At 30.0% G+C, this 50023-nt stretch carries 51 protein-coding genes, 3 pseudogenes and 1 riboswitch; of the genes and pseudogenes, 46 read left to right on the top strand and 8 right to left on the bottom strand.

Annotated elements, in window-relative coordinates; all coding sequences use genetic code 11:
- The first annotated feature begins 238 nt into the window (after window positions 1-238).
- From KPL37_RS10970 to KPL37_RS10955, 4 genes are all read left to right on the top strand, one after another.
- Complete coding sequence (locus KPL37_RS10970; protein ID WP_246578227.1) at window positions 239-1345, top strand: FAD:protein FMN transferase; 1107 nt, start codon at window positions 239-241, stop codon at window positions 1343-1345.
- Window positions 1346-1358: 13 nt separating this feature from the next.
- On the top strand, window positions 1359-2939 hold the full coding sequence (locus KPL37_RS10965; RefSeq protein WP_216149254.1) for an FMN-binding protein: 1581 nt from the start codon (window positions 1359-1361) through the stop codon (window positions 2937-2939).
- A 163-nt stretch (window positions 2940-3102) separates the two neighbouring features.
- The gene (locus KPL37_RS10960; RefSeq protein WP_216149252.1) at window positions 3103-3306 is read left to right on the top strand and encodes a cold-shock protein; all 204 of its coding nucleotides are present in this window, start codon (window positions 3103-3105) and stop codon (window positions 3304-3306) included.
- A 240-nt stretch (window positions 3307-3546) separates the two neighbouring features.
- Window positions 3547-3771, top strand: a complete 225-nt coding sequence (locus tag KPL37_RS10955) for an alpha/beta-type small acid-soluble spore protein (RefSeq protein WP_216149250.1) — start codon at window positions 3547-3549, stop codon at window positions 3769-3771.
- A gap of 47 nt (window positions 3772-3818) precedes the next feature.
- Here KPL37_RS10955 and KPL37_RS10950 read toward each other — a convergent pair whose 3' ends face one another.
- Complete coding sequence (locus KPL37_RS10950; protein ID WP_216149248.1) at window positions 3819-4775, bottom strand: asparagine synthetase A; 957 nt, start codon at window positions 4773-4775, stop codon at window positions 3819-3821.
- A 264-nt stretch (window positions 4776-5039) separates the two neighbouring features.
- Between KPL37_RS10950 and KPL37_RS10945 the strand changes: the two genes are divergently transcribed.
- Both KPL37_RS10945 and KPL37_RS10940 read left to right on the top strand, forming a co-directional pair.
- Window positions 5040-5504: an Lrp/AsnC ligand binding domain-containing protein gene (locus KPL37_RS10945; protein WP_216149246.1), complete on the top strand. Its 465-nt coding sequence runs from the start codon at window positions 5040-5042 to the stop codon at window positions 5502-5504.
- A gap of 102 nt (window positions 5505-5606) precedes the next feature.
- Window positions 5607-5993 carry a thioesterase family protein gene (locus KPL37_RS10940; protein WP_216149244.1) on the top strand — a complete coding sequence of 129 codons (387 nt, stop codon included), beginning with the start codon at window positions 5607-5609 and terminating at the stop codon, window positions 5991-5993.
- Between the two features lie 148 nt (window positions 5994-6141).
- Here the strand turns inward: KPL37_RS10940 and KPL37_RS10935 are convergent, their stop codons facing one another.
- Window positions 6142-7242 carry a DNA alkylation repair protein gene (locus KPL37_RS10935; protein ID WP_216149242.1) on the bottom strand — a complete coding sequence of 367 codons (1101 nt, stop codon included), beginning with the start codon at window positions 7240-7242 and terminating at the stop codon, window positions 6142-6144.
- Between the two features lie 152 nt (window positions 7243-7394).
- Here KPL37_RS10935 and KPL37_RS10930 point away from each other — a divergent pair, with 152 nt between their 5' ends.
- The 6 genes and pseudogenes from KPL37_RS10930 (at window position 7395) to KPL37_RS10905 (ending at window position 10618) form a co-directional block, all read left to right on the top strand.
- Window positions 7395-7601, top strand: a complete 207-nt coding sequence (locus KPL37_RS10930; protein WP_216149240.1) for a DUF1657 domain-containing protein — start codon at window positions 7395-7397, stop codon at window positions 7599-7601.
- Window positions 7602-7614: 13 nt separating this feature from the next.
- Window positions 7615-8475: a DUF421 domain-containing protein gene (locus KPL37_RS10925; RefSeq protein ID WP_216149238.1), complete on the top strand. Its 861-nt coding sequence runs from the start codon at window positions 7615-7617 to the stop codon at window positions 8473-8475.
- An 11-nt stretch (window positions 8476-8486) separates the two neighbouring features.
- The gene (gene spoVAC / locus KPL37_RS10920) at window positions 8487-8966 is read left to right on the top strand and encodes a stage V sporulation protein AC (protein ID WP_216149236.1); all 480 of its coding nucleotides are present in this window, start codon (window positions 8487-8489) and stop codon (window positions 8964-8966) included.
- A pseudogene (gene spoVAD / locus KPL37_RS10915) lies at window positions 8967-9967 on the top strand (stage V sporulation protein AD).
- Between the two features lie 22 nt (window positions 9968-9989).
- Window positions 9990-10343, top strand: coding sequence for a stage V sporulation protein AE (gene spoVAE, locus KPL37_RS10910; RefSeq protein ID WP_216149234.1), 354 nt, complete (start codon window positions 9990-9992; stop codon window positions 10341-10343).
- A gap of 77 nt (window positions 10344-10420) precedes the next feature.
- A complete protein-coding gene (locus KPL37_RS10905) occupies window positions 10421-10618 on the top strand; it encodes a DUF1657 domain-containing protein (protein ID WP_216149232.1) in 198 nt (65 codons plus the stop codon).
- A 190-nt stretch (window positions 10619-10808) separates the two neighbouring features.
- Here KPL37_RS10905 and KPL37_RS10900 read toward each other — a convergent pair.
- Window positions 10809-13176, bottom strand: a pseudogene (locus KPL37_RS10900) (GxGYxYP domain-containing protein).
- Between the two features lie 218 nt (window positions 13177-13394).
- Here KPL37_RS10900 and KPL37_RS10890 point away from each other — a divergent pair.
- From KPL37_RS10890 to KPL37_RS10880, 3 genes are all read left to right on the top strand, one after another.
- Entirely contained in the window at window positions 13395-13865 is a 471-nt protein-coding gene (locus KPL37_RS10890) for a methylated-DNA--[protein]-cysteine S-methyltransferase (RefSeq protein ID WP_343216254.1), read from the top strand.
- 98 nt (window positions 13866-13963) lie between these two features.
- Entirely contained in the window at window positions 13964-16900 is a 2937-nt protein-coding gene (locus tag KPL37_RS10885; protein WP_216149224.1) for an ABC transporter substrate binding protein, read from the top strand.
- A gap of 351 nt (window positions 16901-17251) precedes the next feature.
- A complete protein-coding gene (locus KPL37_RS10880) occupies window positions 17252-17947 on the top strand; it encodes a hypothetical protein (RefSeq protein WP_216149222.1) in 696 nt (231 codons plus the stop codon).
- A gap of 55 nt (window positions 17948-18002) precedes the next feature.
- Here KPL37_RS10880 and KPL37_RS10875 read toward each other — a convergent pair whose 3' ends face one another.
- Entirely contained in the window at window positions 18003-18470 is a 468-nt protein-coding gene (locus KPL37_RS10875; protein WP_216149220.1) for a GreA/GreB family elongation factor, read from the bottom strand.
- Between the two features lie 419 nt (window positions 18471-18889).
- On the opposite strand from KPL37_RS10875, the pseudogene KPL37_RS10870 reads away from it, so the two are divergent.
- The 4 genes and pseudogenes from KPL37_RS10870 to KPL37_RS10855 form a co-directional block, all read left to right on the top strand.
- Window positions 18890-19432: pseudogene (locus KPL37_RS10870) on the top strand (glutathione peroxidase); the annotation flags it as partial.
- 427 nt (window positions 19433-19859) lie between these two features.
- The gene (locus KPL37_RS10865; RefSeq protein WP_216149215.1) at window positions 19860-20975 is read left to right on the top strand and encodes a CDP-glycerol glycerophosphotransferase family protein; all 1116 of its coding nucleotides are present in this window, start codon (window positions 19860-19862) and stop codon (window positions 20973-20975) included.
- A gap of 29 nt (window positions 20976-21004) precedes the next feature.
- On the top strand, window positions 21005-21409 hold the full coding sequence (gene tagD / locus KPL37_RS10860; protein ID WP_216149213.1) for a glycerol-3-phosphate cytidylyltransferase: 405 nt from the start codon (window positions 21005-21007) through the stop codon (window positions 21407-21409).
- Window positions 21390-22442 carry a glycosyltransferase family 2 protein gene (locus KPL37_RS10855; protein WP_281418672.1) on the top strand — a complete coding sequence of 351 codons (1053 nt, stop codon included), beginning with the start codon at window positions 21390-21392 and terminating at the stop codon, window positions 22440-22442. Before tagD ends, KPL37_RS10855 begins: the two co-directional genes overlap by 20 nt.
- A gap of 124 nt (window positions 22443-22566) precedes the next feature.
- Here the strand turns inward: KPL37_RS10855 and KPL37_RS10850 are convergent, their stop codons facing one another.
- Complete coding sequence (locus KPL37_RS10850; RefSeq protein ID WP_216149209.1) at window positions 22567-23685, bottom strand: NADH-dependent flavin oxidoreductase; 1119 nt, start codon at window positions 23683-23685, stop codon at window positions 22567-22569.
- A 507-nt stretch (window positions 23686-24192) separates the two neighbouring features.
- Between KPL37_RS10850 and KPL37_RS10845 the strand changes: the two genes are divergently transcribed.
- From KPL37_RS10845 to KPL37_RS10815, 8 genes are all read left to right on the top strand, one after another.
- Window positions 24193-25548: an MATE family efflux transporter gene (locus KPL37_RS10845; RefSeq protein WP_216149207.1), complete on the top strand. Its 1356-nt coding sequence runs from the start codon at window positions 24193-24195 to the stop codon at window positions 25546-25548.
- A 30-nt stretch (window positions 25549-25578) separates the two neighbouring features.
- The gene (locus tag KPL37_RS10840; protein WP_216149205.1) at window positions 25579-25818 is read left to right on the top strand and encodes a hypothetical protein; all 240 of its coding nucleotides are present in this window, start codon (window positions 25579-25581) and stop codon (window positions 25816-25818) included.
- An 87-nt stretch (window positions 25819-25905) separates the two neighbouring features.
- Window positions 25906-26160 (top strand): tetratricopeptide repeat protein, encoded by a 255-nt coding sequence (locus KPL37_RS10835; protein ID WP_216149260.1) that lies wholly within the window; start codon window positions 25906-25908, stop codon window positions 26158-26160.
- On the top strand, window positions 26153-26275 hold the full coding sequence (locus tag KPL37_RS20085; RefSeq protein ID WP_281418671.1) for a hypothetical protein: 123 nt from the start codon (window positions 26153-26155) through the stop codon (window positions 26273-26275). Before KPL37_RS10835 ends, KPL37_RS20085 begins: the two co-directional genes overlap by 8 nt.
- Before the next feature lie 166 nt (window positions 26276-26441).
- Window positions 26442-27005: a TetR/AcrR family transcriptional regulator gene (locus tag KPL37_RS10830; RefSeq protein WP_216149203.1), complete on the top strand. Its 564-nt coding sequence runs from the start codon at window positions 26442-26444 to the stop codon at window positions 27003-27005.
- Window positions 27006-27054: 49 nt separating this feature from the next.
- Entirely contained in the window at window positions 27055-29442 is a 2388-nt protein-coding gene (lon, locus tag KPL37_RS10825) for an endopeptidase La (RefSeq protein WP_216149201.1), read from the top strand.
- 210 nt (window positions 29443-29652) lie between these two features.
- Window positions 29653-29745: riboswitch (glycine riboswitch) on the top strand.
- Between the two features lie 63 nt (window positions 29746-29808).
- On the top strand, window positions 29809-30078 hold the full coding sequence (locus tag KPL37_RS10820) for an ACT domain-containing protein (protein ID WP_216149199.1): 270 nt from the start codon (window positions 29809-29811) through the stop codon (window positions 30076-30078).
- Window positions 30079-30088: 10 nt separating this feature from the next.
- Window positions 30089-31444 (top strand): PFL family protein, encoded by a 1356-nt coding sequence (locus tag KPL37_RS10815; RefSeq protein WP_216149197.1) that lies wholly within the window; start codon window positions 30089-30091, stop codon window positions 31442-31444.
- 109 nt (window positions 31445-31553) lie between these two features.
- Here KPL37_RS10815 and KPL37_RS10810 read toward each other — a convergent pair whose 3' ends face one another.
- Window positions 31554-31880, bottom strand: a complete 327-nt coding sequence (locus KPL37_RS10810; RefSeq protein WP_216149195.1) for a hypothetical protein — start codon at window positions 31878-31880, stop codon at window positions 31554-31556.
- Window positions 31881-32055: 175 nt separating this feature from the next.
- On the opposite strand from KPL37_RS10810, the gene KPL37_RS10805 reads away from it, so the two are divergent.
- The 16 genes from KPL37_RS10805 to KPL37_RS10730 all read left to right on the top strand — a co-directional run bounded on the left by KPL37_RS10805 (window position 32056) and on the right by KPL37_RS10730 (window position 44482).
- Window positions 32056-32568 (top strand): RNA polymerase sigma factor, encoded by a 513-nt coding sequence (locus KPL37_RS10805; protein WP_216149193.1) that lies wholly within the window; start codon window positions 32056-32058, stop codon window positions 32566-32568.
- Window positions 32565-33023 carry a hypothetical protein gene (locus KPL37_RS10800; protein ID WP_216149190.1) on the top strand — a complete coding sequence of 153 codons (459 nt, stop codon included), beginning with the start codon at window positions 32565-32567 and terminating at the stop codon, window positions 33021-33023. The genes KPL37_RS10805 and KPL37_RS10800 overlap by 4 nt, the downstream gene beginning before the upstream one ends.
- Window positions 33004-33528, top strand: coding sequence for a hypothetical protein (locus KPL37_RS10795; RefSeq protein ID WP_216149188.1), 525 nt, complete (start codon window positions 33004-33006; stop codon window positions 33526-33528). Before KPL37_RS10800 ends, KPL37_RS10795 begins: the two co-directional genes overlap by 20 nt.
- A complete protein-coding gene (locus tag KPL37_RS10790) occupies window positions 33521-33826 on the top strand; it encodes a LiaI-LiaF-like domain-containing protein (protein ID WP_216149186.1) in 306 nt (101 codons plus the stop codon). The genes KPL37_RS10795 and KPL37_RS10790 overlap by 8 nt, the downstream gene beginning before the upstream one ends.
- 160 nt (window positions 33827-33986) lie before the next feature.
- Window positions 33987-34712: a VCBS repeat-containing protein gene (locus KPL37_RS10785; RefSeq protein ID WP_216149184.1), complete on the top strand. Its 726-nt coding sequence runs from the start codon at window positions 33987-33989 to the stop codon at window positions 34710-34712.
- Window positions 34713-34746: 34 nt separating this feature from the next.
- Window positions 34747-35253, top strand: coding sequence for an amidase domain-containing protein (locus KPL37_RS10780; protein ID WP_216149182.1), 507 nt, complete (start codon window positions 34747-34749; stop codon window positions 35251-35253).
- A 200-nt stretch (window positions 35254-35453) separates the two neighbouring features.
- Window positions 35454-35822: a response regulator gene (locus tag KPL37_RS10775; RefSeq protein ID WP_343216253.1), complete on the top strand. Its 369-nt coding sequence runs from the start codon at window positions 35454-35456 to the stop codon at window positions 35820-35822.
- Between the two features lie 16 nt (window positions 35823-35838).
- Window positions 35839-36711 carry a hypothetical protein gene (locus KPL37_RS10770; RefSeq protein ID WP_216149180.1) on the top strand — a complete coding sequence of 291 codons (873 nt, stop codon included), beginning with the start codon at window positions 35839-35841 and terminating at the stop codon, window positions 36709-36711.
- Between the two features lie 181 nt (window positions 36712-36892).
- Window positions 36893-37039: a hypothetical protein gene (locus KPL37_RS10765; RefSeq protein ID WP_216149178.1), complete on the top strand. Its 147-nt coding sequence runs from the start codon at window positions 36893-36895 to the stop codon at window positions 37037-37039.
- 105 nt (window positions 37040-37144) lie between these two features.
- Entirely contained in the window at window positions 37145-37693 is a 549-nt protein-coding gene (locus tag KPL37_RS10760) for a ParB N-terminal domain-containing protein (protein WP_216149176.1), read from the top strand.
- Window positions 37694-38154: 461 nt separating this feature from the next.
- The gene (locus KPL37_RS10755; protein ID WP_216149174.1) at window positions 38155-39300 is read left to right on the top strand and encodes an ABC transporter substrate-binding protein; all 1146 of its coding nucleotides are present in this window, start codon (window positions 38155-38157) and stop codon (window positions 39298-39300) included.
- 87 nt (window positions 39301-39387) lie between these two features.
- Complete coding sequence (locus tag KPL37_RS10750) at window positions 39388-40266, top strand: branched-chain amino acid ABC transporter permease (protein WP_216149172.1); 879 nt, start codon at window positions 39388-39390, stop codon at window positions 40264-40266.
- A gap of 9 nt (window positions 40267-40275) precedes the next feature.
- Complete coding sequence (locus KPL37_RS10745) at window positions 40276-41241, top strand: branched-chain amino acid ABC transporter permease (protein ID WP_216149170.1); 966 nt, start codon at window positions 40276-40278, stop codon at window positions 41239-41241.
- Window positions 41219-41992: an ABC transporter ATP-binding protein gene (locus tag KPL37_RS10740; RefSeq protein ID WP_216149168.1), complete on the top strand. Its 774-nt coding sequence runs from the start codon at window positions 41219-41221 to the stop codon at window positions 41990-41992. The genes KPL37_RS10745 and KPL37_RS10740 overlap by 23 nt, the downstream gene beginning before the upstream one ends.
- The gene (locus KPL37_RS10735) at window positions 41985-42689 is read left to right on the top strand and encodes an ABC transporter ATP-binding protein (RefSeq protein ID WP_216149166.1); all 705 of its coding nucleotides are present in this window, start codon (window positions 41985-41987) and stop codon (window positions 42687-42689) included. The genes KPL37_RS10740 and KPL37_RS10735 overlap by 8 nt, the downstream gene beginning before the upstream one ends.
- 212 nt (window positions 42690-42901) lie before the next feature.
- Window positions 42902-44482 carry a hypothetical protein gene (locus KPL37_RS10730; RefSeq protein WP_216149164.1) on the top strand — a complete coding sequence of 527 codons (1581 nt, stop codon included), beginning with the start codon at window positions 42902-42904 and terminating at the stop codon, window positions 44480-44482.
- 72 nt (window positions 44483-44554) lie between these two features.
- Here the strand turns inward: KPL37_RS10730 and msrB are convergent, their stop codons facing one another.
- Window positions 44555-45013 carry a peptide-methionine (R)-S-oxide reductase MsrB gene (gene msrB / locus KPL37_RS10725; RefSeq protein ID WP_216149162.1) on the bottom strand — a complete coding sequence of 153 codons (459 nt, stop codon included), beginning with the start codon at window positions 45011-45013 and terminating at the stop codon, window positions 44555-44557.
- Window positions 45014-45398: 385 nt separating this feature from the next.
- On the opposite strand from msrB, the gene KPL37_RS10720 reads away from it, so the two are divergent.
- The 3 genes from KPL37_RS10720 (at window position 45399) to KPL37_RS10710 (ending at window position 48672) form a co-directional block, all read left to right on the top strand.
- The gene (locus tag KPL37_RS10720; protein WP_216149160.1) at window positions 45399-45857 is read left to right on the top strand and encodes an Lrp/AsnC family transcriptional regulator; all 459 of its coding nucleotides are present in this window, start codon (window positions 45399-45401) and stop codon (window positions 45855-45857) included.
- Between the two features lie 47 nt (window positions 45858-45904).
- A complete protein-coding gene (locus tag KPL37_RS10715; RefSeq protein WP_216149158.1) occupies window positions 45905-47317 on the top strand; it encodes an aspartate ammonia-lyase in 1413 nt (470 codons plus the stop codon).
- 188 nt (window positions 47318-47505) lie between these two features.
- Window positions 47506-48672, top strand: coding sequence for an amidohydrolase (locus KPL37_RS10710; RefSeq protein WP_216149156.1), 1167 nt, complete (start codon window positions 47506-47508; stop codon window positions 48670-48672).
- Window positions 48673-48740: 68 nt separating this feature from the next.
- Here the strand turns inward: KPL37_RS10710 and KPL37_RS10705 are convergent, their stop codons facing one another.
- Window positions 48741-49877, bottom strand: coding sequence for a trans-sulfuration enzyme family protein (locus KPL37_RS10705; protein ID WP_216149256.1), 1137 nt, complete (start codon window positions 49875-49877; stop codon window positions 48741-48743).
- Window positions 49878-50023: the final 146 nt, after the last annotated feature.

Raw genomic sequence — 50023 nt, 5'->3', positions numbered from 1 at the left:
CCCGGTAAAGGAGCCAATACTGACATCCGCCTCTTGGATAGACTGAACGAAGGAATTTAGGACATAGATCCTGTGAGACATGGAAGGGTAAGTTACCAGAGATAATGCGGATATCCATCGTAGACATAATTTAACAAAGAAGCGTAGCTCTATTTAAGTTACCTATCTATGCCCACATAAATACAAAAATTCAATATATACCAAGAAGGTTTCTTTTTGAAATAATGAGATTTTAAGAATGAGTGAGATATCGAGAGTAATTTATAATATAGAGAGGAAGGGTTTAATAGGTATGTTGCTTATTACTATTGACAATGCACTAATTATAATGATTATAGTAATATTTGTTACTTTGATTTTAATATTTTTAACTGGCAATCATAAAAAGTTATATATTGTTAGAGAGTTTTATTCACTTGGCACTAATAACCAGTTAAAAGTATATGGAAAGAAAGCAACAAAAGCTATTGAAGAATCTATTAAAAAGGTTTGTGAAATAGATAATAAGATGTCGGTCTTTAAAGAGGAGAGTGAACTTTCAAAAATAAGCATAAATGCTGGAAATAAGCCACAAATAGTTAGTAATGATACTTATTATGTTATTCAAAAGGCGATAAAGTATTGTGCGTTATCTAAAGGAGCTTTTGATATTACAATAAAACCTATAGTTGCATTATGGAGTATTGGAAAAGAAGGACAACAGATTCCGAGCAGTAATGAAATTAAGGAAAAACTTAAGATTATAAACTACAAGGATGTAGTGATAGATGAAAATGATAAATCTATTTTTTTAAAGAAAAAGGAGCAAGAAATTGATGTTGGAGGTATTGCGAAAGGATATGCTGCAGACAAAGTTAAAAATGTAATGATTAAAAATGGCATTAAGAGTGCACTTATAAATCTTGGAGGAAACATATTAGCTCTTGGTACAAAAATCGATGGAACACCATGGAGTGTTGGTATTCAAGATCCATTTAACACTCGTGGTGAATTCGTTTTAACAATTGGTGTTATTAATAAATCTGTAGTTACTTCAGGAAATTATGAAAGATATTTTGAAGTGAAAGGTAAAAGATTTCACCACATAATAAACCCAAGTACGGGGTACCCATCAGAAAGTGATATTTTAGGTGCTACAATAATTTCTGATAACTCAATTGATGGTGATGGACTATCTACTGGTGTGTATATTATGGGTGTGGAAAAGGCTATTAAGTTAATAGAAGAAATAGAGGGCGTAGAGGCCATATTAATAACCAAAAGTAGGGAGATCTATGTTACATCAGGTATGGAAGGGAAATTTACAATAACGAGTCAAGATTTTGTATATAAAAATGGGATTTAAAAGGGGATATAAAATGGTAAAAAATATAAAGAAAATACAAATATTTAGACATATGGTACAACTGATTATGTTTGTTTTATCACCTGGTTTATTTATATTAGCTTTCTCAGAACTAAAAAGTATTTACACTATGATTATTAAAGGCAATTTTAATTTTATAACAGCTTTTCCTAGTTTAATTGAGTTCACAACAGCTATAATAATAACGATTTTACTTGGTAGGTTCTTTTGTGGCTGGGTTTGTGCATTTGGAACTTATAATGATTTCCTTTATTTATTATCAAAAAAAGTATTTAAAATTAATTTTAAGGTAAACGAACAAGTAGATAAAATTTTAAAATACGTGAAATATGTAGTTCTATTATTACTTGTAGTTGTTGTTTGGACAATGGGAAGTAAAGTTCTTGATATGACAAGCCCTTGGGATGCTTTTGCTCAAATAACAAATTTTCCTCAGGTATTATCTGATTACACTATTGGAGTAGTACTTTTACTTTTAATAACAATAGGTGCTCTCTTTGTAGAAAGATTTTTCTGTAGATATTTATGTCCTTTAGGTGCTGTTTTTAATATATTCTCAAGAATAGGAATACTTAAAATAAAAAAGCCTACTGATAAATGTGGAAAGTGTAGAATATGCAGCAATAATTGTTCAATGGGATTATCACTTTACAAGTCGCAGAGTGTACGTGGCGGGGATTGCATTAACTGTTTCAAATGCATCGAAGCATGTCCAAGAAGTAATACTAAGGTGAATGTTCTTGGTGAGAATGTAAACCCAGAACTTGCAAGTAGTGTAGCTATAGCTGCTATGGTAGGACTTTATGCTGTTAATAATTTAGGAGCATCAACATTAACAAATAGTGGATTGGCTATAGCAAGTACTACAAGTACTACAAGTACTACTAGTACTTCTCAAAAATATAAAGATGGAACATATACAGGAACAGGTACTGGGTTCCATGGTGCTACAACTGAAATGTCAGTAACAGTAAAAGACAATAAAATAACTAAAGTTGAAACAGTATCAAGTGGAGATACTCCTGATTTTTATGCAAGAGCAGAAAGTACAATAACTTCTGAAATAATATCGAATCAATCAACAACAGTTGACACAGTTTCTGGTGCAACTTATAGTAGTGAAGGTATTATTAACGCAACGCAGGAAGCATTAAAGAAAGCGGAAGTAGGTTCGTCTGTAACTACACCAACTACTACTGATACAAATAAAACAACAGATAGCAGTACTGATGCAAGTACAACAACAAATAGTACTGATGATACAAGTACAGCAACAGCAAATATAGAGACTAGTTCAAGTACCTATAAAGACGGCACATATACAGGAACAGGTAGTGGCTTTCATGGTGGTACAACAGAGATGTCAGTTACAATAAAAGACAATAAAATAACAAAGGTTGAAACAGTATCAAATGGAGATACTCCTGATTTTTATGCACGAGCAGAAAGTACGATAATTTCTGAAATAGTGTCGACCCAATCAACAACAGTAGATACAGTTTCTGGTGCTACTTATAGTAGTGAAGGTATTATGAGTGCAACACAGGAGGCTCTAAGTAAAGCTAAAGCATAGAATAAGCGCATGGGTAAATCAAAATGCACACTCAGATCAATTATATTTCTATAATTAACAAAATTGATAATATGCCAATATTATGGTATATTGTTAATGTAACATTGTTGATGCAAAATTAATGTATCGTAAGTAATGGTGTTTTCTATTTGGAGGTTTATTAATGAAAATCGGAACAGTTAAATGGTTTAACACAGTAAAAGGTTTTGGATTTATTGAAGTTGAGGGTGAAAAAGATGTTTTTGTTCATATATCTGCAATTCAAGGTAATGAATCAGAAAGAAGTTTAGAAGAAGGTCAAAAAGTTCAATTTGAAACAGAAGAAGGACCTAAGGGACTTCAAGCAATTGAAGTTACTGCAATATAAATAATATATATTTATAGTACAAAAGCCACCTTATGAGGTGGCTTTTGTATGTCCATTACTAATTACTCATTCACTTCATATAAATACAGAATATCAAAATTTTATAATAATATTAAATCATATAAATGAATAAAAAACTTGTTTTTAAAAATACTAACTGTACCTATATAAGGTAGATAACGAAATTATTTTAATACATTTTGAATATTTATTTTATAAAATTATAAGGAGGTAGTAAAAATGAGTAGAAGAACATTAGTACCTGAGGCAATGGGAAAACTCCAAAAGTTCAAGATGGAAGTAGCAAATGATATGGCACTTGATAATATTTACAGTAGAAATGTATATATGGGTGATGTTCCTAGTAAGGAAGTAAATAAGATGAAAAATTCAGGTAATGTCGGTGGGGAAATGGTTCGACGGATGGTAGAAGCAGCAGAAAAAAATATGGTAGATAAGATATAAAAAAATGGTGGCTATTATAAAATAGCTACCATTTTTTATACTTTAAATTAGAATATATATTGCTGACCGGGTTTTCTGCAGAATAATGTAACATCACTAATCTCAGGCTGCTGAGTAATAAATCTAGTTATTCTTTCTACCCCAAATCCAGCTCCGGCAGTCTTAAATATTTCACCTTGTTTTGCAAGCTCAATATAATATCTAAATGCATTCTCATCAGTTGCAAGTTCCCTCATTCTTAAAAGTATTCTATCTAGTTTGAATTCTCTTTCTCCTCCACTTAAACCTTCACCAAATCCTAGTGGCCAAATAAGATCATAGTTTCTATAAGTTCCTAAGTTATCTAAATCTTCAGCATCATAGAATTCTCTCTTATGGTTTGTTAGGAAGAAAGGCTCTGTAGCAGCTTTTGATGCTTCTGCTTCGAAATCATCGCCATATTTTTCTTGCATCTCATCAGTTGTATATTTTTTAAATGGTCCAGTTATGTTTAAATGATCTGTACCTACTCCAAGTCTTGTTAACTCTGGAATACAGTTTTCTTTTACAAATTTAAATATAGCAGTTATTATTTCTTCTATAAATTTAAGTACATCTTCCATTGTTTTTTCTTTAAATTCAAAGTCTACTTGAGTAAATTCAAATAAATGTCTTGAATCACCTCTAGTTGCCTTTTCTAGCCTTATGTTTGGAGATACTATATAAAGACTATCAATATCTGCATTTAACATGGTCATTTGTTTGTGGAATATCATAGATTTCATAACATTGAAGGTTTGTTTGTTATAGTTTATCTCGCATTCCTCAACGCTATGGTTTAAAGTATCTGTAATCGGAGACATCATAAGAGGTAACATTCTAGTTATTCTTCTCTTATACATAAATTCATCCACAGCTTTTAAAATGGATTGTTGAACAAATAATATATCCTTAATTTTCTTATTTTTAATTTTAGCCACCGCTACAGCCAATAATTTTTTTTCTTCTGCTTTTAATTCTGTCATTGTAATTCCCCCTGATAAATTTTTATTTTTGTTTGATCCATTGATAATATAATAACATATTTGGCTCGCTATTACAATATATCTAATGAATATTTATTATATTTATCAAATAATAAATTTATAGCTAGTTTTATTGTGGTATTGTTAAAAATTAAAATTAATTCATCGTTTTTTTGCTAATCTGTTAATTGATTTGATATAATGATATAAAGTATACAATATTGTTGATTTTAGTTATATATTAATTTATTAGGAGCTGATGGTATGAATTTAAATGTTCCAGGGTTAGATGAACTAGACTATCAAATATTAAAAATATTAATTAAAGACTCTAGAATACCTTATCTTGAAATTGCAAGGAATTGTCATGTAAGTGGAGGTACAATTCACGTTAGAATGAATAAAATGCAAGAAATGGGATTAATTAAAGGCGCCAGGCTTATATTGGATACGAGTAAACTTGGATATGATGTATGTTGTTTTATTGGAATTTATCTTAATAAAGCATCCTCATATCCAGATGTATTAGAACAATTGAAAGAGATAAAAGAAATAGTAGAGCTACATTACACAACAGGAGCATATTCTATTTTTATCAAAGTAATGTGTAAGAGCATCTCTAATCTCCAGGATCTACTTATGAATAGGCTCCAGGTAATTTCAGGAGTTCAAAGTACAGATACTTTTATAACCTTGTCACAACCTATAGATAGAAATATATCTTTTTGATATATTTTTAACAATAAGCATGTCAAATCACTTGATACACTTTCATAATGATGTTATATTAGTATAATAAAGTATAAATAATAAAAGAGTGGAGTGATAAAAATGGAATTTAATTTTAATGAAGGACTGAAATCTGTTATGGAGCAGGTCGTAGGAAAAAGTGATACAGCAAATTCTTATGGATCTGGAGATTTAGATGTTTATGCTACTCCTGCTATGACAGCTCTTATGGAGAATGCAGCAAAAAATGGTATTAAGAAGGAATTGCCTGTGGAATATACAACAGTTGGTATAGAGATTAGTGTTAAGCACATAAAGCCTACACCAGTTGGAGTTAAGGTTAGAGCTGAGGCAGTACTTGAAAAGGCAGAAGGTAAAAAATTAACATTTAAGGTAGAAGCATTTGATGACATGGGCAAAATAGGTGAAGGAACTCATATAAGATATATAGTGAAATCAGAAGACTTTATTAAAAAAATAGTTCGTTAAATATTTTGTATGTTAAACAAAGATCTAAATGAATAACTTACATAAAAAAATTAATTGTGTGTAACTTTGCGTAAAGTAAAAAAGCACTCCTCTAACTAAATTGTTAGAAGAGTGCTTTTTTAAGTTTTTTAAATACACGAATATGAAGCTAAAAAATTAAATTCATACTTGATGTAGCTACTTCGGCGCCGTTAATAAGTATAACAATTTGATGTTCTCCTGGGTAATGTTTTCTTGTAGTAAGATCTGCCCATTTATGAATTTTAGTTCCAGTAAGACATTGTCCACCATTAACTATTTTATCAGAGAGCAAAAATAATTTACGTGAGGTCTTTCCTCTTGCGCGTACAAAGTAAATTCCATATTCTATTCGTATATGTATAGAGTCACCTTCACGAATACAAAGTTCATATTTAATGTTGCAATTCCCTCCAATTTTCACATTAGGTGGATCTATAGATAAGACAGCACGAGTGGCAATAGGTCTGTCTATAGATTCTCCATATCCAAATAGTTTCATTATTTCAGGATTTGCTTTGCGAATCAATGCTCGAGAACCATGTCTTAGTATCCAGTCAGTGTACTTATTTATTCCTATTAAACGTCTTACTGTTTCTACAATCACAAAAGGATTATCCTTTGAAATGTCATTTAAATTGTTAGCAACACTCTTACGTACATAAATAGAAGGGTCCTCTTTTAGTTGCTCAAGTACAGAGAGCACCATTGTTGGATCGCGCTTAAATATAGTAAGGGAGGTTCCCCATGGTAAACGTGGACGACAGCCTTCACTTGCGAGCCTTCTTACATGATCATTAGTGTCTTTTGACCATTCTAGCATCTTAGCTATCATTCGCTCTGGATCATGCATAATAAATGGCCTTATTGCGAACTCAGAGGAAGACCTAATAGTAAATCGCTTAAGCGCTAACACTGAAAGTTCAAAGTCCTTATCCGCCTTACCATATATTGCAACAAAATTCGGGAAAAATAAATATGGAAATCCTTCGCAATATTCATCAATTTGAAATAGTATATCTATTGCATCATCATAGCTTTCTGGTAAATATGCCTTAAGAGTTGTTGTAATTCGATTCATCCTCTCCATTAACTTTAGTTCAATCCAAGTATCATCTATTACATTAGTTATAAATCCATTAATGTCAAAATGATTATAGACATTATATACTTTCTCACCAAATTGTTGTAAAAATACTTTATTATACATGTTTTTTAAAGCTTCGGCCATGTGTCAATCCTCCTTTTAGCTATATATCATTATAACAATTATAAGTTGACAACTGTGAGTCATATTAATGTTTTTTTATATTAAATGAATTAAAATTAGGCATATTAGGTAAACTATTTTATATGAGGCTTAATAAATAAAAGGAGGTTCATATGACAGTTAGTTCTAAAGTGAAACAAACAGTAGCTTCTTTAAAAGGATGCGAAGCTACTTTAAGATTATATTCATTGCAGGAACGTGATAAAGAAGCTAGGGTTATTTATACAGAAGCATTTGAAGAAATAAGTAAAATAAAAATAAGTTTAGAAAAAAGAGTAAGATCTATAGAATTTGAGGAACCACAATACAAAGGGAATTGAGTGAGGTGAAATAATGAATAGTTGGCTTATAATATTATTCAATTCAATATTATTATTTTTTTTAACATTAGTTGTTACAAGATTTATGAAAAAAAGAAACTTATCTAAAGTTACACCATTTGAGTTTATTTCATATGTAGTTATTGCTCTTATTGTAACTTTAATTTCATTAGACATTATATCAAATATCTATTTTGGACTAGTATCATTAGCTGTTTGGTCACTGATGCCTATTATTTTAGATTACGCTTCAATGAAAAGCAAATGGATTTACAACATAATAAATGGTAAGGAAAGAGTATTAATTAAAGAAGGCAAGGTTATGGAAGACAACTTAGCTAAAGAGAGAATGACTGGACAAGAGTTTCTACAAGAGTTACGTTCAAAAAAATCATTTAATTTAGCGGATGTTGAGTTTGCGGTTATGGAAACAACAGGAGATATAAATGTTAGTTTAAAAGCTGATAAAACCCCGGTTACCTCTTATGACTTAGGAATAAAAGTTGCATCAAAGGTGGAACCGCAGACAGTTATCTTAGATGGAAATATATTAAACGAAGGACTTACCAATAGTGGACTTAATCGAAATTGGCTTAAAACTGAGCTAGAAAATAAAGGAGTAGTACTTGAAAATGTATTTATAGGTCAGGTAGATTCTTCTGGTGATTTATATTTGGACCTCTTTGATGACGTGGTACAAGTGCCAAAATCGCAGATTAAAGAGATGTTATATGCTAGTATCCAAAAAAGTCAGGCTGACCTTGTGTCTTTTGCATTAGAAACGAAAAATGAATCAGCAAAATCTATGTATTTAAGAAATGCAAAAGAATTAGATAATGTTATGAAAAAATTAGAACCATATTTATTACGTTAGAGGGTGAAATAATGTCTAATATGAAAAAGAAAAAACTAACACCAGTTCAACAAAAATATGATAAGCTCGTAAAAAGCATAGAACCCAAAAGACCTATTTTAAAAAATTGTATTAAAGCTTTTTTTGTAGGTGGAATTATATGCACTATTGGCCAAGGGTTGCAATTGATTTTTATTACTTATTTTAATTTTAATGAAAAAACGTCAGTTGGGCCAACTTTAGTTGTTTTAATTTTTGTTGCGGCCCTACTTACTGGACTTGGGATTTATGACCATCTTGGACAATGGGCTGGAGCTGGATCTGCTGTTCCAATTACAGGATTTGCAAATTCAATAGCCTCAGCTTCAATAGAGCATAGAAGTGAAGGTTTTGTTCTTGGTGTAGCTGGAAACATGTTTAGGTTAGCTGGAGCAATTATTGTTTTTGGAGTCTTTTCTGCTTTTGTGGTTGCTACTATAAAAATTACAATAAAATGGTTGGGGGTGATGTAGGTGCTTAAAGGACATCAATCATGGATATATAATTCTAAACCTACAATACTGGGTTCAGCAGCAGTTGGGGGCCCATTTGAGGGCAATGGAGCCTTAGCAAATGATTTTGATATAATTCATGAGGATTTATGGGTTGGACAGGATAGTTTTGAAAAAGCTGAAAAGGTTATGCTTGAACACGCTTGTGCAAGGGCAATAGAAAAATCAAGTATAAAAAAGAAGATATAAATTTTTTTATAAGTGGTGATTTGATGAATCAGATTACATCTAGTAGTTTTGCGGCGAGGAGTTTGGGGATACCCTATTTAGGGATTTTTGGTGCTTGTTCTAGTTCAATGCAAGGGTTAGCATTAGCTGCTCAATTAATAGATAGTAAGTCAGCTAAATATGTTATGGCATCTGCAAGTAGTCATAATGCAACTGCAGAAAAACAATATAGATATCCTACAGAATATGGTGGTCAAAAACCTCCTACTGCTCAATGGACAGTAACTGGGGCTGGAGCTGCAGTGCTTTGCTGCGAAGGAATTGGTCCTAAAGTCACTTCTGCTACAATGGGAAGAGTAATAGATATGGGTATATCAGATCCTTTTAACATGGGAGCGGCTATGGCACCAGCAGCAGTAGATACTATAGAGGCACATTTTCGAGATCTAAATATTGATGCCTCCTATTATGATTTAATTGCTACTGGTGATTTAGGCAAAGTAGGACATGAAATTGCAATTAGTTTATTAAAAGATCATGGCATTGATATGCCGGGTAATATATTTACAGATTGCGGATTTTTAATATATAAAAAAAATCAACCAGTTTTTTCGGGTGGTAGTGGATGTGGATGCTCGGCTACAGTAACTTATGGGCACTTTCTTAACCGTATGCGTAGAGGGGAATTAAAGAGAATATTAATTGTTGCAACAGGTGCATTAATGTCTCTGATATCCTATCAACAAAAGGAAAGCATACCTTGCATTGCTCATGCAGTTTCTATAGAAATGTAAAAAAAAAGGTGTGAGTTTATTTATGGAAAAATTTATTTTAGCTTTTGTAGTAGGTGGTTTAATTTGTGTTATTGGCCAACTTATAATGGATATTTTAAAGATTACACCTGCACATACTACATGTACTTTAGTTGTAATAGGAGCGATTTTAGGAGGGCTTGGACTATATGATCCCTTGGTTAAAATAGCAGGTGCAGGTGCATTTGTACCAATAAGTAGCTTTGGAAACACGCTTGTATCAGGAGCCTTAATAGATGCTGAGCAAACGGGATTTATAGGGATATTTACAGGCATTTTTAAGGCGGCGAGCTCGGGAATATCTGCTGCAATAATTTTTGGCTTTATTGGCGCAATATTATTCAAACCAAAGGGATAATCGTCGCTTGAAGAGCGGTTAGCCATCTCTCATAGAGCTTTAAATATCTTAGAAGATATTTAAAGGAGGTGAAAACAATGACCGTAGGAACTCAAATGCAACAAGCGATTGCTGGAATACAAAGCGCTTCTGCTACAATGAAGACTTTTTCTCTAGAAACAGAGGATGTGACAGCAAAAAATGATTTTGAACAAATAGCAGTACAACTTGATTCTGTTATGGATACTTTAAAAGGAAGACAAAAATATATTCAAAGTCAAGAACCTCAATATTAATAGAACATTAATATTAATAATAATTTTTACATATGTGTTGTAAGAATTTTTATAAAATTAAATTTATAAAGATATAAAATTGTTAAGTTAACAACAAATTAATGAGTAAAAAGCTAGGACGTTACGTCCTGGCCTTTTATTCTATAATTTTAGATTAAGCAGATGAAAATATCTACAATCATTAGAATACCTAATCTTTAACATTCTTTTCTATCAATTTCATAAATGTTTCAGGGGTTACTATTGCCACTTTAGGATTTTCTTTTAATTTATTAATAACCTTTTCAATATTGCTAAGATCTTTGCTCCAAGCATGAACATAAACAAAAGTGTAACTATTATAATTACTAATATTTACTTGATTAGAATCAACTCGTTGATTAATATTTTTTATAAGATCATCTTCACTTTCAATATTATCCCAAAGTAAATCTCTACATGACACTATTGGTTTATTATTTGACCAATTAATTTCACCGTGGTAATTGTCATGTTTATGATAATCAAGATAAAATAATCCTTGTATATTAGGTTTTATAGTAAATTTATCCCAAAGATCCTTATTATAAAAAGAAGAGTCATCGATAATTGCTACATACTTCTCATCTACATTTTCCATATAATCATTTAATCTATTAATATATATATATAGTGATTTCTTATCAAATTTACTTGGGTACATGTAGCCATTTCCAGAGGGCGGTACTAAAAAATAGTCGTTGGTAGATCCATGCGCTGCACTTTCATAATATAGTTTAAATACTGTAGGGGCAAGATAATATAAGGAAGGGCTTAATGACCAACCCAAATTGAATTTTCCTTTATAGGGAGAACCATACCATTTGTGAGAACTATAATTAGTTCCAAGGTTCCACTGCTGATTATCTCCATCAGACATTATAAAGGTTACATTATGAACATTTTCTTTAATTGGCATTGGTAATAAAGTTTTTTGATTTATAGGTAATGAAGGAAATGAACTTAACACAGTTAAATTATAAGACCAATCTGCAGCAACTATACTAACACCATATTTTGAAGCTGTACTTACATTAATAAATTCATCTGGTCCCCAACCCAGGCAAAGGGAGTCTTTATCCATGGCTGAAAATATTTTATCTCGAAGAGCTGTAACATCAATTTTATCTTCATAAAATATTAGAGATTTCGTCATTATGCCATAGTCTCTTAAGGCGGAAGAATTACCAGGCGATAATTGTATTACTATGGAGTGATTTAGTCCAGAATTCCATAAATTATCAAAGGCCCAGTTTTCATCTGTATTTCTGCAGTCTCCTATAATTTTTGTTATCCCGTAAATCTCAGCTTTATCTTGGATAGTTTCATCAATCGCTATGCAATTAGTTAATGAGGCAAGAGAACAAGCATTATTTATTGAAGGATCATTTAGTGATTTATTATAGAGTACATATCCTTCAATATAATCTTTAAATATATCTAATAAGTGCCATGGGTTTGATACATTTTCGTAGGAAACCCTATAACTTTCTTTCAAATTATCAAGCCATATTTGATAATCAGGTTGTGAGGAACTAAGTGTATATATTTGAATAGGTGATTGTTTATTAACAAGTCCTTGAAGAGTAGCTATCATCGCTGCCTCAGCTAGTGTCATTGTATTTTGAGATATAACATATAAGTAAGTTGCAGTTATGGGGTTTTTAATATAATTATTAGCATCTAGAGCTTTTCTAAAGTCACTCCATTTAATAAAACTCATTGATATTTTCCTTGCAGTATTTATAAAAATTATTTAAAAAGTTAGTTCTTTCATTATTATTAAAAGACTTGATATGACTGTCATCAAAATTTGCTAGTAATAATTGTCTCTCTATAATATCATTGGCTGAAACGTTGCCTGAATTCTTAATCATATCATACATAATCATGAAGGTAGTGGTCCTTCCAATACCTTGTTTACAGTGAAAATGAAACCAACTGTTTTTAGGCTGTGAAAGTACAAGCTTTACAAAGTAATCAACCATATCATCATTAGGTATTTTACCATCAGTAACTGTGATGCGGTTATATGATAATGATTTAGAATTAACAAGATGTTGTTCATCCTCAACTTTCGTTGGAACTATAGTTATATTTTTATGATTATAAAATGTAAGTGGAACATTTAGTCTTATATTACTTAGTTTATTGTATTCATCAAGTAAAACTTTATTTTTAGTTAGTCCTACGTTGGCATCATTTTTCGCATTAGCAAAGCTAATAGGTAATCCATTAATAAATCCGTGTGATTCTTGTCTTAAATCAATGATAGTAATTGGTAATAAGGTGTTTATACTTTTTATTACTATAGGCAGATTATATTCTGAAAATTGTTGACTACCAGAAATGTTTAATGTGTTTAATCCACTAAGATTTAAATCCTTATTGTTTTGGGTATTTAATAAAGTAGACGACTTACGAAAATTTTTAGGAATATTATAGTAATTTTGAGAATCTAAAACAAGATTTATGTTATTGTTTATCTGTATATATCTATTTAATAGCATCATATTATAAAAATAAGGGTACTGGTACATATATATCCTCCATTAAAAATAGTTTTCAACATATATTATGTAAGTAAAATTGCTTTGTTACTAAGAACAGTTGTTATATTGATAATTAATTATTTTGTGTATTGCAATCACCATAGGTATTCTTAATATATAAAATATTAAAATAACATTCAATGAAGACAGGTACAAAAGAATAGAGTAAGATATATTATATAGAAACTAAAATTAGAGGTGGTAATATTAATAATATATTTTATTATGAAACAATAATTGGTAAAATAGGAATTATTGAGAATGGCTTTGCTATTACCCAAATGAATTTTATTGAAAAAATGCCTAAAGGTACAAATATTAACGAAACCGTCTTGCTAAAGGGAGCAAATAGACAACTTCAAGAATATTTTTCAGGAAAAAGAAAAGTATTTGATTTACCACTTGCACCTAGTGGTACCGAATTTCAGCAAAAGGTGTGGCATGCACTTCGAGAAATCCCATATGGTAAAACTAACAGCTATAAGGATATAGCAAAAAATATTGGTAATATAAAAGCAGCTCGTGCGGTAGGAATGGCAAATAATAAAAATCCGATTTTGATATTTATTCCTTGTCATCGTGTTATTGGTTCTAATGGTAAATTGGTTGGATATGCAGGTGGGTTAGATGTGAAAGAAAAACTTTTAAACATAGAAAAAGAAAATAGAAATAATTAAAACTAGCACTATAACATGGTAGGGAGAGAAATTGTTTATAGGAACTTTATTACAATAATGGTATAATATTAGAAAGAACATATGAAAAGAGGTTTGAGATGAAGAAGAGGATAATGACAATGATTTTCGCAATATATATTATTTTTAATAGTTTTCAATTTAATACTTTTGCTTCTGTTGATCATAAAGATAGAATACTGTTTATAAGTTCTTATAATTCTTCTTTCCCAGTATTTTTTCAACAAATAGAGGGAATTAAATCTGTTTTAACGGATAAAAATTCTATATTGGATTTAGAATTTATGGATAGCAAAAGATTTTATCAGGAGCAGAATATTAATAATTTTTATGATTTATTAAATTATAAAATTAAAAATAGTCCTGAAAAATACGATGCAATTATGGTAGGAGACGATAATGCATATGATTTTGCTATGAAATATCAAAAGGAACTATTTAATGATATTCCAATTGTTTTTTTTGGAGTAAATGATATTCAAAAGGCCTTAAATTCAAAAAGTAAAAATTTGGTTACAGGGGTAGCAGAGGATGTTTCTGCGAGAGATACATTGAGTGTTGCAACTATTATAAATCCTAAGGCCACTAACATTTTGGCAATAGGAGACTCAACTGAAACTAGTATTCAAGATGTAAAGAGTTTTTATAGTCAAAAAAAATATTTTCCTAATCTTAAATTTTCAGATATAAATTTAGGTGAATTTACTATCGATGATTTTAAGAATAAGTTAAAAAATATAGATGATAATACTATCGTAATTTTTATAGCAGCGTTTAGAGATTTAAATGGAAATCCAATTGATTTTGAAACAGGAGTTAAGCTTGTTTATGATAATTGTAAACAGCCTTTATTTGATTTATATCTTCACGGAATAGGAAGTGGTCTTTTAGGAGGAAAGGTTGTTAGTCATACTGCGCAGGGTAAAGTTGGAGCTCAAATGGTGCAGAAAATACTAACAGGAACTTCAGTTAAGGACATACCGATTATAGATAAAAGCCCTAATAAATATATATTTGATTACAACATGTTAAAAAAATTTGATATAAATCAGAAGTTACTTCCAGCAGATAGCATAATTTTAAATAAAAAAGTTACTTTTTACGATAATTATAAAAACTATATATTGTTACTATTAATTGTTTTTGTTATTATGATGTTTTGTATTGTGTATTTATTGAGAAGTATCAAAATTAGAAAAAGGGCCGAAAAAGATTTAGTTGAAGCAAATGTTACTCTTGGATCAACTTATGAGGAATTAGAAGTGTCCTCATTGCAGCTAAAGGCACAATATGAAAAAATACAAATTCAGGATGAAAAATTAGTTCATGTTAAGGAAAGTTATAGATTAATATGTGAAGCAAGTACAGGGGGAACTTGGGATTTTGATTTATTAACAAACATAAGACTATTTACTGATAGCTGGTATACAGAATATGGTTTTTCAAAAAATGACTTTTTGAAAATAAAAAACTGGGTTCAACATATACATCCTCATGATAAGGGTATATTTTTAAATTATCAAAGATTAATTAAAGAAACAAATCATGAAAAGTATTCATGTGAATATAGAATTACAATGAAAAATGGAGAATATAGGTATTTTGTGGAAAAGTGTATAGTAGTGCGTGATGATAAAGGTATAATCGAGCGGATTGCAGGTTCACATACTGATATAACAGCGAGAAAACTTCAAGATATTAAAATAAGAAAACTAGCGTATCATGATATTTTGACCGGTCTCCCTAATAGAGCATATTTAAATAAAAAATTAAAAATTGCATTATTAAATTGTAGCAAGAATTCCCTTTGTGGAGCAATTATTTTTATTGGTATAGACAATTTTAGTCTTATAAATGAATATTTTGGGCATGAAACTGGGGATAATGTACTTATTTATATAAGTAAAATACTTAAAGAAACCTTTGAAAAAAGTGAGAAAGTGTTTGTATCTAAAGTTAGCGGTGATGAATATGTAATTCTTATAAAGGAGCTTAGTGATTTTGATTTCGTTCGTAATTATATAAAAAGAATTTTAAAAGTATTTGAAAAAAAGCTAATAATTGAAAACAATGAATTTTATATAACGATTAGTATGGGAATAGCCATATTCCCAAAAGATGGGGATACAGTTCAGCGATTGCTTAAAAATGCGGATACAGCATTACATAAGGCAAAAGAATTAGGAAAAAATTGTTATGAATTTTTTGATGAAGTTATGAGTGATGTTATAATGAATAAAATATTGCTACAAAGTAGTATAAGAAAAGCATTAGAAAATAATGAATTTGTATTATATTATCAACCCCAAATTGATGTAATAACAGGTAGGCTTTGTGGTTATGAGGCATTAATAAGATGGATAAGTCCCAAATATGGTTTTGTTCAACCAGATAAATTTATAAAACTTGCAGAAGAAAATGGCACAATAGTGCCACTCGGAAGATGGGTACTTAAACAAGCTTGCGACTTCTGTAATAAAATCAATATTAAAAATGAAGATAAATATGTTGTATCAGTAAATATTTCACCAATTGAATTTATGCAATATGAATTTGTTGATACGGTTAAAGACATTATAAATAAAAGTTGCGTGTCACCAAATCTTATTGAAATCGAAATTACTGAGACCTCATTAATGGAATCATTTGATATTAACATTGCAAAACTTAATGTGCTTAAAGAATTTGGTCTAAGTATTGCTATGGATGATTTTGGAACAGGTTATTCATCATTAAAATATCTAAATTTATTGCCGATGAATGTACTAAAAATAGATAAGTCATTTGTGGATGATATTGCTAATAATAATAAGGATAAAAATTTTATTGATATTATTATTATTATGCTTGCACATAGGATGGGATTAAAAGTTGTTGCAGAAGGGGTAGAAACGGAAATTCAAAGGTCAGTACTTACAAGTCAAGGATGTGATAAAATACAAGGCTATATTTTTAGTAAGCCATTGACAGAAATTAATGCAATAAAATATAAAACAAATTTTACTACAAAATTATGAATTACAAATAACTTTAATAATATTATATTTTACAAACTCATGGCAAGATGTCTTATTAGCCATGAGTTTATTTGGTGCGTGGCTTTATAAATCCTGAATTGATATAAAGTAATAAGGATTGACTAAGTGAAAATGTAACTTATTGACTTTGGAAAGACAACAGAATAATGTATACTGAGCTTGGATATTCATTTACAAAGTAAATAAAGATAATAAATTTGAATACATTTAAGCAATGTGATTAGGATTGCTAGAAATATCACTGACAGTGAGGAGGATATTAGATTTTTCAAATGAAAAATTAAATAATAGAATTGTAACTAAAGAAGAATATATTAGGAGGAAAAACTAATGAAAAAGTCAATAAAAGTAATTATAAGTTTATCAGTTATAGTAATGATTAGTGTAATACTGGTTATATATATAGTAGTTTTACCAGCTCTGTCAGCAGAAAATGCAAAATCTACAATAGGGTCACCAGAGCAGGTAGCAGACCAGAGGATATTAGATGCTAAAATAATAGCAGATAAGAAAATAGTAGAGGCAAAAATATTAGCAGATAAAAAATTGTCAGATGCAAAGGCCCTTGAGACTAAAAAAATATCCAATACAAAGGATCAAAGTGAGTTAACCAAAGACGTTAAATATAAAAATTACCTTAATGCAAAGTTTTTATGTTCGATTAAATATCCTAGTGAACTAAAAGTAGTTGAAGAAACTGTTAGTGGGAATATGTTTAAATCAGATGATGAAAGTATATCACTTCAGATTTATGGAACTAATAATGTATCACACGATACAGTTGATTCAATATATAACAAAGCTATAAAAAATAATAATATGTATTATAAAGTCAAAGTTGGTAACTGGTTTGTAATATCTTATATTGAAGGCGACAAAATAGTCTATCAAAAGAAAGTAGTTGGAAAAGGTTCAATTGATACTTTCATTTTTAAATTTCCAACTAGTGAGAAGAGTAAATATACTAAAGTTGTAGAAATTATTGAAAAAAGTTTTAAAGCTTCATCTACTGACAAAGCTCATTAATAATGCGAAAAATTTAAGTAGCGATTACTCTCTGCTTAAATTTTTCTTTTTTTTACTATTCGTAAATTTTCTCTATAACTACTTCGTAATTACCTTCAGGGGCTAAAACTGTACATTTGGTTCCAAGTGCCTTTTTGTAGATTGCAATTCCAAGTGGTGATTCAATACTTATATTCATAAGATCTGGATTGGTCTCTACTGTTGATACCAAACGTACTTTTACAATATCGTCAGTATCAAGAAATTTAATGTCTGCCTGACCTCCAAGACCTAATTGTTCATCACTGCTATCGTCATCTACTACTGTCGAGTTCCGAAGTAACTCTTGAACTGTAATTATTCTATCGTTATTAGTTGCTTCCTCATCTTTAGCTGCATCATATTCTGCATTTTCACTTAAATCGCCGTGACCTTTTGCTTCTTTAATTGCTGCAGTTATTTCTCTTCTTTTTTCTCCAGTTCGTAGGGTTAACTCTTCTTCTAATTTTATTACTCCACTAGGTGTTAATATTGTACTTTTCATGTTTTTTCACTCCTAACAAATTTTCCATTTATAATGGTATTTAATATGCATAAAGAAAGTAGATATATATAAATTATTTATGCATGTAAAGACATTAAAGATTTATTATAGCACATTTTTAGCTAATATATTAAATACAATATTTAAGTTAATGATTATTTAATAATATATATCCATAGTGATGTAAATAAACTCCAAACCATATTGTGTTTTATTTATTTATATGGTACAATAATCTTATAAAAGTAATAATGATTATTATAAAGTACAAGCTATTAGAAAGTAAAACATTTTGAAGAATACAAAATATTAGTATAAAAAATTTCGTCGAATGATAATTAAGTTATGTAGACATACTATTTTAGTAGATAAAATTTTTTAGTATTTTATTTAAAAATATAGAAATGGAGGGATGATAAATGTCAATTTATGATTTTAAAGCAATTACAATCGATGGTGAAAAAGTTTCTCTTAATGAGTACAAGGGAAAGGTGCTTGTTATAGTTAATACAGCAAGCAAATGTGGATTTACACCACAGTATGAGGGCTTAGAAAAACTTTACAATCAATACAAAGATAAGGGCCTAGAAATATTAGGTTTTCCAAGCAATCAATTTTTGGAGCAAGAACCTGGTGAAAGTAGTGAAATAAAAAAATTCTGTCAAATTAATTATGGAGTGAGTTTCCCATTGTTTGAGAAAACTGATGTAAGAGGAGAAAATGCCCATCCGATTTTTAAATATCTTACAGAAAAAGCAAGATTTAAGGGATTTGATCTTAATAAAGCTAATGAAAGAAAATTTAATGATATGCTTGAGAAAAGATTCCCTGAATTATTAGTAGGTGATTCAATAAAATGGAATTTCACAAAATTTCTTATTGGTAGGGATGGTAATGTAGAACATAGATATGAACCAACAACTACACCAGAAGATATATCAACAGACATTGAAAAATTGATTTGTACATCAATTGGAAATGATGTAAGTAATAAAAAAATGTATACTGGTGAAGATGATGAAGAAGTACCAAATTGTGAAGGAGGACCTTGTAACTTCGTATATCATGATGATGATGAAAATTAATATAAAATATGCTAAATTATAATATATACAGATATAAAAATAATTTTAAAGAAATGTTTAGAGAAGTAAAGTGTAATTTACATCTCTAAACATTTCTTTGCTTTTTTGTAGTTTTTTCAATGAGATAATACTAGTCGACAACAATCGACAAAAAACGATTTGTATGTTAATATAAGGATAGACTAAGAATGGTGTAAATATAATATAGTTACTAGTAATATTATATAAAACAATAAATATTTAAAAAAGGAATGGTTTTTTGATAAACATATGTATTTTAAAAATATGCTCATTATTAAATAAGATGTTAATAAAGAAAAAAAATAAGCTTTGTTTAATTAGTTTTCCAGATTTCTCTGATAATTGTATGGGTGTATTCAATTATATAATTAAAGAAAATTTGACTCAATATGAAATTGTGTGGTTAGTAAATGACTTATCTATTCCAGATAAAATTAGTGAATTACAACTTTCATTTAAGGTTAAGGTTGTAAAAAAGAATTCTCTTTTGGGGCTATTAAATTACATGACTTCGAAGTATATATTTTATACTCATACACCTTTTAATGGGGTAGAAAATCTTAAAAAGCAAATTGTAATTAATTTATGGCATGGTATGCCACTTAAAAACATAGGATATCTAGACAATAAAGATGAAAAGAATATTCCTCATTTTACATATACTATAGCTACATCTGATGAATTTCAAAATGTCATATCGAAGGTTTTTGGGGTAAGTAAGAGTAAAGTATTAGTTACTGGATTGCCTAGAAATGATGATATAAATAAGTTTAAAAATATATTATCTAAATTAAATATAAATGGGGAGATTTATAATAAGAAAATATTATGGATGCCGACATTTAGAAAATCAGTTATGGATGGAAAACGAAATGATGGTAAGCACAAAAATAGAAAATTACCGTTATTATCTAATAAAGAATTAGAAGAGTTTAATGAATATTTAAGAGATAATAATGATTTATTTGTAATTAAGTTACATCCTATGGATTATCTTAAAAAAGAGGACTTTAGTAAATTAAGTAACATTAAAATAGTTGCAAATTGTAATTTTAAAAACATAGGTGAGCAACTATATTCAGTATTTCAAGAATTTGATGCCTTTATTACTGATTATTCATCAGTCTATTTTGATTTTATGTTGCTTAATAAACCTATTGGCTTTGTAATGGACGATTTAAAAGAATATAGTAGTAGTCGAGGGTTTGTTTTTGAAGATATTTATGATTGGATTCCAGGACAAATTATTAAAGATGTATCTGAGTTAAAAACTTACATAAAAAATATAAATAATGAGATAGACGATTTTAAAGATATTAGAGAAAAAGTTAATAATAAAACAAATAGTTATTCAGACTTTAACAATACTAAAAGGTTATTTAATGAATTAGGTTTATAGAATGATATCATTAAGGGAGGACAAAACTAATGAAAAAAGTAATTACATATGGGACTTTTGATTTGTTACATTATGGTCATATAAATGTATTAAAAAAAGCTAGAGAACTAGGTGATTACCTTATAGTAGCATTGTCAACTAATGAATTTAACGCTATAAAGGGTAAAGAGTGCTATTTCTCGTATGATCAAAGAAAGAAGCTTGTTGAAGCTATACGTTATGTGGATTTGGTTATACCTGAAGATAGTTGGGAACAAAAAGTTCATGATGTTAAGGAATTTAAGGTTGATGTGTTTACTATTGGGAATGATTGGTCTGGAAAATTTGATTTTTTAAAAGAATATTGTGATGTGGTATATCTATCAAGAACGCCAGAAATATCAACCACTAAAATAAAAAAAGATTTAGGATTGGATGAAGAAAGTGTATCATAATAGGATTGTTAGTATAATAGTTCCTGTATATAATTCAGAAAAATATATAGAGAAATGTATTATGAGTATTTTAAATCAAACATATAAATACATAGAATTAATTCTTATTAATGATGGGTCAATTGATAATAGTGGAGATTTGTGTGATATCTTTGCAAAACTAGATAATCGTGTTAAAGTAGTACATATGAAAAATTTGGGAGTGTCATCTGCTAGAAATAAAGGTATAAAAGTAGCCACAGGAAAATTTATTCAATTTGTTGATTCTGATGATTATATTGAACCTAATATGATTGAAACTTTAACTAATGAAATAAATAGAAACATTGATATGGTGTTTTGTGGATACACAAGAGTATCTAAGGATAAAAATGGTAAAATAAACTTCAATGCCATCAGTTTAAACAATCAAGTTAGTATTACAAAAAAAACATTCTTTAATGAATTTGGTATTCTTTTTAAAAATTATTATATTAACTATCTTTGGAATAAATTATATGTTGCTGATATTATAAAAAAATATAATATTGAATTTGATAGCTTAATAAATTGGGGTGAGGACCTTATGTTCAATCTCCAATATTTAGAACATTGTGGTAACATCACTATAATTGATAAACAACTTTATAATTATGTAAATTATAATGATAATTCTATTACATCTACATTTAATAAGGAATTATATAATAATCAAAATAACATGTACAAAGCAGTAAGAAAATTTTTAATTAATAATAATGCATATACAGATACAAATAAAGATATAGTAGAAATGAAATTCACTGATAGCATTATAATGAGTTTAAACAATTTGTTTTATAAAGATTCAGATTGCGATAAATTAGAAATTAAGAAGCAAATATCACGAATTATTGAAGACAACATTTTGGCTCACAATTTAAAGTATTTTAACTTTGGAGGTTTTCAAAAAAAAATAGTCGGTAAGATGATAAAGAATAAATCTTTGCATTTAATTATTTATTTCTATGAAATTAAAGAGTACATTAGGCGCAGAAAGAATTTTTTTATATAGGATTTTTAAAAAGTAAGTAATCAAAATGAAAAGTACCAGATATGTTTTATTTCATATCTGGTACTTTTGTTATATAAGATGTGTTAAGTAATTACCTTAATATCCATAAGTAGTGATAAAGTAATTATTTTGACATTGGGAACCAACCTGGCGTATTTATAATTGCGTTCCAAAGTGGCTCCGGAATATCTAAAGATTTTCTTTGAGTTTTATCTAAAGTAGTACGTATTTTTGAAAAATTACCAGTTTGAACCTTACTGACCCAGTCGGGTTCCATGATTAGCTCTCTACCAAGAGATATAAATGTGACACCACTATTTAATGCCTCTATAGCATCTTCAGGAGTGTGGATAGAGCCAACACCAATGAAGGGTACTCTGCCATGTATTTTGTCAAGTATATTGCAAATGATAGGCTTAGTATCGGAAGCATTCCGTATTGAACTTTGCCAAAAATCCGATATGGAGCTGTGTAAGTAACTTAATCCTTGATTTGCTAAAATGTCTATAAATGAAAGAGTTTGTTCTAAAGTTATACCAGGAATTTCTAGTTCCTCTGGTGAAAACCTGTAGCCAACTATAAAATTCTTTATGCCATCTTCTTTTATTACTTTCTTAACCTGTGCAATAACAGCTAGTGGAAAATTCATTCTTTTTTCAATGTTTCCACCCCACATATCGTCTCTTCGATTTGAATGAGGAGAAAAAAATTGTTGTAATAAATATGTGTTGGCTCCATGAATTTCTACACCATCAAAACCTGCATCTATTGCAAGTTTTGTTGTTTCACCAAAAGATTTAATAATATCTTGAATTTCAGCTTCTGTCATTGCACGAGGAGTTATTGACCCTGATCTCTCGGGGGCTATAGCGCTTGCACTAATAGTTTGACCACTGGGTATTTCGGCAGGAATTGCCATTCTTCCACCATGAAATATTTGAAGAATTGCTAATGCTCCTTCTCCTTTTATGGTTTGGGCTAATTTTTTTAACCCGGGTAAAAAGCTATTGTTGTAGGCAGCAAATTGCCCAGGAAATCCCTTGCCGGATTCTCGTACAGTAGTTGCTGCAGTAATTACTATTCCTACACCCTTTGATCTTGTTTTATAATAGCTTAACTCTGACTCAGATACTGTTCCATCAGGGTTTGCAGAAAAAGTAGTCATAGGTGCCATAACTATAGAGTTTTTTACATTTATAGTTGAATCTAATGTTTTTTGTTCAAATAAATTTTCAATTTTCAATTTAATCGCTCCTCTTTAAAATATATTATAATTAAGTTATGCATAAAACAGATATTACATATAAAATGGTTTTAAAAAATAGTTATTTTTAACAACATTTTGGAAGCTTCAAGTCTGCCATCTTCTATAAGTGACAGTTGTCTAGCTTAGTAAAATTGCTTTGGTGGCAGTCTACATCTGCTTCCAAAGTTGTTAATATTTCAGCTCCGCAGGAGATGATTTAATACTATGTTTAAATTATAAATTTTATATTTATTTCTTATATATTATAATACAGTATTTTCATAAAGATGTAAACAATAATAGTTATTAAAGAACATTTATTACAAAGTGACTTCAGAAAGCTTTAATTTCTAATTTAGATTAGATGTATTTATTCTTATAAGATAATTAATATATATAAAATGGATGTTATAATATATAGTGGATGATATATAGTGGATGATATAATATTAAATGGATTATGATGTTATAAAAGTATATATTTTAAAATGGAGGAAATTTTTTATGAATGTAAAATTAGAAACAGAAAACATAGGCAAATTACTTTTTAAGTTTTGTGTGCCAGCTATAACGGGAATGGTAGTGAATGCATTATATAACATTGTAGATCGAATATATATAGGGCATATTAAAGGGGTGGGATCATATGCATTATCGGGTCTTGCTATAACATTTCCAATATCAGTTATTATAATGGCATTTGGGATGCTTATTGGTATAGGTGCTTGTTCAGTGATATCAATAAGACTTGGAGAAAAAAACATTGAGGCAGCAGATAATATTTTGGGGAATGCTGTAATGCTTTTAACAATAATATCGGTAGTACTTGGGATTTCTGGAGTTTTATTTTTGAATAAAATTTTAATATTGTTTGGTGCAGATCAAAATAACATGCCCTATGCAAAAGCATATATACAAATCATACTTATGGGAGCTGTTTTTCAAAATATAGGATTTGGTATTAATAACATAATTAGAGCCGAGGGAAATCCTAAAATGGCAATGTTTACAATGATATTTGGAGCAATTATTAATATTATATTAGATCCAATATTTATATTTGTATTTAAAATGGGAATTCAAGGTGCTGCAATAGCAACTATAATTTCTCAAGCTTTTAACACTTTATTAGTAATTAGATATTTTACAGCAAAAAACAGCGGAAGTGTACTTAAATTAAACAAAACCAGCTTAAAGTTTAACAAATATATTGTTAAGGATATTTTTGCTATTGGAGTGGCACCGTTCTCTATGCAAATAGCTTCAAGTCTTGTAGCTATTTTGTATAATAAAGGTCTTGGTACTTATGGAGGGAATCCTGCAATTGCTGCAATGGGGATATTAAATAGTATATCAATGCTTATTTTTATGCCCATATTCGGTATTAGTCAAGGTATACAGCCTATAATAGGATATAATTATGGTGCTAAATTATATAATAGAGTTTTTAAAATATTAAAACTTGCTATAATTTTTGGAACTTGTATTGCTGTAATTGGGTTTATTGTTGTGCAATTATTTGCAAATCAACTTATTGCAATATTTGTAGGTAATAATTCTGAATTAATAAAATTAGGAGCACATGGACTTAGGATTGATTTAATGGTTTTACCTATTTTAGGATTCCAAATTCTAGGCGCAAGTTATTTTCAAGCTATAAATGAGGCAAAAACATCAATGACTTTAAGTATTTTAAGACAAGTCATAGTATTAATACCTATTATTCTTATACTTCCATTGTTTTTAAAATTGGATGGGTTATGGTTTTCACAACCTTGTGCTGATTTGATTGCAACGGCTCTTACCGCATGTTTTTTATCAAGGAGTATAAAGAAAACAAAAGACAGTCCTGTATTGTAAGAATATTGTTGACAGTACGCTTATTTAAATATGAGCAAATATGAAAAGGCAATGCCACATTTATTTGATTCAATAAAGATATCTCAAAGACAAAGTATATGTGATTTGCAAATACTTATATATTTAACTATAGGGGATACTTATTTTGATGCTGGAGAATACGAAAAGAGTTTAGAATACTATAATTATGCCGAAAAAATTGCAAACAAAATAACAGATAGTAAAAATTATTTTAAGAATACGTATGAATACTATACTGCAAAAATTTAGAATAGAATTGTTGAGATATATAGACTTCTTAGATGTTATGAAGAGGCTATTATATATTACAATTAGGCTGTTAATCTTGACAGAAAGTTGAACTACAAAGCTACCTTTGGTGGTGTACTTTTGAATCTTGGTAATGTACAGTACCAACTCGGTAACTTTGATAAAGCACTGGAATATTTAAATGAATCTCTTATATATTTAATTAATAATGATCACAAAATTGGTTTAGCAAAAGCATATGGGATAATTGCTTTAATACATGAGAAAAAAACAAATTATGTGGAATGTGAAAAATATTTTTCTAAAGCAATCGATATTTCTTCTAAAATGGACTATGATTAATGTGGAAGAGCTATCAATGCCTCATAAATTTTCAAAGGTAGGGGATATCGTAACTGTAACATTAGGTGTTTTATCTGTTATACCGAATGATGAGATTACAATTACTGATTTGTAAGGATTGCAGATAATGCTTTATATGAAGCCAAGGACATGGGTAGAAACCAGATTATTGGTTTTAATTCCTAGTTATTTAAAAATAAAATTATAATATAAATTTTAATATATAACACTTGACAATAAATGAATGATCGTTTATTATAGAAATTAGTAGAGGTGTTTAGATGAGAAGAAAAGATGATGAAAAAGAAAAAAGTATAAAGGAAGCAGTTGTTAAACTAATACTTGAATTAGGTTTTCATGGTACTTCTATTTCAAAAATTGCAAAAGAGGCAGGGGTTTCCCCAGCTACTGTTTATATTTATTACGAGAATAAAGAAATTATGTTTCAAGATATATATTATGAGTATTCTGAAGAGATATTTGATTATTTACTAAGTATGGTTTATAAGAATATGGATGGACATGAGCTTATTGAAATATTGGCTAGAGGGTACTATACCTACATTAAAGAAAATGGAGAAATATTTCATTTTGTGGATCAATTCTCCAGTTGTCCAGCCTTAGCTTGTCATTGTTTAGATCGAAAAGGCATAAAAAATTTGAATAATTTGTTTGAGGAAATGAAGGAGAAAAAAGTGCTTAAGAATATTCAAAATGATAATTTGATAGCAATACTTTTTTTTCCAGTAAAGTCTATTGCGAGTAACCAATGCATTAGAGAAGTTGAAAAAGATAATTTACTAAAAGAGCTGATTACAATAATACAAGATGCTTTATTAGTTTAATTAAACGAACATTCACTTATGAATGTTATCAAAAGGAAGGATGATTATAATGATGAGTTTAGATATAAAAAATAAAGAGGGAATGGTAATTCCTGTTGCAGATATAGTTTTATTGCCAGGAATGGCTTATACTTTAAAACTAAATAAGATTAGTGAAGAAGAACTAAAAAACTTAGATGATGAGGAGCAATTTAGTATCGCTTTACCCTTAAAACAAAACTTTAATCAGAGTCAGTTAAAAGAAGAAGATTTTCATAGAGTTGGCGTTTCCTTTCATGTAAATGAAGTTGAGAAAACAGAAAAAGGATATCAAGTAAAAATTAAAACATTAGATAGGGTTGAAGTTAGTGAGCTTACTATTGAGAGTGGTTTTATACGCGTAGAATTTGAGGTAACACCAGATATTATTGATCTTAATGAAAAGGGTCAAGAAGAAATGATCGAGTATATTAAAAAGGTTACTCGTGAGGTTAGCGAAAGATTTAAGGGATCAGATCAGTTTATGAATATGGTAGAAGAGCAAAAGGAACTAAATGCACTAATGGCTCATCTTACTCAATTTATGCCACTAACAAACTCAGAAAAATATGAATTAATTAAAATTAAATCATTAAAAGAGAGAAGCCTTAAGTTTATGGATTACATCTTAAAACAAAAGGAGGCTCTAAAATTGCAACTTGAGATGGCAGAAAAATTCACTCAAAAAGCTAATAAAGGATATAGAGAGTCAGTATTAAGAGATCAACTAAAAGCGATTCAAAGTGAATTGGATGAAGGTAAAAGTGAAAGTGCGAAGAAAGATAAAAAGTATATAGATAAAATTGAAGAGGCCCAAATGCCAACTGAAATAAAAGACGCTGCTTTAGATGAACTTGAAAAATTAGAAAGACAAAGCGAGAATAGCGCTGAATATAATATTGTACGTAACTATTTGGATTTATTAGTTAAACTTCCTTGGAAAAAGTCTGAACAAAAGGTTATTAATTTAGGAGAAGCAAGGCGAATACTTGACCAGCAGCATTATGGGCTAGATAAGGTTAAAGATAGAATTTTGCAACATTTAGCGGTAATGCAGCTTAAAAAAGATAAAAAAGGTTCTATTTTATTATTAGTTGGACCTCCAGGTACTGGCAAAACTAGTTTAGGTAAAAGTATTGCACAGGCACTGGATAGAAAATATATAAGATTAAGTTTAGGTGGCATACGTGATGAAGCTGAAATAAGAGGACATAGAAGAACTTACATTGGCGCAATGCCAGGAAGAATCATTCAAAGCATTAAAAAAGCAGGAGAAATGAATCCAGTTATGGTCTTAGATGAAGTAGACAAGCTAATGACTGGTTATAATGGAGATCCAGCTAGTGCTTTACTTGAAGTATTAGATCCAGAGCAAAACAATAGCTTTACTGATCATTATTTGGATTTACCTTATGATTTATCAGAAGTATTCTTTATAGCAACGGCTAACTCTTTAGAGAATATTCCAAGGCCTCTACTTGATAGAATGGAGATAATCCAAATATCTAGTTATACTATAAATGAAAAATTTCATATTGGAAAAAATCATTTAATACCTGAAATACTTGAAGAACATGGATTAAATAAAGAACAGTTAGTTATTGAAGATGGAGCTTTGCAAAAAATAATTAGTGAATATACGATGGAGGCTGGTGTTCGTGGACTGAAAAAACAACTAGCTACCCTTGCAAGAATTACTTCAGAAAAGATTGTATCACATAAGGGAGAGTTACCATTTACTGTTACTGAAACTGAGCTAGACGATTTACTTGGTAGAAAAGTTTCAAGTCATGATAAGGCTCAAAAGGATAACCCACCAGGAGTAGTCACAGGACTTGCATGGACATCGGTAGGTGGAGAAATACTATTTATTGAAGCTACTGACATGTTAGGAAGTGGACAAGTTATATTAACAGGACAATTAGGAGATGTTATGAAAGAGTCTGCAAGGATATCTTTAAGTTTACTTAAATCAAGGTTACCAATGAATTCTATAAACTTTAAGGAAAGAGATCTTCATATTCATGTTCCGTCAGGATCTGTTCCTAAAGATGGTCCATCAGCTGGAATTACATTATTAACAGCACTTGCTTCGCTTGTAACAGGCATAAAGGTGGATCCAAAACTTGCAATGACTGGAGAAATTACGTTAAGAGGAGCAGTACTTCCAATAGGTGGACTTAAGGAAAAACTAATTGGAGCTCAGAGAGCTGGTATAACAAAAATATTAATTCCTAAGGAAAATTTAGTTGACTTAAAGGAGGTGCCAGAAGAAGTTAAGAGTTTGTTAACTATTAAAACTGTAGAAACAGTAGAGGATGTTCTTCGTGAAACACTAGGAATATCACTACCTAGAATAGAACATGTATTTAATCCTGATATTTCTTCAGAAATAAAAATTAAAGCAAATCAAATATAAGATATTTATAAAAGGTGCCTCTATAGGCATCTTTTTTAACTCAATAAATATAGAATTTAATAGAATAAGTTGAAATTAGTTAGTAAAACTGTTATTATAACAATAATAACTTACAACTAAATAGTTCGGATGATTATAGCAGAAGAGTATAGAATATCTATACACCCAAAAAGTAAATCTTTTAGGTACCGCACGGATATGACTGTTATAGGACGAGCCCTTGGAGAGACTCAAATTGAGCACCGAAGGAGAAAACTTGTGAAAGCTAGTGAAACTCTCAGGTAAAAGGACAGGGGATAATATTGATTTCAAGGGTCGAATATTATCTATTCGGCTTTTTTTTGTGATTAAAAGAGGAGGAGAAAAATGAAGGCTGTATTAACTGTAATTGGGAAAGATAGGGTAGGTATAATTGCAAATGTATCCAATTTATTATTTGAAAAAAATGCTAATATTTTAGACATTAGTCAAACTATTATGCAAGAATTTTTTACTATGGTAATGCTTGTAGATTTGGATAATATTAATATTTCTTTAAAGGAACTAACCGAATTATTAATGGAGAAAGGTAAAAATTTAAAAGTTTCAATAAAAATGCAACATGAGGACGTATTTAATTCAATGCATCTTGTATAGGAGGTAGAAAGTGAATATTAATCAAATAACGGAAACAGTAAAAATGTTAGAGGATGAAAAGTTAGATATTAGAACACTTACTATGGGGATATCTCTACTTGATTGCTGTGATTCTGACGGTAAAAAGGCTAGAGCTAGAATTTACGAAAAAATTATGAGACTTGCTGGAAACCTAGTTAAGGTAGGAGACGATTTGGCTCTAGAATATGGTGTGCCAATAATAAATAAAAGAATATCAGTTACACCTATTTCTTTGATTGCAGGAGCGTCTACGGATGAGAACTATGTAGAGTATGCAATAATGCTTGATAAGATTGCAAATGAGTTAGGAGTAAACTTTATTGGAGGATTTTCTGCATTAATTCATAAAGGATACACTACTGGTGATCATAGATTAATTGCATCTATACCTGAGGCTATGAGAGTCACTGAAAGGGTATGCTCATCAGTGAGTGTTGCAAGTTCTAAAGTTGGAATTAATATGGATGGAGTTCGTGAAATGGGTCAAGTTATTAAGGAAGCTGCAAGATTAACTGCAGACAGAGATGGTCTTGGTTGCGCGAAAATTGTAGTCTTTGCAAATGCAGTAGATGATAATCCTTTCATGGCAGGAGCTTTTCACGGAGTGGGAGAACCTGAGTGTACATTAAATGTAGGAATAAGTGGCCCAGGTACAGTAAAAGTCGCCCTAGAGAAAGTAAAGGGTGCTGATTTTGGTGTTGTAGCTGAGGTAATAAAGAAAACTGCATTTAAAATAACAAGAATGGGTCAATTAGTTGGAATGGAAGCTGCAAAGAGGCTCGATGTACCTTTTGGAATAGTAGATTTATCATTGGCACCAACACCTGCAATAGGTGATAGTGTTGCTAGAATACTCGAGGAAATGGGTCTTGAGGCATGTGGAACTCACGGAACAACTTGTGCACTAGCAATGCTCAATGATGCAGTTAAAAAAGGTGGAATAATGGCTTCAGGTTCTGTTGGTGGTCTAAGTGGCGCATTTATACCAGTAAGTGAGGATGAGGGAATGATTGAAGCCGTAGAAAAGGGAGCTATAAATATTGAAAAACTCGAAGCTATGACTTGTGTTTGCTCAGTAGGACTTGATATGATTGCTATCCCAGGAGACACTTCTGCAGAAACTATATCAGCAATTATTGCAGATGAGTGTGCAATTGGAATGATTAATAATAAAACTACTGCAACAAGGCTTATACCAGCGCCAGGTAAAAAGGTTGGTGACAGTGTAGAATTCGGTGGACTTCTTGGACGTGCACCAGTTATGAAGGTAAGTGAATTTTCAAGTGACGATTTTATAAACCGTGGTGGAAGGATTCCAGCACCTATACATAGCTTTAAAAATTAGAAAGCTAATATATTTTAGTTAGAAAAAAAAATTGATATTACTTTAATAAACAAAAACAAAATGGTGGCTATATAAAAATAATTATTTGAATTATTTTGATATAGCCATTTTATTCTTTTCTGCAACAATTTTTATGGACCCAATTTTTATATACTTCTTGAAATCCTAGGTCTGTATAACAAATTATGTCACCGGGAGAAATTGGGTTAGTACATACCTTACAAGTTGAGCTGTAATCAGCTGTTTTTGTAATTCCAAGCCATAGGGGCTCAGTAAGTTTAATTAGCTCTGTTTTAAGCTCATCCTCTGTAAATTCTTTGATTATTAGCTCACGTAAATAAGAAGAAAAATTATTATCCCCATGAGTTAATTTAGATTTTTTTAATGCTAAACTATAGACATGCTCTGGTAGAGTAATTGATACTTTCTTACTCATTATGTTTAACTCCTACAGTATTAATATCTACTAATATAGTATGAATAATAATAAAATTTGTGTATGTTTTATACCAATTAATTATGACTTTATCGTTATTAAGTAGAAATATTTTATAATTGAAGTGTTTTTTATTTTTTAATCGTTATATTATGTGTAGGGACAAAAATGGGGGATGATGGTTATTCAAGAAGAAGAGTTTTCAAACTATATAAAACAATATGAACGTTTAATCATCACTATTTGTATTTCATTTACTAAAAGTTATTTTGATTCAGAGGACTTAGCGCAACAAACCTTTTTGTCTGCCTATATGAATTATAGTAAATTTGATGGAGTTAATTTTAAGGCCTGGATTACAAGAATTGCTATAAACAAATGTAAAGATTTTCTTAAAAGTCCTGCAAGAGCAATTTATAGTTTATCTGATGAAGATTTTGAGTGTTTAAAGGATAAAGGAGATACGCCTGAGGAAGTGCTTTTAGAGAAACATAGTAAGAAAAAAATACACAATTTATGTGAAAGATTAAAAGAGCCTTATAGAGCAGTTGCAGTAAATTATTTTTGTAAAGATATTAAACTCTCAGATATGGCAAAAGATACAGGGATAAGTTTAAAAACGTTACAAACCCATCTTTATAGATCAAAAAAGCTTCTTAAAAATTTATGGAAGGAGGAGTGTATGTGAGTTATACATTATTTAATGAAAACGGTCATTTAACTAAAGCTTTGCTACAAAAATTTAAAGATGGTTCCTTAAGTGAGAATGAACTAGTTTTAATGTCAGAACATATATGTTTGTGTGAAACCTGTGCTGATGTTTTAGCTGAGAGTTTTAATGATAATGAACTTGCAGATGCTCCTTTAGGATTTGAGCAAGAGGTGATAAGTAAAATAAAAAACAAGAAAAAAAGTAATACTCAGTTTGTATATTATTCTCTTAGGGTAATAACAGCAGCAAGTATAGCGTTAATATTTGTTTTTTCAAATTCATTAAATCTTTTAGCAAATACAAAAAATAAACCCTTGGATGTAACCCCTATAAGTTTAAGTTCAATAAACACAGTTAGTGTAAGTCTTAACAATTTCTCGAGAAAAATAATTAATATGGAGGTATTTAATAATGAAAAAGGAAAAAAATAAATTCTTAACTTTTGGGTTTTCACTTATGCCTGGTGCAGGGCATATGTATTTGGGATTTATGAAGATGGGACTATCACTAATGACAATATTTTTCTTCATAATATTTCTATCAAGTTTTCTTTCTATAGGACCACTTCTCTTTATTTTGCCGTTAATTTGGTTTTATTCATTTTTTGATTGCTTAAACAAGAGGTATTCGACAGATGAAGAATTTTTACTTTTAGAAGATAAGTATTTATTTTCTCTTGATGAAATTGTAAAAATAGATAAAAATGTATTAAAAAAACATAGCCTGTTTTCAGGAATATTATTAATACTTCTTGGTGGCTACTTGATATTTAACAATATTATTAATAGCCTATCTCAATATATGCCACAGAATGTATATAATTATATAGGTGATTTAATTAGGATTGCTCCACAGATAATAGTTGGTATTGTAATAGTTGTTATTGGTGCAAGGCTTATTATAGGTAAGAAAAGAGAGCGTGATATGAATGATTAAGGGACGCCGTGTAGGTACGTTTACGACTGGCATAGTTTTAGTTATGTTTGGTGGAATGTTTTTACTCAAGTTAATATATTCAAGCATTGATTATTTAAAAATATCATCACTGTGGCCAATGATTTTAATTTTATTAGGAGTTGAAATTATTGTGTCATATTTAATAAATAAAGATGAGATTATGAGGTATGATTTTGCTGCAATAATTCTAATAATAATATTATCTATATTTTCAATGGGTATGGGATGTATGGAGTATGTAATTACTAATATTGATTTGTTAAGAAATATATTGTAAGTCTTATATAATAAAAAATAGCTATAGGGTAAGTGCATTTTAAATGAACTTATTCTATAGCTATTTAAATTGAATTTATAGCATTATTTATATAATTTGGTACAGTTCTAACTTCGTTTCATAAAATATGATATAGAGCTTATAAAATAAAGGAGCCGTTATGTATAATAGTTATTTTAGAGATAATATGATAAAGTCAACAATTGTAGCTTATGCAAGTGGAGATCTAAATGGGGACAGAATTTCTGATAATGTTTATTTAACTGGTATAAAGACAAAAGGTAGTCAGTTCATTGAAAATATAACACTTGAAATACAAAATGGCATGACCGGGGAGTTTACTAATATAACATTCAATGATAATGCAGGATATAACCCTACAATATTTTTGGGCGATTTTACAGGTAACCATGTAGATGATATTTTGATAGGTATTAATTCAGGAGGCAGTGGCGGAATAATGTATTACTATATTTATTCGTTTATTAACAATAAAGAACATTTGCTGTTTGACTTTAATGTATATAACGATTTATACAAATATGATGTTATATATAAAGACAATTATAAGGTTGAAGTTATTAGTAAAACAAATAAACAAAAATATATTATTGATATATCAAACAAAGGATTTGATTATTTAGATGAAATATATTATGAAAATGGAAAACTAAAGGGACCAATCAATGGATTTGTAAATCCAATTAGTGGATTATATCCTGTAGATTTCGACTCAAATAATGTGTATGAGCTATTAGCATATCAAAAGATTGCTGGTAGATATAATGCCGACTCTTTAGGGTATATATTAAATACTTTAAAATGGGAAAATAGTAGATTTGATTTGTATAATCAGAATATAGCTATTTTTGGAGCACAATTATAAGTTTATTTTGATATAAATCTAAAGGAGTAGTAGTATGGCAAATAAGTATGATAGAAAACTAGCAACAAGTTATGCATTGAAGTACGCTCTTGAGGCAAACAAAAAATATAAGTTCTACGAATTTGTGAATGGAAGTGGAGGGGATTGTACTAATTTTGTTTCTCAGTGTTTAAGGGCCGGGGGAGCAACTATGGATTACAATAATATTAGACCTTGGTGGTATGAGGGGAGCGGTAAAGCATCAATCTGTTGGGCTGTTGCTAATTCCCTATTCTGGTATTTAAAAACCAATCAAAAACTAAATAGAAATGTTATTAAGGGTTCTGAGATAGAGGATTTAAGTAAACTTGAAATTGGGGATGTAGTATTTTACGAAAACTATAATAATTCTATTTTTCATGCTGCAATAATAACATCATTTATAGAAGAGTCCGGAAGTAAGGAACCTCGAATATCTCAACATTCATACAATCAAATTAATGAAACATATATAAAGAGTTATGATTATAAAAAAGCGCATTTTCTTAAAATTACATTATGATAACTACATGTGTTATTTTTAATTTAATAGTACTCAAATTTAGATATTAAAAAATATAGACTTACAAATTAGTAAGTCTATATTTTTATTTACTATTTTTGATAAAATATACAGTAAAAAAAGGTTTTTTTTGGAATTGTGACGAAAGTAAATATAGAAAAGAAAATTTAATGTTTGTTATTATATTAGGAGGGGTTAAAGTGACAGAAAATTTGCTGAAAATATTGGTTTGTGATGATTCTATGCTAATTAGAAAAAAGTTAAAAGAGGTATTAAAAAGTTGTGGGTACACTAATATTTTAGAAGCATCTAATGGGCAAGAAGCCGTAGACAGTTACAAAGAGAATAATCCCGATTTGGTATTTATGGATATCATTATGCCTTTTAAAAATGGAATTGAGGCTGTTAAAGAAATAATAGAATTTGATAATGATGCAAGGGTAGTAATGGCTTCTTCAGCTGGAACAAAAGAACACGTAAAAGTTGCGATAAAAGCAGGAGCATTTGAATTTGTTCAAAAACCTTGGGAAAAGGAACAAATCAATAAAATTCTTCTTAATCTAAAATAAGTGAGGAGGTCATGCAATGTTTAGTCAATATTTTGGTCAATATTTATTAAATGAAAAATATTTAACAACTGAGCAATTAAAGACGGCAGTAGAATACCAACAATCAGTACGATTAAAGCTAGGGGTTTTGGCAGTAAATGCAGGATATATGAACGCGGATCAAGCAAATAATGTACATTCAATGCAAACAAAACTTGATAGGCGGTTTGGAGAAATAGCGGTTGATATGGAATATTTAAAAGAAGAACAAGTAGATGAATTGCTTTCATCTCAAAGATTTGGACATCTTCTGCTTGCACAAGCACTAATTGATAAAAATTATATGTCATTAGTAAAGTTTGAAGAGGCAATTTACGAGTATAAGAAAAAATATAATATTTCGGAAGCTCAGTTTGATAAATTGCAAAGAGATGATGTAAATGAGATTATAGATATTTATGTAAATTTAAAAAATGATAAATGTGGTACAGAAATAAAAAATTACATAGCGTTATTTATGAGAAATGTAATTCGGTTTATTGATTCTGAGGTTTATACGAATAAAATTATGAAAGTTAAAGAATTCAAGACAGAATGTTGTGTAAGTCAAAGAATAAAAAATTCAATTAATTTTTCCACTTACATTAATGCAAAGGAAGATGTTTTTGCATTAGTAGCATCTAGATATGCAGAGGAGGAATTATTAATTGTAGATGAAATGGCTAAAGATTCTGTAGGTGAATTTTTGAATTTAAACAATGGGTTATATCTTGTAGGAATGTCTAATATAGGCATAGAACTTGACATGGAGCCTCAGGCAGAATTTTTTGGAAAAATAATATATTCAAGCTATGTTATCCCAATAGAATTACCTTTTGGTACAATGGAACTTATTATATCTCATTTGTAGATAAATATTATTAAAATTACATGCTTTTATATGTAAATAATATAGGTTAATAATAAAAAAGGTAATAAGATTAAAATTGTAATTTTATCTGTAAAATGATACAATGAACTCATAATAAAAAGTAAATATAATAAATAAATTTTGTGAAAAATATTTTAAAATAATTAATGGGGTGAGGTCTGTGTTAGCCTATAATAAAATTTCTGAAACTGAAAAACCTGAAACAACATCAAACATAGACATAGATAAACTTACCTGCGTTAAAATCAATATGGGGTTAAAATCTAATTTATTCAGAAAACACCTAGAAGCGGAACTCGCTTTCTAGGTGTTTTATTTTTGAAATTTGTGATATGTGAAATTTTTAAAATATTATTTATTATTATGTTATGCTTTGTTAAAAAATAAAAAGGACTAAAAGGAGAATTTATTTATGAATAAAAGCGAAATTATAATTAAGGGACTACCTGTAAAAACAAATAGGCTAGAGAGTGGAGATGTTAATTTACTCTTTAAAATAGGAACTTATGATGATATGGAATCAGTTTATAGAGTAGTTGTAAAAAAAGATTATTGGAGAGATGCTGTAATAGGTATGGAGGATGTAAATTATTTTGTGATTAAAGGAGAACTTAAAGCATGTGTAAATCGAAAAGGTACACCTTTTATTTCAGTAGAAGCAACATCAATAAAAATATTTCACTTGTTAAAAGACGAAAATGGGCAAATAGATTTAAATTGTGAAATGCCAACTGGAACTGATGAAATAATGGATATATCAAAGCTAGTAAATGAAAATGAAAGTATGTCTTTAAAACGATCAAAAAACAAGGCATTAAATTATATGAAAAATAATAATAAGTTTAATAAACCAATTGTCGTTAAAAAAGGAAGTCTCGTCATTGTATCAGGACATGATCAATACGCAGCAGCACAGGAACTTGGAATAAATAATGTTCCAATTTCATATTCGGATAATTAGCAAGCGGGAACTTTGTTCCCGCTTGTTTTTCGTTAAGGATAAATTAAAACAAAATATTTAATATATATACAAAATAAAATACTTTTAATATATCTGAATTTCTAACAAAACAATAGTCACACTTATAATCGAATAAGCATAATATAAAGAATAGCTGCATAAATTGCAGCTTTTTTTTATAATTAGATTTACAATTTTAAATTAAATTAAACGAGTCATGCAATTATTATAAAAATAAAAGATTTGAAATATTTATTTTTAATTAATTCAAAAAACATTGAAAAGCGTAAAATTATATGATATTATTAATAAAAATTACAAATTATGAATAATGTATAAATCAATTATTCATAATTTGCAATCGTGTGGTAATTGTTTTACAGGATATTAATACACAATTATTTGGAAATGTGTAAGTAATATTTATCTGAAATAATATGAAATTTAGGGGGGGTTATTAAATGTTTAAAAAGAAAATGTCTTTATTACTATCTATGGCTATGGCTATAGGATTACTTGCAGGATGCGGTGCCAAAAGTGCATCAACTACAGGGGATATCAAAATTGGAGTTGTGTTACCACTCACAGGTGCGGTTTCATCTTTTGGAAAATCTGGACAAAATGGAATAAAATTATTAGAAGATCAAGTTAATAAAGACGGTGGAATTAATGGACGAAAGATTAAATTTATTTACGAAGATGATGAGGGCAAACCAGATACAGCAACAACAGTTGGTACAAAACTTATTAGTAGTGATAATGTTGTAGCAATAGTTGGACCATTAACAAGCGGATCTGCTATAGCACTAGGACCAATAGCTACTCAAAGTAAGGTGCCAATGATTACAGGAACAGGAACAAATCCAGACGTTACAACTAAAGGAGGAGAATATGTTTATAGAGCGTGTTTTATAGATCCTTTCCAAGGAACAGTTGTGGCAAAATTTGCATCAGGAGATTTAAAGGCAAAAACTGCTGCTATTCTTTATGATAATGGTAATGATTATTCTAAAGGCTTGGCTGAGTACTTCGAGAAGGCTTTTGTAGCTGCAGGTGGAAAAATAGTTGCTAAAGAAACTTATGCTACAGGTGATAAAGACTTTAAAGCTCAACTTACAAAAATAAAACCAACAAAACCCGATGTAGTATTACTTCCTGATTATTATTCAACAGTTGGAAACATTGCAAAACAAGCAAGAGCAATCGATATTAATGTTCCATTATTAGGTGGAGATGGTTGGGATTCTGCAGAATTATTTAAAGTTGGTGGAGCTGCAGTTAATGGATGTTACTTATCTGATCATTACTCAGCACAGGACAAAGCAGCACTAGCTGTTACATTTAGGAAAGAATACAAAGCAAAATACAACTTGGAAGCAGATGCTATGGCAGTTTTAAATTATGATGCAGCAAAAATAATGGTAGAAGCTATAAAAACTGCTGGCAAAACGGATGGTCCAAGTATTATAACAGCACTTGCAAAAACAAATCTTGAAGTAATATCTGGTAAAGTAACTTTTGATAAGAACAGAGATGCAATTAAAGGAGCTGTAATTTTAAAAGTTATAGACGGTAAGTTCAATTTTGTTAAGAAGCTTGTTCCTTAATAAATAAAGTTAGTAGACATACCTCATTAATAAATTGGGGTATGTCTGTATTTTAAAATATAAACAAATGGAAATGGGGGGAAATATATGGAACTTTTACAACAGATTATTAATGGCCTATCATTAGGTTTCGTGTATGCATTAATTGCAATTGGTTATACAATGGTATATGGAATTATTGGACTTATAAATTTTGCTCATGGTGATGTTTTTATGGTCGGAGGATATTTTGGCTTTTTCGCTGCAACCATGCTACATTTAAGTTTTATACCTACATTATTAATAGCAATGGGTGCGGCAGCATTAACAGGTGTGGTTGTTGAAAAGATAGCATACAAGCCTTTAAGAAATTCACCAAAACTATCTATATTAATAACAGCTATTGCAATGTCAGTACTTCTTGAGAATTTAGTAAGACTCAAGATGACGACTGATCCACAAACATATCCAGAGACGCTTTTGCCAGCACATGTTATTCATTTTGCAGGTTTAAGCATTGATAATCGTCAACTTATAATTATAGGAATATCGATAGTACTTGTTATAATACTTCAATTTATAGTTTTCAAAACTAAAACAGGTAAAGCAATGAGAGCAGCTTCTTTTGATAAGGATGCAGCAGCTCTTATGGGAATCAACGTGAATTCAATTATTTCAATAACTTTTGCAATTGGTTCAGCTTTAGCCGGAGCTGCAGGAGTTCTTGTAGGGATTTTGTATTCAAGTATAGACCCTTATATGGGAATAATGCCTGGTCTAAAAGCTTTTGTTGCAGCGGTCCTAGGCGGAATTGGTATAATTCCAGGTGCTTTATGGGGCGGACTAATAATGGGGCTAGTTGAAACTTTTAGTAAGGTTTATATATCATCTAGTTACTCAGATGCTATAGCATTTTCAATTCTTATTATTATTTTAATTGTTAAGCCTTCTGGACTTCTTGGTAAGAAAACCAGAGAGAAAGTGTAGGTGATGAAAATGAGGAAAGAACTTAAAAATACTATTATATTACTTGTTATTGGAGTTATATTGTTTTTCACTTTATCATTTTTAATGGATACTGAAATATTAAATAGATATTATGCAAGAATAGTAATTCTAATTTGTATTAATGTCATTCTTGCAGTAAGTTTAAATCTTATTATAGGAATTACAGGACAGTTAACACTTGGACATGCAGGATTTATGTCTATAGGAGCATATGCAGCGGCAATGGCTACAATTCAATTAAATTTACCGTTTCCTATAGCACTTCTTCTTGGTGGATTGGCTGCTGGGTTAATCGGATATCTTATTGGTCTTCCGACTTTAAGTTTAAAGGGTGATTATCTTGCCATAACTACTTTAGGTTTTGGAGAAATAATAAGAGTTGTTATCACAAATATAGAACAGCTTGGAGGAGGACGTGGACTTTCGGGAATACCTCCTAAAACTAATTTTGCTTGGGTGTTTTTTATAATGGTACTAACCATTTTAATAATTTACAATATAGCACGTTCTTCGCAAGGTAGAGCTATGATGTCAGTACGCGAGGATGAAATAGCTGCAGAGGCTATGGGTATTAACACTACAAAGTATAAGATTATGGCTTTTGTTATAGGGTCATTCTTTGCAGGTATTGCAGGTGGATTATTTTCACATTATCTAATGTATATTAAACCAGAACAATTTGGGTTCTTAAAATCAGTAGATTTAGTTACTTATGTAGTTATGGGCGGAATGGGAAGTTTAACAGGTAGTGTATTATCAACAGGAATACTCACAGTTCTTCCAGAATTCCTAAGATTTATGAATGATTATAGAATGATTATCTATCCACTTGCTCTTATTGTTATTATGAGATTTAGACCACAAGGTTTAATGGGAACAAAAGAATTATCTATGAAAATATTTGATAAATTTTCAAAAGGAAGTGATAAAGATGCAGCTTTTAAAGGTAAATGATCTTACAATTAAATTTGGTGGGCTAACAGCTGTTTCTGATTTCACACTTAACCTTTCTGACCATGATCTTGTAGGGTTAATTGGACCTAATGGAGCAGGGAAAACTACAATTTTTAATATGTTAACAGGTGTATATGCTCCAACATCTGGAACTATTGAATTTAATGGAGAGTTTATACAAGGCATAAAACCTTATGATATTACTAAAAAAAGAATTGCTAGAACTTTTCAGAATATAAGATTATTTAAGGACTTAACAGTTCTTGATAATGTGAAAATATCATTTAATTATAATGTTAAATATAATTTGTTCCATTCAATATTAAGGCTTCCAAAGTTTAATAAAGAGGAAGCTGAGATTGAAGAGAAAGCACTTGAAATTCTTAAGGTATTTAATCTTGAAGGTAAGAGAGATGAGCTTGCATGCAATCTGCCCTATGGAGAACAACGAAGACTTGAAATAGCGAGAGCTCTTGCCGCAGAACCTAAATTATTATTACTAGATGAACCCGCAGCTGGTATGAATCCAAAGGAAACTCATGAATTAATGGGGCTCATAAATTGGGTAAGGGATGAATTCAAGATAGCTATATTATTAATTGAGCATGACATGAAACTAGTTATGGGAGTTTGCGAGAGAATAATAGTCGTAGATTACGGTAAGGTAATAGCAGAGGGTTCGCCTGATGAAATAAAGAACAACCCTAAGGTAATTGAGGCATACCTTGGAGAGGAGGTAACTGATGCTTAAAATTGATGAGTTAAATGTAAACTATGGTGCAATACATGCATTACATGATATTAGTTTGCATGTAAAAGAGGGAGAAATAGTTACACTTATAGGTGCTAATGGGGCTGGAAAAACTTCAATATTAAGAGCTATCTCAGGTCTTATTCCTATAAAGTCAGGTAGCGTTTTATTTGAAGGCAAACCAATTCATAATACTGCCGCTTATAAACTCTCAAAGCTAGGTATTGCACATGTGCCAGAGGGGAGAAGAATATTTGCTAATATGTCAGTTATGGAAAATCTAGAACTAGGAGCTTATATTAGAAAAGATAAGAGCGATGTAGCAAAAGACTATGAGATGGTTTTTGACAAATTTCCAAGGCTTAAAGAAAGAATAAAGCAAATGGCTGGAACATTAAGTGGTGGAGAACAGCAAATGCTTGCTATGGGAAGAGCCCTCATGGTAAGACCAAGAATATTACTGTTAGATGAGCCATCTATGGGACTCGCACCACTGGTAGTAAGAAATATATTCTCTATAATAGAAGAAATAAATAAGTCAGGAACTACAGTTTTGCTTGTAGAACAAAATGCTCATATGGCACTATCGATTGCACATAAAGCATATGTTTTAGAAACTGGAAAAATAGTTTTAGAAGGTAGTGCGAAAGAGTTATTAACTAATGATGCTATAAGAAGTGCATATCTTGGCGAGTAAGGTTCTTTGTACTAAAATGTTAATGTGATTGTTATTTACTCACTCCTATTTTGGAGTGAGTTTTTGTACGTTACTGGAATAAAAAGATGTTGAGAATATGTTTGAATATAGGATGCATTCAAGTTATAATATAGTATGTAAACAAGCTATATTATATTAAATATGATACTTTGTTTGTTTTGTAGATTTATATTAATGTTTGGAGGGACCAAATGCGTTGCAAGAGCTGTAATAATGAATTTATTAATATTAATGGATTAAAGTTTTGCCCATATTGTGGAGAAAAAATAGAAGAAAAAATAGATGCGCAAAGTGAAACTATTCCTAATGATAAAGGAACTGGAAATGAAAAAAATATAGTTGAGCCGCCCTTAGATGAGAAAAAAGAGCAAGATACTTCGACTATGCCTGTAATATCAGATAAAGATATAAGAAAGTATAAAAGAGATAAAATTTTTGATTGGGTTAAGAAAACATTTATACATAGGAAAGTAATTATACCTATGATAGCAATAATTTCTGTAATTACAGTATTAGTATTTGCATACTCATTTTTTATCGTTAGACCTATTGATGATGTAAGAATAAAGGAAGACCTTATAGGAACAGTTGTAACACTTCCGAAGGGGACAATCATAAGAATTAACAAAGATAACATGAAAAGCTTAATTATAAGTAATCGGAATACACAAAAGAGTAAAGATGAAATAAACGTATCGGTAACTCTAAATAATGATGCTGTTGAGGCAAAGGTTCTGTTAGCGGTAGTGTATCTTAGAGGAGGTAAAAACGAATGGAAAGCTAATGGAAAACCAGTACTCCTTAATATTACTTCAGTGAAACCAGTGGTAGGAATAAATGATAAGATATTCTTAGCTGAATTAAAAAAATTAAAAATGACTATCGGGAATACACAAGAAGCATTAGATGGACAAAATGTTAAAAATATTGAGATAACATTAAGGACACCAGACCTTCAAAACGGAAAAGAAAAAATCTTAGTTGCAACGACTATAGATAGCGGGCTTCTTAAGGTCTCTGGAAAAATAAAATGTAGTCTTGTTTTTGAGAATGAAGCTTGGAGTATTAATTCTATAGAAGCAAATAGCGTAGATGATTTTAAGCTAGCACTATCGCCAGCTTTTTCAGATGAAAAGGTTATTCAACTTATAAGAAATCAAGGACTTGCGGAAACGGTATCCTATTCTGATTTTTTTGGAGGCAAAGGATTCACTGTAAAGGATGGATTTACTAAGAGTATTAATATATCAGAAAAAACGTTTAATGCAAAAAAAGGAACACTAAATCTTACTGCCAAGAGAGAAAATGTAGCAGGAGAAATAAAGTCAGTATTATCAACTAATTATACTTTCTCGATATCTTTAAGCGATATATCTTTATTAAACGGATCAGAAACTACCGTTGATAGTGCCTCGGTAAACAATATTCCTGAGTCGTTAATTATACCTTCTATTACTAATGGTGAAATTGAAGGAAGTAATCTGCTTTTCTGGTGGTCTAATAACCACAAGGTAACAGAGGAAGAATCGAAGACTTTTAAAACTGATAAGACATTATCCACAAAAGGCTTAAAAAATATAAAATATGTTTATGGAAATATTACGTATAAAGATGATAAAAACAATAAAAATAATGATAGAAATGTTTCTATTGTAGCAGTTTACTTTCTGGTTTATGATGAAACCGATGGATATAATTGGAAAATAAATAAACTAATTAGTGAGGACTCACCTAATTATAAGACATATATTAATTTAAAAAATGGTCAATAGTTCTTTATAACAAAATTAGCCTAAAGCGATTGCTTTAGGCTAATTTTACTTATGCGCCCGGATTGGGCGAAATCACTCCTTCTTAAATAGTTTCAAATAATTTTCATACCCGACCTCCTTAAGTTTGTTAACTGGTATAAATTTTAATGATGCGCTATTTATGCAATATCTTAATCCGCCGTCATCACGAGGACCATCATCGAAAACATGACCTAGATGGCTGTCACCATAAAAACTTCTTACTTCTGTTCTCATCATCCCAAGGGTTATATCTTTATTTTCTTTAACATTATCATTATTCACAGGTTTAGTAAAACTAGGCCATCCACAACCTGAATCAAATTTATCAAGAGAAGTAAATAATGGTTCGCCGCTGCCTATATCTACATATATTCCTTCTTCTTTGTTATTCCAGAATTCATTGTCAAAAGATCTTTCAGTTGCATTTTCCTGAGTTACTTCAAACTGAATTTGTGTTAATTCTTTTTTTAACTGTTCTTTACTTTTTTTTGTATATAACTTTTTTTCCATAACAAAAACCTCCTTTAAAAATGTATATTATTTTTTCTAAATGATTTTAGAGATATATGAAGCTTAACCATTTTACAATATTTAAGCAAGTTATAGTTAGTATATACTAAATTTACAAAAAAGTACTGATATTATTTACTATGTAAGGTGATATCATTAAAATTGTTAATATTGAAGCGACCCATGGGATGAGTTTATAACATATATATAAGGCTAAGCACCTAATTTTTTTAGGTTAATTAATATCAGTAAACGTAAACAATTAAAAATATAAGGGAAAAACGTGTATTTTATTAAATAATTATGCAAATATAGATAATGTATTTAATTTATTTAATCATATGATATAATATACCTAATAATATTATTTAAGAGGTGATTTTGTATGGACAATATCGATATTAAAATACTTAAACTTTTGCAACAAAATTCTAGAGTTACAGCTTCTGAAATAAGCACTCAAATTAATTTATCCATACCTGCAGTAGGAGATAGATTAAAAAAACTTGATAATGCTGGCATTATTGAAAAATATACTATAATATTAAATGCTAAAAAATTCAACAAAGATCTTATGATAATAACCTTTGTATCACTTGAATCACCGAAGTTTACAGATTTGTTTATTAATACGATTCTAGTAGATAACGAAATTGTAGAATGTCATTATTTGGCTGGTGATTATGACTATGTTTTAAAAATTATTACAGAGAGTACAGAAAGCTTAGAAAGAATTTTAAACAAAATAAAAAATATACCAGGTGTTCAAAAAACTAAGACTACAGTTTCTCTTTCTACAATAAAAAATAATTATTCTATTATACCAAGTGAAATTATTAATTAGATTATAAAGTAAGATTAATAAAAAATATAGAGAGGAAGGTAATTTAAATGAATTTTAGATTAGAAAGCGATTCAATTGGATCAAAACAAGTACCAATGGAGGCATATTATGGGGTACAGACTTTAAGGTGTGCTGAGAATTTTAAAATAACAGGACTAGGAATGTTAAAGGAATTTATCAAAAGCCTTGCAGAAATAAAAAAGGCAGCAGCAATAACAAATAATGAAGTTGGGCTTTTAGATAAAAAGATTGAAGAAGCTATTATAGTGGCCTGTGATGAAATAATAGAGGGTAAGCTGCAAGATCAATTCATAGTAGATCCTATTCAAGGTGGAGCAGGTACAAGTATGAATATGAATTCTAATGAAGTAATTGCAAACAGAGCTATAGAAATACTTGGAGGACAAAAGGGAGATTATAGTATAGTTCACCCTAACGACCATATAAATTATGGACAATCTACAAATGATGTTATTCCTACAGCAGGTAAAATGACCGCCTTAAAACTTATTCCAAAGGCAATAGCTGAACTTTCTAAACTTTATGATGCTTTTAACGAAAAATCAAAAGAGTTCGATGATGTTATAAAAATGGGAAGAACTCAGATGCAAGATGCAATTCCAATAAGGCTTGGACAAGAATTTAAAGCTTACAGTTCAGTTATAAGGAGAGATATCTTACGACTTGAAAAAGCTAAGGAAGAATTAAAAGTTGTAAATATGGGTGGTACTGCAATCGGAACTGGTATGAATGCTGATATACAATATTTTAACAAGATAGTACCAAATATTTCTAAAATATCAAATATAGAATTAAAACAAGCTATAGATTTAATAGATGCAACGCAAAACTTAGATGGCTTTGTAATAGTATCTAGTGTTATTAAAGCTTGCGCAGTTAACTTATCAAAAATAGCAAATGATTTAAGACTTATGTCATCAGGGCCAAGAACGGGATTTGGTGAGATTAATCTTCCATCAAAACAAAATGGTTCTTCTATGATGCCAGGAAAAGTAAATCCTGTAATACCAGAAGTAATAAGTCAAGTAGCTTTCAATATTATAGGAAATGATATAACAATAACTATGGCTGCAGAAGCTGGCCAATTGGAACTAAATGCTTTTGAACCAGTTATATTCTATAATTTATTTCAATCTATAGAGACTCTAACTAATGGAGTAAACACTTTTGTTGTTAACTGTGTTTCTGGAATAACTGCAAATAGAGAAAGATGTAAAGAATTGGTGGAAAATAGTGTTGGTATTATTACAGCAATTTGCCCACATATTGGTTATAAAAAGGCTGCTGAAATTGCAAAAATTGCTTTAAATAGTAAACAATCAGTAAGAGAATTAATATTAAAAGATGGGATTTTAAGTGAAAATGAACTTAATGATATATTAGATATAGAATTAATGACGAAGCCTGGTATATTAGCAAAAGAATTAATGGTAGTTTAAAAAAGAGAGCGATTTAAATATATGTGATCCCCATTAAATGGACATAACTATTAAATAGTTATAAAATCCATTTGGTGGGGCTATTTTATGTGGTATGATGCATATATTATTATTTCAAAAGCAAAGAGAGTTATATTAGTAGGATATAATGATAATACAGATTTAAAAAAATTAAGGGGTATAATATTATGGGAAATGAGAAATTATCAGAGAATATTAATAATTTAGAGAAAAAACTTATAAGTATAAGGCATAGCTTGCATAAACATCCAGAGTTATCTAATGAGGAATTTGAAACAACTAAAACTTTACGCAAATTACTAAACGAGGCTGAAATTCGTGTACTTAATTTACCACTAGAAACAGGACTTGTTGCAGAAATAAAGGGAGATAGGGAAGGACCTATTATTGCTATTCGTGGAGATATTGATGCACTCCCTATTTTTGAGGAAACAGATTTAGAATATAAATCACAAGTTATTGGTAAAATGCATGCATGTGGTCATGATTTTCATGCATCTGTTATTTTAGGTGCAGCTTATTTATTAAAGCAGCAAGAATCAACACTCGCAGGAACGGTAAGAATTATATTTCAGCCAGCGGAGGAGTTAGGACACGGGGCGGAAAAGGTCATAGAAAGTGGTGGATTATCTAACGTAGCTGCAATTTTTGGACTCCATAGTGCACCAGATTTAGATGTGGGAAGTTTTGGAACAAAGGTGGGAGCAATGACTGCAGCCGTTGATAGGTTTGAAATTGAAATTGAGGGTATTGGTACTCATGCGTCATCACCAGAAAAGGGAATTGACCCAATTATTGTTGCGGCTCACATAATTACAGCGCTCCAGACAATTGTTAGCCGTAATGTTAGCACATTTGATCAAGTACTTATTAGTGTCACTCATATTGAAGGTGGTAACACGTGGAATGTAATACCAACTAAGGCTTATCTTGAAGGGACTGTACGTACCGTTAATGCTAAAACACGTGAGTTTGTTCCAAATAAAATGAGACAAATAGTTAAAGGAATGGCGGACTCATTTGGAGCAACTGCTGAGCTTAAATGGTACAGCGGCCCACCAGCAACAAATAACAATGAAGATTGGACAGCAGTTGCATTAGACGTTGCACAGATTCAAGGATATGTTATTAAAAAACTTCCGGACACATTAATTGGTGAAGATTTTGCAGTTTACCAAGAGAAAATACCGGGTGCATTTGTAAATATTGGTACAGGTGTATCATATTCACTTCATCATCCCAAATTTAATGTAGATGATGATGCACTTTTGCCAGCTGCCAATTACTTTGCAAAACTGGCTCAGTGTGCATTGGTTATACTTAAAGAAAAATAATTCTAATTAATATGGACTAAAAAACACATTCCTATAAATATAGGAATGTGGTTTTTACTTTTATAAAATTATAGTTCTAATGCTCTTGTTAAATCAGCAACTATATCAGAAACATTTTCAACACCCACTGATAATCTTACTAAATGATCAGTTATTCCAATTTCTTGTCTAATTTCATATGGAATTGCAGCATGTGTCATAGTTGCAGGATGGCAGATTAATGATTCTACTCCTCCTAGGCTTTCTCCAAAAGTTATTAATTCTAAACTTTCTAAGAACTTTTTATAATCATAATCTTTATTTAGAACAAAAGAAATGATACCACCATATCCGTTTGCTTGTTTTTCTTGTATTTTATGTCCAGGATGGTCAACAAATCCTGGATAATATACTTTTTCTACTTCTTTTCTATCTCTTAAGAATTCAGATACAACTTTTGCATTTGAGTTGTGTCTGTCCATTCTTAGTGCTAGAGTTTTGATACCCCTTATTAATAAGAAAGAATCAAATGGTGATAAAATTCCACCAGTAGAGTTTTGTATGAATACAATTCTTTCTGCAAGTTCTTTATTATTTACGACAACAAGGCCTGCAATTAAATCACTGTGTCCACTTAGATATTTTGTAGCGCTATGAATAACTATATCAGCACCAAGGGTAATTGGTTTTTGTAGGTATGGAGTCATAAACGTATTATCTACAATTAAGAGTAAGTTATTCTTTTTAGCAATTTTTGCAACTGCAACAATATCTGTAATACCCATTAAAGGATTTGTTGGTGTTTCTATAAAAATAGCTTTTACACTATCATCAATTTTGTTTTCTAACTGAGTTATATCAGATGAATCAAATAAAGTATAATGTATACCAAAATTATTGAAATATTTGTCTATAACTCTAAATGTTCCACCATAAATATTATTTGATATTAAAATTCTATCTCCTGTTTTAAATAGTGACAATGTAGCAGTTGTGGCTGCCATACCTGAAGCAAATGCGAAACCTGCATAACCTTGTTCAAGATCTGTAATGAGTTTTTCGACGGCTTCGCGTGTTGGATTTCCTGATCTTGAATACTCATAAGCATTATCAGAATCAAATTTACCTTTTTTGAACGTAGATGTCTGATAAATGGGAACATTTACTGCACCAGTACGAGCATCCCCATCTATCCCACCGTGTATTAATAATGATTCGATTTTTATATCTTTTTTCATAATTTTTCCTCCTCTATTAATTTGATAGTGTTAACACTATCTTTGTTTTATTTATTTAAAACCCTGCTATTGCAAGGATTGTAGCTGTTTTTAGCACAAAAAACAATGACCCCCTCTATTTGGTATAATTGTTG

Source organism: Clostridium frigoris (assembly GCF_018861865.1).
In the GTDB taxonomy this organism is placed as follows: Bacteria; Bacillota; Clostridia; order Clostridiales; family Clostridiaceae; genus Clostridium_AD; species Clostridium_AD frigoris.
Note: the sequence above shows the minus strand (reverse complement) of the source record. Positions and strands in the feature narration are given on the sequence as shown.

Coding starts and splice junctions, on each gene's coding strand:
- KPL37_RS10960 (WP_216149252.1), top strand. CDS start 3,103: ATGAAAATCGGAACAGTTAAATGGTTTAACACAGTAAAAGGTTTTGGA.
- KPL37_RS10750 (WP_216149172.1), top strand. CDS start 39,388: ATGGAACTTTTACAACAGATTATTAATGGCCTATCATTAGGTTTCGTG.
- KPL37_RS10745 (WP_216149170.1), top strand. CDS start 40,276: ATGAGGAAAGAACTTAAAAATACTATTATATTACTTGTTATTGGAGTT.
- KPL37_RS20085 (WP_281418671.1), top strand. CDS start 26,153: ATGATTAATGTGGAAGAGCTATCAATGCCTCATAAATTTTCAAAGGTA.
- KPL37_RS10905 (WP_216149232.1), top strand. CDS start 10,421: ATGACCGTAGGAACTCAAATGCAACAAGCGATTGCTGGAATACAAAGC.
- KPL37_RS10715 (WP_216149158.1), top strand. CDS start 45,905: ATGAATTTTAGATTAGAAAGCGATTCAATTGGATCAAAACAAGTACCA.
- KPL37_RS10925 (WP_216149238.1), top strand. CDS start 7,615: ATGAATAGTTGGCTTATAATATTATTCAATTCAATATTATTATTTTTT.
- KPL37_RS10845 (WP_216149207.1), top strand. CDS start 24,193: ATGAATGTAAAATTAGAAACAGAAAACATAGGCAAATTACTTTTTAAG.
- KPL37_RS10740 (WP_216149168.1), top strand. CDS start 41,219: ATGCAGCTTTTAAAGGTAAATGATCTTACAATTAAATTTGGTGGGCTA.
- KPL37_RS10940 (WP_216149244.1), top strand. CDS start 5,607: ATGGAATTTAATTTTAATGAAGGACTGAAATCTGTTATGGAGCAGGTC.
- KPL37_RS10770 (WP_216149180.1), top strand. CDS start 35,839: ATGTTTAGTCAATATTTTGGTCAATATTTATTAAATGAAAAATATTTA.
- KPL37_RS10930 (WP_216149240.1), top strand. CDS start 7,395: ATGACAGTTAGTTCTAAAGTGAAACAAACAGTAGCTTCTTTAAAAGGA.
- spoVAE (WP_216149234.1), top strand. CDS start 9,990: ATGGAAAAATTTATTTTAGCTTTTGTAGTAGGTGGTTTAATTTGTGTT.
- KPL37_RS10965 (WP_216149254.1), top strand. CDS start 1,359: ATGGTAAAAAATATAAAGAAAATACAAATATTTAGACATATGGTACAA.
- tagD (WP_216149213.1), top strand. CDS start 21,005: ATGAAAAAAGTAATTACATATGGGACTTTTGATTTGTTACATTATGGT.
- KPL37_RS10805 (WP_216149193.1), top strand. CDS start 32,056: ATGATGGTTATTCAAGAAGAAGAGTTTTCAAACTATATAAAACAATAT.
- KPL37_RS10790 (WP_216149186.1), top strand. CDS start 33,521: ATGATTAAGGGACGCCGTGTAGGTACGTTTACGACTGGCATAGTTTTA.
- KPL37_RS10730 (WP_216149164.1), top strand. CDS start 42,902: ATGCGTTGCAAGAGCTGTAATAATGAATTTATTAATATTAATGGATTA.
- KPL37_RS10880 (WP_216149222.1), top strand. CDS start 17,252: ATGAAAAAGTCAATAAAAGTAATTATAAGTTTATCAGTTATAGTAATG.
- KPL37_RS10760 (WP_216149176.1), top strand. CDS start 37,145: ATGAATAAAAGCGAAATTATAATTAAGGGACTACCTGTAAAAACAAAT.
- KPL37_RS10970 (WP_246578227.1), top strand. CDS start 239: ATGAGTGAGATATCGAGAGTAATTTATAATATAGAGAGGAAGGGTTTA.
- spoVAC (WP_216149236.1), top strand. CDS start 8,487: ATGTCTAATATGAAAAAGAAAAAACTAACACCAGTTCAACAAAAATAT.
- KPL37_RS10820 (WP_216149199.1), top strand. CDS start 29,809: ATGAAGGCTGTATTAACTGTAATTGGGAAAGATAGGGTAGGTATAATT.
- KPL37_RS10935 (WP_216149242.1), bottom strand. CDS start 7,242: ATGGCCGAAGCTTTAAAAAACATGTATAATAAAGTATTTTTACAACAA.
- KPL37_RS10780 (WP_216149182.1), top strand. CDS start 34,747: ATGGCAAATAAGTATGATAGAAAACTAGCAACAAGTTATGCATTGAAG.
- KPL37_RS10795 (WP_216149188.1), top strand. CDS start 33,004: ATGAAAAAGGAAAAAAATAAATTCTTAACTTTTGGGTTTTCACTTATG.
- KPL37_RS10955 (WP_216149250.1), top strand. CDS start 3,547: ATGAGTAGAAGAACATTAGTACCTGAGGCAATGGGAAAACTCCAAAAG.
- KPL37_RS10875 (WP_216149220.1), bottom strand. CDS start 18,470: ATGAAAAGTACAATATTAACACCTAGTGGAGTAATAAAATTAGAAGAA.
- KPL37_RS10840 (WP_216149205.1), top strand. CDS start 25,579: ATGAGCAAATATGAAAAGGCAATGCCACATTTATTTGATTCAATAAAG.
- KPL37_RS10865 (WP_216149215.1), top strand. CDS start 19,860: ATGTTAATAAAGAAAAAAAATAAGCTTTGTTTAATTAGTTTTCCAGAT.
- KPL37_RS10830 (WP_216149203.1), top strand. CDS start 26,442: ATGAGAAGAAAAGATGATGAAAAAGAAAAAAGTATAAAGGAAGCAGTT.
- KPL37_RS10785 (WP_216149184.1), top strand. CDS start 33,987: ATGTATAATAGTTATTTTAGAGATAATATGATAAAGTCAACAATTGTA.
- KPL37_RS10735 (WP_216149166.1), top strand. CDS start 41,985: ATGCTTAAAATTGATGAGTTAAATGTAAACTATGGTGCAATACATGCA.
- lon (WP_216149201.1), top strand. CDS start 27,055: ATGATGAGTTTAGATATAAAAAATAAAGAGGGAATGGTAATTCCTGTT.
- KPL37_RS10855 (WP_281418672.1), top strand. CDS start 21,390: ATGAAGAAAGTGTATCATAATAGGATTGTTAGTATAATAGTTCCTGTA.
- KPL37_RS10885 (WP_216149224.1), top strand. CDS start 13,964: ATGAAGAAGAGGATAATGACAATGATTTTCGCAATATATATTATTTTT.
- KPL37_RS10950 (WP_216149248.1), bottom strand. CDS start 4,775: ATGACAGAATTAAAAGCAGAAGAAAAAAAATTATTGGCTGTAGCGGTG.
- KPL37_RS10720 (WP_216149160.1), top strand. CDS start 45,399: ATGGACAATATCGATATTAAAATACTTAAACTTTTGCAACAAAATTCT.
- KPL37_RS10755 (WP_216149174.1), top strand. CDS start 38,155: ATGTTTAAAAAGAAAATGTCTTTATTACTATCTATGGCTATGGCTATA.
- KPL37_RS10810 (WP_216149195.1), bottom strand. CDS start 31,880: ATGAGTAAGAAAGTATCAATTACTCTACCAGAGCATGTCTATAGTTTA.
- msrB (WP_216149162.1), bottom strand. CDS start 45,013: ATGGAAAAAAAGTTATATACAAAAAAAAGTAAAGAACAGTTAAAAAAA.
- KPL37_RS10710 (WP_216149156.1), top strand. CDS start 47,506: ATGGGAAATGAGAAATTATCAGAGAATATTAATAATTTAGAGAAAAAA.
- KPL37_RS10945 (WP_216149246.1), top strand. CDS start 5,040: ATGAATTTAAATGTTCCAGGGTTAGATGAACTAGACTATCAAATATTA.